Below are 57,671 nucleotides of genomic sequence, written 5' to 3'. Positions count from 1 at the left end.
GCCACCGTCAACCTGGGTCAGCGCCAGCAACAGCTGACCGACGCCTACGGCCAGTGGCGCGAAGCCAGCTTCGAGTACGTGCGCCAGAAACCGGGCACCGCCATCGCCATCGCCGCCGCCGCCGGCTTCGTGCTGGCCAAGCTGCTGGGCGGCCGCAACCGCGATTATTGAACGGTATTCCGTTCACACATCGAAGCCGGCTTCGCGCCGGCTTTTTCTTTTTTCAAAGCCGAGGACGCCGCCGCGCCGCGAGCGCAAGCAGGCCGCATCCCAGCATCATCCACGCTCCCGGTTCCGGGACGGGCGACAGCGGCGTGATCGTCAGCGTCGTCCCCGCGCCGAAGAAGTAATAATCGTCCACCGGGTAATCGTGACCGTAACTCGACGTGGCCGCGTACTTCAGGCCGCTCACGAACTCTTCCGTGTGGTACTCGAGCTGGGTCGCGTACACGTCGCGCCAGCTTGCGGCAATGTCGAGGGCGTCGCTGCCGCCGGTGCCGGGGCGGAAGGAAAACGCGTCGAGCTGGCAATCGTGATCGACGGAACCGCCGCCGCACCTCGCGAAGTCGCCGGACCACAGCCGCATGTTCATCCACAGCGAGTCGAGCTCGGATTCATCGATGACGCCGTCGCCGTTGACGTCGTCGCCGGCGATCCTGCCCGTGACGGCGATGTCCGTACGCAGGACGGCGGGGTCGTGGAAGTCGTAGAAGCCGCGGTATTCGAACTGCCAGGCGGACGGTGCGGCGTGGACGGCGGTGCACAGCAGCAGGGCACCGCCCAGGAGGCATGGACGTGTCATTGGATTCCTTGCAAGCGATGAATGGCCGGGCCGGCGATCCGGCGGCCTCGTGCGAAGGATAGGCCGGGGCCGTCCGCCGCGTCGCCAGCTTGCCGCTTTGCAGTGCAAGGCGGCAAATGGTCTATGTCACGACGCCCTGCCTCCTCGAACCATGAACGATCAGAGCAGCTGGATGCCGAAGCGTTTCAGCAGGAGGGCGAACAGGAGTATGCTGCCCAGCGTGATCGCGACGCCGGCGGCGAGCGCCGGCCAGAAGCCGAAGCGGTCGAGCAGCCAGGGAAACACGGCGAACATGGGCAGCGTGGGCAGCACGTACCACAGCGTGTACCAGGCGTGGTTGGCGATTTTTTCCTGCGGCTGGCGCTCGACGTGCAGCCAGATCAGCGTCAGCACGGTGACGAGCGGCAGGGATGCGATCAGGCCGCCGAGGCGGTCGGAGCGCGCGGCGGCTTCCGACACGAGGACGACGACGGCGGCGGTGATCAGGTATTTGATGACGATCCAGGACATGGCGGACGGGGAGGTGAAACTCCGCCAGTGTAGCAAAGCACGCTCCAGCGCGCCTGTTCCATACCTGCGGCTTTTACATGAGATCGGTTACAAATCCTTACCACTGAAACGTCGCATCGATATTTGTGCTCATCCGTTCAAGGTTAAATGACGATCAACGAGGAGTGCTGACCATGACCTACCGCGCATCGCTTGTCCTGCTGACCCTTGCATTGATGGCGTCCGGCGCCGCATCGGCGGCCGCGCCCGCGCCGGATGCGCAGGCGCAGGCCTTGCATGTGCTGAACCGGCTCGCGTTCGGGCCGCGTCCCGGCGACGTCGAGCGCGTGGCGAACATGGGTGTGCAGCGCTGGATAGCCGAGCAGCTGCATCCGGAGGCGATCCCGCTGCCGCCCGACCTGAATGCGCGCCTGGGCGCACTCGACACGGTCAATCGCAGCACGGGCGAGTCGCTGGGCGAATTCCTGGCGCTGCGGCGCGACGTGCGCATGGACGACGACGGCGCGAAGCAGCGCCGCCGCCAGGTGGAGATGCGCGTGTCGCGCCAGGCTGCCGAGGCCCGGCTGCTGCGCGCCGTCGAGAGCCCGCGCCAGCTGGAAGAAGTCATGGTCGACTTCTGGTACAACCATTTCAACGTCTTCGCCGGCAAGGGGATCGACCGCGCGCTGGTGACGAGTTACGAGCGCGACGCGATCCGACCGTACGCGCTGGGTTCCTTCCGCGCGCTGCTGGGCGCGACGGCGAAGCATCCGGCGATGCTGTTCTACCTCGATAACGTCGTGTCGTCGGCGCCGCGTCCGGATGCGAAGGGCAAAGGGGGCGCAAAGGCAAAGCGCGGCCTGAACGAGAACTACGCGCGCGAGCTGATGGAGCTGCACACGCTGGGCGCGGACGGCGGCTACACGCAGCGCGACGTGACGGAACTGGCGCGCATGCTGACCGGCTGGACGTTCGACCAGAAGCGCCTGGCGCGCACGGACGAGACGTTCCGCTTCGACGCCGGGCGCCACGACCGCGATCGTAAAACCTGGCTCGGGCACGAGATCGTGCCCGCCGGCCACCAGGAAGGCGAATACGCGCTGGACGTGCTGGCCATGCACCCGGCCACGGCCCATCACGTGAGCCGCGAGCTGGCCCAGTACTTCGTCAGCGACGATCCGCCGCCGGCCCTCGTCGACCGCATGGCGGCCACGTGGCTGGCGTCGCAGGGCGACATCCGCGCCGTGCTGGCGACGCTGTTCGCGAGCCGCGAATTCATGGCCGCCGACACCGTCGGCGCCAAGTTCAAGACGCCGTACCAGTTCGTGGTCTCGGCGGTCAGGGCCAGCGGCGCGCCGGTCGTGAACGTGATGCCGCTCGTGAGCACGATGAACCAGTTGGGCATGCCGCTGTACGGCTGCCAGACGCCGGACGGGTACAAGAACACGCAGGACGCGTGGCTCAACCCGGACGCGCTGTCGCGGCGCATCGCCTTCGCCACCGCGCTCGCCTCCGGCCGGCTGCCCCTGGCCGCGCTGCCGGCCGCCCCCCGTCCCGTCGCGACGATGGCGCCGAACATGGCCGGCGGCGACGCCATGCCGGTGCCGGCGCCGGCGCCGGCCGCGCCGGCCGGTCCGAAGCCGGCGCCGCTCGATCCCGCGCGCCTGCAGGCGACGCTGGCCGGATCGATTTCGCCACGCACGCAGGCCATCGTCCAGCGCAATCCGGACAACCTGCGCGCGGCCATGCTGCTCGGCAGCCCCGATTTCATGCAGCGCTGATTCCGTCCGGGAGAACGACATGCAACGCAGGCACTTCCTCAATACGCTGGCGCTGGGCGCCGGCATCCTGCTGCCCGTGGGGCGCAGCGCCTGGGCCATCAGCGCGCCGGCCGCCAACCCGACCGGCAAAAAACTCGTCGTCGTGATGCTGCGCGGCGCCGTCGACGGCCTGAACGTCGTCGCCCCCGTCGGCGACGAGAACTATCTGCGCCTGCGGCCGACGATCGGCCTGGCGGCGCCGGGCATGGACGGCGGGGCGCTCGCCCTGGACGGCTACTTCGGCCTGCATCCCGCGCTGGCCAGCCTGCAGCCGTTGTGGCGCGCGAACCGGCTGGCGTTCGTGCATGCCAGCGGTTCGCCGGACGCGACGCGTTCCCACTTCGACGCGCAGGACTACATGGAATCCGCGACGCCCGGCCGCAAGAGCACGCCGGACGGCTGGATGAACCGCCTCGTGGGCGCGCTGCCCGGCCCGCAGTCGCCCAGCCGGCTGCTGGGCATCGGCCCGGTGCTGCCGCGCATCCTGTCCGGCCGCGCGGCCGCCGTGAACCTGCCGAACGTCGCGGGTGCGGCGCGCGCCGACCTGCTCGACCGGCCGGCCGCGAAGGCCGCGTTCGACGAACTGTATGCGAACCACCCGCGCTTCGGGCGCGCGTACGCGGACGGACGCGCGGCGCACCGCGAAGTCATGGGCGCGCTGGAGCAGGGCGACATGAGCCGCGACATGCAGGCCGCCGACCGCGGCGCGCCGCTGCCGAACGGTTTTCCCGACGATGCCGCGCGCCTGGCGGGCCTGATGCGCAACGACCCGAACATCCAGCTGGCGTTCGTCGCGCTGGGCGGCTGGGACACGCACGCGAACCAGGGCGCGGCCAGCGGCCAGCTGGCCAATCGTTTGGCACCGTTGGGGCAGGGCCTGGCCGTGCTGGCCGAGCGGCTCGGTCCGCTGTTTGACGACACGATCGTCGTCGTGATGTCGGAATTCGGCCGCACGGCGCATGAGAACGGCAACGGCGGCACGGATCATGGTCACGGCAATGTGATGTGGGTCATGGGCGGAAAAGTGCGTGGAGGTAAGGTTTACGGCGACTGGGAAGGCGTCAGCGACGCGAAACTGAACGAGGGCCGCGATTTGCCCGTCACGACCGATTTTCGTTCGGTGTTAGCGCAGATTTCTGAAGAACATTTAATGTTAGACGATAAACGTCTCGAACAGGTCTTTCCCGCAATGCCGCAAAAACGTGCTGGATTTCGTATCGTCGGTGCATAGAGCCCTGCTCTAGAGGTAGCCCTCTACATATAGTAGTTCTACCGTATTGCGGTGCACAAAATATAGGGCTATAGTAGGAACTGTCTCCTCCAGTTTTTCTCCGAAACTCTGGATTCAGCCCGCACCGACAAGGATGCGGGCTTTTTTTTATCTGTACTTGTCCGACGCTAACATTTCTGGCCGCATGCGGTGTCCGGGGACAGCGCATACCTTCGGTGAAATAGGGGGATGAGGTGGCGGCGGCCATCGTGGCCGCGCGGAGGAGATTCAGGCGCCGGTCGTCTCGGCGTCGTCGCCCTGGAAGGCGCCGGCGCGCCAGGTCAGCACCAGCGTGTCGCGGTGGCCGTTGTCGCCTGCGGGCTGGATCGGCGTCGATTCGTGGATCACGGCGGCGTCGTCCAGCAGCAGCAGCGTCCACGGTTCCGTCATCGTGAAGCGCTGGCCGCGGGGACCGTGGGCCTCGAACACGCGCGTTTCGCCGCCCTTGATGTGTTCGCGGCCGATCAGGATGACGGCGACGAAGTCGACGCCGTCGCGGTGCGCGCCTTCCGGCGTGGGACGGCCGATGCCGTTGGCCGTGTCGATGCGGAATTGGTGCGCTTCGACGTACCAGGTCTGCGGGCCTTTCACTTGCGAGCACACGGCGCCCAGCGCGCGCAGCAGGCGGTTCCAGGCCGGTTGCCTGACGGTGGCCGGTTCGATGGGCACGAACAGCCGGTGCATGCCGCCGTGCAGGGCGTTGTACTCGACCGGCTGCCAGTGCGCGCGGTGCGGGCTTTGCGTGAGGCCGTCGCCGCTGTCGACGAAGCAGGAGTGCCGGCGGCGCCGATAGCGGCCGCCGTCCTTGAGGTAGTTATCCTGTTCCAGGCGTTCCCAGCTTGGCGCCAGTGCCATCAACTCGTCGAGCGTGCAGCCGGTCAGCTTCGCCACGTCGGCCGGGCGCAGCAGGGCATAGCCGTCGCCGCGCAGGGCGTCGGCGATGCGGGCCGGATCGGTGTAGGGTGGTTGCGGTGTTGTCATCCCGTTAGCCTAGCACTTTTTCCGGGCCGTCGTGCCGCCGCCGGGCATTACCAGTTCTTGACGAGCGTGAGCCGGAACGAGCGCGGCTCGATCGGGTGAAAGTGCACGTCCGCGCGCGGCGCCGCCTCTCCCCGCAGCTGCGACGCGTAGTAGTAATCGATCGCCGACGCGCGCCGGTTCGTCAGGTTGAAGCCTTCCAGTTCCACGCGCACGGTGCGGTTGACGCGGTAGCCGAGGCGGCCGTTCAAGGTCGTGCTGGCGCGCGAACGCACGCTGTCGTCCGCGACGAGCGGCCGCGGGCCGAACCAGCGCAGCCGCAGCGCGCCGTCCCATGCGCCCATCCGGGTCACCGTCAGCGCGAGCTGGCTGACGCCTTCGATCGCTTCCGGGATGCGGTCCTGCCCGGGCGCGGCGCCGCGCGAGCGCGCGTGCGCGTAGGCGGCGTCGAAGTCGACGGACAACCATTTATACGGTTTATAGTAATTCGAGAATTCGATGCCGATGCGGCGGCTGGGCGGGCCGGCTTCGGTCGTGCCCGCGTCGCCGACATAGGTCAGCTCGGAATCGAAGTCCAGGCGGTACAGGGATACCGCCGTCTGCATTTTTGGGATCGCCTCGGTGCGCAGGCCCAGTTCCATGCCGCGCGAGCGCACGAGCCCCGGCGTCGTGCCGAGCGCTTCCAGCGTTTTCGGGTCGACCGTCGTGACGGTGCCGCGCGCGTCGTTGCTGTGGAAGCCCGCGCCATAGTTCACGTAGACCTCGGTCTGGCGCCATGGCCCGAACACGAGGTTGGCCGACGGGCTGGCCAGCGCATCGCGCGTCGTGCCCGAATTCGCCGCGAGGCTGCTGCGCACGCGGAACCGGTAAGCGTCGGCGCGCACGCCCACCGTCGTGCGGAACCAGCCGTTCCAGCGCGTGGCGTTCTCGATGAAGGCGCCGGCACTCGTCTCGGCGACGTGGTCCGCGCGCGTGACGGACAGCAGGCGGCGCGCCCTGGTTTCATACAGGCCGTTGAAGATATTGTCGTTCTGCGCGTCGACGCCGGCGGTGATGTCGGACGTCGCCGTCTCGCCGCGGTGCACGTGCCAGCTGTGCGTCGCATTGAAGCCGCTCGTGACGCGCCGGTCCGGCTGGGCGAACTGGTCGCCATTGACCGGGTCGTTCATGAAGTAGGTGAAGTCGGACCAAAGGTCGAGCCGGTTGCGGATGATGTAGCCGCTGACCTTCGACGCCGCGTCCTGGCCCGTGCGGCGCCACACGCCCGAGAGGCTGAGGCGCTGCGCGGCGCCGCCGTCGGTCGGGTCGACGGCATCGAAGCGGTCGAGCAGGCCGGCCGCCACGGTCCGCCGCGGAATCTGGTCCGTCGCATTCCAGCGGCCGTGATACGCCATCGCCGTCACGCTCCAGCCGTTGTTCGCATAGCCGCGGCTGTAGCGCAGCACGCCGTTCAGTTTCCGGTAATCGTCCGGATGCTTGTAGGGACCGTCGTTGTGCACGGCTTCCAGCGCATACGTCAGCACGCCGCCGCCGGTCTCGCGCGACGCGGCCAGCGCCGTGCGCGCATAGCCGTCCTGGCCGGCGCTCACGGTGGCGACGTTGCGCGCGAGCCGGTTGGCGTAGGTGATGGCCGCGCTGCCGGCCGAAGCGAAATCGCCTTCGCGCGCCGAGTAGGGCCCCTTCTTGTAGTCGAGGCGCGCGGTCAGCTCGGGAATCAGGAAGTTCAGATCGGTCCAGCCCTGGCCGTGTGCGTGGCTGCGCTGGTTGACGGGCATGTCGTCGAGCCAGGTGGCCAGGTCGGTGCCGTGGTCCAGGTTGAAGCCGCGCAGGAAGAACTGGTTGGCCTTGCCTTCGCCGCTGTGCTGGCTGACGATCAGGCCCGGCGCCGCCTCCAGCAATTCGCCGGGCCGGTAGACGGTGCGCATCGCCAGCTCCTTCTGGTTGACGGTGCCGGCGCTGGCGGAGTCCGCGATGCCGAGCTGGCTCGCGCGCGCGCCCTCGACGAGCACGCGCTGGATCACCGGATCGTCGGCCCACGCGCTGGCGTGCAGGCACAGCGCGGCGAGCAGCGGCGGGATGGTGCGCATCATTGGACAGCGAGTTCCGCGCGGCCGCCGGTAAAACCGAACGTGCGCAGGCTGCCGTGTGCCGTCAGGTTCACGGTGTTCTGCTGGTCGGGCAGGAAGTCGCTCAGCACGGCGTCGTGGATGGTCGCGACGGTGACGACGGGCGTGCGCACCGCTTCCTGGAACACGACGACGCTGTCCGTGTCGACCGTCACGCCCACCCAGGCGAGGGGCAGGCGGCGGCCGTCCTTGTCGGCCAGCCAGAACTGTTTGTCGACGTACTTGCGCAGCACGGCCTGGTCGTCCGGATCGGACAGGTCGAACGGGCGCTGGTACAGTTCCGTCAACAACGCTTCGACGTCGTGCACCATGTAAGTGTGCACGACCTCCGTACTGCCGGTCCGCGCGTTGTAGCTGATGTCGGTGAGGCCGGCGTGGAAGCGGTGCGCGGAGGCGCCGACGCACACGAAGGCGCACAGCAGGGCCAGGAAGCGGCGCACGTTCATCTCGGTGTCGATATCTATTCGGATTTCGGGGTAACGGCTTTCTCGGCCCCGGCCTTCTCGTCCCCGGTCTTCAGCTTTTCGTTGAAGTCCTTCATCAGGTCCGGCTGGTCGTGCTGGGTCTTGAACAGCTCCAGGCGCGACGGGGTCGCCTTGCGCGGCCAGCTGTTGTTGCCGGTATCCGTGTCCGCCGTTTCCCAGTACGGGTCCTGCGTCAGCGCGACCATGGGCTCGTCCGTGATGATCAGCTTCGTGATCTTCTTCGGCGTGTAGCGCCACACCTCGGCCGGGATGCGTTCGACGTATTTCTTGCCGCTCGCAAGCGTGATCTCCAGCACGAGCGGCGTCACGAGGCCGCCGAGGTTGCTGAAGTCGACGAGGTACAGGTGCTTGCCTTCCTTCAGCAGGTTCTTTTCCCAGTCGTCCAGGCCTTCGAGCGCTTCGTTGTACTTGTTGCGGTCGTGGTTCGTGACCGTGTACTCGTCATGCTCGTTATAGAAATCCTTCAGTTCCGGATGCGCGTCGACGCGGCGCGGCAAAGTGCCCTTGTTGCGCTGGTCCGTGATCGAGATCGGCGCGGCGTCGTGCTGCGCCTTCTTCCACGCCTTTTCGATCGCCGGGTCTTTCGTTCCGACCGTGTATTCGCTGATGCCGTCCACGCTCACGTCCACGTGGTCGGTCGTGTAGAACCAGCCGCGCCAGAACCAGTCGAGGTCCGTGCCGGACGCGTCTTCCATCGTGCGGAAGAAATCGGCCGGCGTGGGGCGCTTGAATTTCCAGCGCTGGGCGTATTCGCGGAAGGCGAAGTCGAACAGTTCGCGGCCCAGCACCGTCTCGCGCAGGACGATCAGCGCGGCCGTCGGTTTCGCATAGGCGTTGTAGCCGAGGGCGGCGATGGATTCCGAGTTCGTCATGATCGGCACCTGGTTGGTGCTCTTCATGTAGTCGCCGATGACGCGCGGTTCGCCGCGCGACTGCGGGTAGTGCTCTTCCCAGGCTTGCTCCGCCAGGTATTGCAGGAAGCTGTTCAGGCCCTCGTCCATCCACGTCCACTGGCGCTCGTCGGAGTTGACGATCATCGGGAAGTAGTTGTGGCCCACCTCGTGGATCACGACGCTGATCAGGCCATACTTGATGCGGCTGGAGTACGTGAGCTCGCCCGTCTTCTTGTCCCTGGTCGGACGCGGCCCGTTAAAGCAGATCATCGGGTATTCCATGCCGCCCACCGGGCCGTTCACGGAAATCGCGACCGGGTACGGATAGTCGAACGAATACTTGTTGTACTCGGCGATCGTATGGATCACGGCGGCCGTCGAGTATTTTTCCCACAGCGGGTTGCCTTCCTTCGGGTAGAACGACTGCGCCAGCACATTGGTCGCGTCCTTCTTGAAGCCCTGCGCGTCCCAGATGAACTTGCGGCTCGACGCCCACGCGAAATCGCGCACGTTCTTCGCGCGGAAATGCCACGTCTTCGTGCCGCTTGCACGCGTCTTTTCCTTCGCTTCCGCTTCCGCCTGGGTGACGATGACGACCGGTTTGGTCGCGGTGCGCGCCTGCTCCAGGCGCTGGCGCTGGGCGGACGTGAGCACGTCGCCCGGGTTCTGCAGCTCGCCGGTGCCGGCCACGATGTGGTCGGCCGGGACGGTCAGCTGCACGTCGTAGTCGCCGAATTCCAGCGTGAATTCGCCCGTGCCGAGGAATTGCTTGTGCTGCCAGCCCGTCACGTCGTAGTACGCGGCCATGCGCGGGAACCACTGGGCGATCTCGAACAGGTCGTTCGTGTCCTCGTCGAATTTTTCGTAGCCGGAGCGGCCGCCGAGCACTTTCTGCTCGTTGATGTTGTAGCTCCAGTCGATCGAGAACGCCAGCTTCGCGCCGGCCTTGAGCGGCTGCGGCAGGTCGATGCGCATCATCGTGCGGTTGATGACGACGTGCAGCGGATGGCCGCTCGCATCCTTCACGCCGGCGATCCTGAAGCCGCCGTCGAACGTGCGTTTTTCCAGCACCGAGCGCAGGGCGTCGAATTTATAGCCGTCTTCCGGCCCGCGCGCCTTGGCCCAGGCGTCGCGCGACGGCACGGTCGCCGTCATGCGCGCGTCGGAGTCGCGCTTGTAGATGTTCTGGTCGAGCTGGACCCACAGGTACGACAGGGTGTCGGGTGAATTGTTGTGATACGTGATCGTCTCGGTGCCGCTGATGGCGCGCTTGCCTTCGTCCAGCGTGGCGCGGATCGCATAGTCGGCGCGTTGCTGCCAGTAGGCGTGTCCCGGGGCGCCGGAAGCGGTGCGGATGGAGGTGGGCGTCGGCAGCAATTCGTCGAGCTGGCGGAATTTGTCGTCGAAAGGTTCCGCCGCGATTGCCGACATGGTGAGGCATAGGGCCGCCAGTCCGATCGGGAAACGTATCATATTTACCCTGCATTCATGGTTGAAAGAAGGAAAATATTCTAGTCTTGCCTTTCAGCCATTAGCCCGTTTGATTTGTAACAAGCCTGTTACAAACGGCTGGGCGTGGTGCATTCGACACGGTCGGACACGCGGACACATCAGCGGACACGCAACGGACACGAACGCGGACACCGTTCAGCCGTCGCGCCGCGCCGCCAGCCCGCGCAGGCCGACCGTGACGAGCACGATCAGCATGCCCAGCAACACGAGCACGGTGTCGATCCGCAGGCGCGCCTGGAGGGCCAGCGCGTAGCTGGACGTCATCGCGAGGATGGCCAGGTTCTCGTTGAAGTTCTGCACGGCGATCGACTGGCCGGCGCTCATCAGGCGGTGGCCGCGGTGCTGCAGGATCGCGTTCATCGGCACGACGAACAGGCCGGCCAGGACGCCGATCGCCAGCAGCAGCGGCAGCGCCGCCCGCACCGAATGCACCCAGACCATGGCGCACAAGCCGGCGCCCATCACGGCGCCGAGCGGCATGACGGCCAGCGAGCGCACGAGCGGCACGGCCTTGCCGGCGATGGCCGCGCCCAGCGCGACCCCGAGCGCGAATACGCCCTGCAGTGCGGCGGCGCGGTCGAGCGTGAGGCCGAGGACGTTCTGCGCCCACGTCAGAAGCAGCACCTGCAGGACCATGCCGCTGCCCCAGAACAGCGACGTCACGCCGAGCGAGATGCGGCCTTCGCGGTCGCGCCACAGCGAGCGGTTGCAGCGATAGAAATCGGCCAGCAGGGCGGGAAGCAGCGCGGGCAGCGTGCGGCGCACGCCGGGCGGGCGCGCGCCGGCGTGCATCACGGGCAGGTTCAGGAGCGTCGCGAGCAGGTAGGTCATGACGATCACGGCCACCGCCATGCCGACCGGCGTGGCCTGCCACGGCAAGGTGAGGGAGGCGCGCAGCTGCAGCAGCCAGGCGATCGCGTGCGGATTGGCGGAGATGACGCCGCCCAGCACCGTGCCGAGGATCATGGCCAGCACGGTCGTCCCCTCGATCCAGCCGTTCGCCGCCACGAGCCGGCGCGGCGGCAGCACCTCGGCCAGGATGCCGTACTTGGCCGGCGAATAGGCGGACGCGCCGAGGCCCACGATGCCGTAGGCGAGCAGGGGATTGGCCTTGGCCAGGATCAGCGCACAGCCGGCCATTTTGACCGTGTTCGTGAGCAGCATCACGCGGCCCTTGGGAAAGCGGTCGGCGAAGGCGCCGGCGAACGGCGCCAGCACGATGTACGACAGGACGAAGCCCATCTTGAGGAGCGGCGTCATCCACTGCGGAAAAGAGAGTGTGGCGATCAGCGACACGCACAGGATGAACAGGGCGCTGTCCGCCAGCGACGAAAAGAACTGGGCGCCGACGATTGCGAAGAAAGCGGCATTCATGGGGCCATTCTTATATCACAGCCATGGCGGGCGCCGGTTTCGCTTGGCTTAAAGGTTGTGACTGCAATAATTGGTTAGATTTACATATGGACAATAGTTTTATACTTATGGAATTAAAGTTGGGGCGGCGACATCATCGTTGACCAAGGGGAAAAGATGGATGCGTACACACTTACCGTGGCTGCCGCGCTCGCCGCGCTGACCATGGCGGCCAGCATGGGGCTGCTCTACCTGGCCAGTGCGCGCCAGACCTGCCTCGTCGACTGGACGCTCGCCGCCGTCCTCTTCGCGTTCAGCAATATGATGGGCGCAATCGGCCTGCACCTGGCGGCGAGCCCCATCGTCGTCGGCGCCTGCGTCAACGCGTTCTACATCGGCGGCCACTTCGGCATGCTGGCCGGCATCCGGCGCCACCTGCACCTTGCGCCGCGCTGGGGATGGGGCGCGGCCTTCGTGTCGGGCGTGCTGGCGGTACACGCGCTGCCCGTCATGCAGGGCGCGCCGCTGGCCCGGCTGCTGGCGTTCACGCCCATCGTCTGCGCGATCGACCTGGCCGCCGCCCGGCTGCTGTGGCGCCGGGGCGAAGACGAGGTGCGCGCATCGTACCTGCCGCTGATCATGTTGCAGCTGTTGGCCGCGCTGCAGCAGGTCGTGCGGCTGGCCGTCATGGCCGCGGCCGCGAGCGACCCGTCGAACCCGATGTACGGCCAGTACGTCCGCACGTCGGGCGCGCTGGCGACGCTGCTGTACGTGTCGCTGGCGACGATGTGCTGCGCGCTGATCGTGACCCATCAGCAGACGCTGGCGCTGCGCCGCGCATCGCTGACGGACGTGCTGACCGGCTGGCTGAACCGGCGCGCCCTGCACGACATCGCCACGCGCGAATTCCGCCGCTGCCGGCGCACCGGCTCGGCCATGTTCTTCATCACGTTCGACATCGACCACTTCAAGCCCATCAACGACCGCCACGGCCACGGCGTGGGCGACACGGCGATCCGCCATGTGACGGCGCTGTCGGCGCGCGTGCTGCGCGGCTACGACGCCCTGTTCCGCATCGGCGGCGAGGAATTCGCGGTGCTGGTCGCCGGCGAAAACCTCGGTGCGGTGTGCGGCATCGCCGAACGCCTGCGCGAGGCGGTGGCCGCGGCCACGCTGGCCGTCGACGGCCAGGAGGTCACGATGACCATCAGCGTGGGCGTGGCCGCGCTGGACGGGCAGGATCACAAGTGGGAAGACATCCTGCGCCGCGCGGACGAGGCGCTGTACCACGCCAAGCAGCACGGCCGCAACCGCGTCAGCGTGCATGGCCGCGACCTCGCGGGCCGCGGCCAGGTGGTGCGGCTGCAGGCGGTGGTCGCCTGAGCCGCGGCGCCGCTCATTTCATCCAGACGGCGTAGTTGTTGCCGGAGGTCTGCAGCGTCCAGCCGGCGCCCGGGCTCCAGCTGTTCGGGCCGATCTTCATCGCCAGCTGGTGCGTCGTGCCGGTGACGATGGCCGCGTACAGGCCCTGCGTGGCCTGCTGGATGGCGACCGCCGACGTCGACGTCACGCCCGCATTCTTGCGGGCCGCCATCAGCGCCGCGATCTGCGTCTTGAGATTCCAGTTGTAGATGTGCGGGTAGAAGACGGTCGGGATGCCCGGATGGGTCAGGATGTAGGCGTAGCCTTCCAGCACCGAGCCGCACGGCACCGGCCACAGGTTCTGGCCCGTGCCGCAGCTCTCGGCCGGGCCGGTGTCGTGGTTGTCGACGAAGGTCACCGACATCGCCGGCCACCAGCCGATGGCGCCCTGCGGCTTGCCGTCGGCCGCCTTCAGGCGCCAGTAATTGCCGTTGGCGAGGGCATCGTTGAGGATGCCCTTGGTCGTGAAGTCGAACGCGCCGCAGCTGTTGCCGGTGCCGTTAATCCAGTTCATGATGGCCTGGCGGTTGGCGTCCAGGTTGTTCAGGTCGAACGAGTCGGGCCACATCTCGCCGACGCAGAAATCGGGCGCGAACGCGTTCGCGTACTGGCCGACGTAGCTGGCGGAAAAGCCTTTCACGTAGTCGAAGCGCAGGCCCGAGAAGCCCACCGGCTTCAGCGTGTAGTTCAGCCAGTTGATGATGCCGTTCTGGACTTCGCCCACATTCGTGTGCGCCAGATCGCGCCCGCCGGAAAAGCCCTGGCCCGTATCGGCCGCGCCCAGGCCGCAGTTGCACTCGTCGTTATTGACGATGGAATAGGTGGTCCAGTTCGGATTCGTGAAATCGGACCAGCCCGTGGTGCCCACGCGGTGGTTGACGACGACGTCGACGATCGATTTGACGCCCTTGTTCTTGAATGCGGAGACGACGTTCGTCAGTTCGGCCGCGCTGCCGTAACTGGAATCGAGCTTGTTCAGCTGGCGCGGCAGATAGCCTTGCTTGGCGGCGGAATCCGACGGCGGCGGGAACCACACGTGGGTGAATCCCATGCTGCTTAAGTCGCCGACATTGTTCAGCAGCGTGTTGTACCAGTCCGGGCCGGCATAATTGGCCGAGTTCCAGTGAAAACCCTGCAGGACGATGGCCGTGCTGCCGCCGGCCTGCTGGGTGGGGGTGGCCGCCTGGGTGGCGGCGGCCATGGACGTCATCATGCCTGCCGCGAGCAGGGCGACGATGGTGCTCTTCTTCATGCTTCTCCTCCGATGTGATACGGGTAAGGTCCCGGCCGGCAACGGAGGTCGTGCAAAAGTCCGCGGCTCAGCTAGGTACTTTTACTACGTACCGGGCGGTCATTCTGGTGTTTTTTGCGCCCGACGGGGAGGATTGTTAGCCACACGTATTTTCATGTCAATGCAATTCGCATATTGCGTGTAGTTTTAATACTTGTGGCTTGTGCGAGCTCAATTGCCTTGGCGCCGATCGAGCACGCCGTGGATGAAGTCCTCGAGCGTCGTCGGGCCGCGCACGGGCGTGTCCGGCCAGCGGTCCTGCTCGTCCAGCACGGTGCCCGTCATGCAGGCGTAGGAGCGCGCCGCTTCGGTGGAAAACCCGAGCTGCCGGAACGTCTGCTCCCACGCGTGGCGGGGGATGACCTCGACGTCGACCGGCCTGTCGAGCGCGTGCGCGAACGCGTCGGCGACGTCGCGCGGCGTGTACCGCCGCGGCCCCTCGATGTAGCGGATGTCGGCCTGGTCGGCCGGTTCCATCAGCCGGCGGGCGGCGGCTTCGCCCAGGTCATCCGGCGCGACCATCGGGATGGCGACGTCGGTCGGAAAGAAACTCGGCAGCTTGCCGCGGTGGCGCACGGTATCGAGCATGTCGGCCCAGTTGCTCATGTAGTAGGCACCGCGGTTGACGGCGACGGGAACCGCCTGCGCCCGCAGCTTCTCTTCGAATTCGAACAGCACGGTCAGGTCGCCGCACGGCTCGCCGGGACGCGCGCCGAACGTCGAGACCGCAACGGCCTTGCGCAATCCCGAGCCCGTGACCGCGTCGACGATGGCCGCGGCATTCGCGCGCTCGACGGCATCCGTGTCGGTGAACGGGGCGGCGGGCGGATTCAGCAGCAACGCGGTCGTGCCCGTGCGCAAGATCGCGCGCAGCGCCGGCACGTCGCGCACGTCGGCCACGGCGATCTTCGCCCCGGCGTTCCTGAGGTCGGCCGCGTGGCCGGCGTTGCGCGTGACGACCGTGACGGGCTCGCCCCGGCGCAACAGCGCGCGCGCCGTGGCCGAGCCGACGTGGCCGGTACCTCCGATGATGATGTGCATGATGTTCTCCTTTCGTGTTCGGTGCGGAACGCCGCCAAGGTGGTGCCGGCTTCGCCCTTTCGAAAGGGGAGATCGATGGCGCCGCCGCGTTCCGGTGGAATGACGAGGCGACAATCTTAACGTGGACTCCTGACAGTTCTTGTCAGGAGTGGTTGCTTGCCATTGACGGGTAGCGCCGTGCTTACCGTCAATCGGCGGGCCGTGGCCGGCCGTATGAAAACAAGTCAGGAGGACCGGCGCTTTTTTTTCCTGCAATCGGATGCATCGTTCGCGGTGGATGTGTCGCCAGCAACTTCCGGCGCGCTGTCCCTGGCGGGAGATACGTCGATCGTGGCCCGCATGTCCTTGTGCACGTCATCGAGGAGAGCCAGCTGATCGTGCAATATCTTGATTGCGTTGGCTAATCGGCGGTCCATGTCGTTTTTCGGGATTTGCACGTGAGGGCCGACCGGTCCTGTTCCCGTATCCGTGGGTATGTCGCGTTTGTCATTTGTCCGCGTTCGCGCGACCGGCACGAATGCCACCTCCAGGCCGAAGAACTGACCAATGCGATTCAACGTGGCCACGGTGGGATTGCCTTGGCCTAACTCGAGCGCCTTGATGACACGTGCACTGACATCGCGATGACGCGCGAATTCTTCCTGCGTCATCCCGGCGATCGCGCGCATTTCGCGTACACCCTCGGTGAGCGATAATTCGGCCGCGGCGGCCGATTCCAGAAGACGGTTGCGGCGTTCACGGGCCTGCGCCTTGTCCATTGGTTTCCGTTTGCTCATGACGCTCTCAATGTCAGAAGTTGGGTGCGTTGTGCCGCAATGCCGGGTGTAACGAAGCCGACGATGTCCTCGTCGACGCCGACGTCGCGCATACAGTCCGGCAGGGATGCGAGCTTTCCAGCGAACCCCACCAGTGACTCGACCAGTTGGCGACGTTCCGATGCCGATAAATCCAGATACGGCAGGACGTCTTCCCAGCGTTGTAATTCCTTGCCCGTGCCGGGGTGATACCAGCGCGCCGCACGGGTAATGCCTTCCGGGTCGAGGTACATCGGGGCGAAATCGAACAGCGGCGTGAGGCGGGTGACGCCATCGACGGTCTGGACGGCGGTGTTGCGAGCATGATTGTCTGTATTTCTCATCGCCAGATTGAGCACGTCGCGCTGGATGAACTCGATCGTCTCCTCGATCGGATCATCGACGACGCGACGTATCGCCGCCAACAACCTGAACTGATCGGCCTGGATGCCGAATCCGCCCAGGCCGGCGATCGACGCGGCGCTCTCCTGGTGGAAACGCAGTACCTGTCCGTCCATGGCGTGGCGGTCGAATCGCGGAATGAACAGCATCTCGCCGTGCAGCACGGGCAGGTCGAAGGTACGGATGCCCAAGCGGTGTGCGACCGCCATGTAGCGTGCTTCATTCCGCAACACTTTTCGATCGGCCTCGGAAGGTCCACGCGGGCGTTTGACGATGTAGTGGCGTCTCGCCCGGACGTCGGAAAGCGCTGCGTCCGGATACCATTTTCCGTCATGCGCTTCCGTCAACAGATATTTGGGCGCGACGCCCTGGATGCCGGTGCCGCCGGCAGCCAGCATGCCGTGCACCATCATCGCCTCGTGAAACTCGGGCGCGCGCGCGAGCAGTTCGTCGAATTCGAAACCATCTGCAGCGAGTCCATGGCGCTCTCGGTGCTGCTCGAAGTAATCGACGGCTTCGCGGACCCGCAGCCGTCCGATCGGATTGAAGGCACCGGAACACAGCAAGGGCAAATCGGATGCCTGCGCGTCGGGCAGCTGCAATCGGTCGAGCAGAAATCGGCGGCCATTGCCTTGCGGGACCAGGTCGTACAAAAACGCAGGCCAGGCTTGCAGTGCGTGCCAGTCGGCGTCTACCGGAAACGCCAGCGAGATCGGCGGTGGCGCATCGCCGAACGCATAATGCAGGTCGTATTCGAACACGCAGTCGCTCGCGCGGAAGCCGTTGCGCACCACATCGGAAAAGCTGGCCTGCGCCGCTTCTACCCATTGGCCTTCGTGAAAAATCTCGATGTGACAGTCCATGTTCGGCTTTCACGCAAGGACAAGCTTGCCGGTTGCGCTAAAAGTGCATTAAAAGGTACTGATAAAGTATAGCAAAACTGACGAATCAGTCGAACCCCCGCACCGGCAAACTCGCATCCCGCTGGATCCAGTTGCGCGGCGAATACGCGGTCCGCGCATCCGTCGCGTGCAAGGTGAACGCATGCCGCGACACGCTCGAGCGGTTCGGCGCGCTGTAGTGCGGCAGCAGGCCGTGGAAGCAGACGAGGTCACCGGCCTTCCTCGAGCGGCACCGCCGTGCTGTCGTCCGGCCACGGCGTGCCGTCCAGCTTTTCCATCGTGATGGCGGCGCCGTCGCGCAGGAAGCGTTCGCGCAGCGGGCCGCGGTGGCCGCCCGGTTCCACCCACAGGCAGCCGTTTTCGATCGTCGCGTCTTCCAGCGCGAACCAGAAGGTCGTCACGCTGATTGGCGTGGAGTCAAAAAACGTCGCGTCCTGGTGCCAGCGCACTTCGCCGCCGATGCCCGGCTGCTTGAAGATGTACATCGATTGCCATACCTGCGGCTGTTCCAGGCCGAGGTCGCGCGCGACGGCCGCCAGCGTCGCGTCGTGCGTGAAGGCGTCGAATACGGGGTCGAGGTCGTGCATCGCGTGGCCGATCTTGTTGATCGACAGCGCCTTGGCCTGTTTCAGCCGGCCGTCCGGGCCGAAGGCTTCCTCTTCGAAGAAGCAGCGGATCGTGTTGTCGGAGCCGAGGAACCAGGCGTCGCTGGCGCTGGCCTGGTCGCGCGTCGTGAAGACGGCGCGCGATTCGGCAGGGTCGAACGCGTCGACGATCTCGCCGGCGCGTGCGCGCAGGCGCGCGATCTCGTCGCGGCTCTTGAAATTCGGGATGACGATGTAGCCGTCGTGCTGGTACTGCTCGCGTTGTGCGGTAGTGAGCATGGCATGGTCCGGTTGAGTGACCATGCCATTGTAGATAAAGACGGCTCAGCCGGCCACCGTCCACGCCCCGTCCGCATACACGCGCTCGTCGTCCAGGTACACGGCGTTCGTCACGACGAACACGTCGATGTGGTAGCGCGCGTCCTTGCGCTTGAAGCCGGGCTTGGCGTACACGCCGTGCTTGGCGCCCAGCGACAGGTGGATGCCGCACATGCGCTCGTACGTGCCGATGTCGTCCACGCGGCGCTCGCGCGTGAAGGCGCGGTTCATGCCGAAGCCCAGTTCGCGCACCCACACCTCGCCCTCGTCGCGGCGGATGATGTCGAGGACTTCCTGGAAGGCCGGCGTCGCGTTTTCCGTGCCGGCGACGCGTCCCTTGTCGATGACGAGGGTGATGGGAGCATCCGGCCGGTTGACGAGGTACGAGGTGTCGCCGAACACGTGGACCTGGGCGCGGCCGCTGACGGCTTCCAGGTCCCGCGCTTCCGTGAACACCTCGCCGATCGGGAACTGGCCGCCGACGTTGTTCATCGCGCCGTAGTCGCCCACGTTCAGCTTCGCGCTTTCCAGCGGCGAGTCGAACGTGAGGACGTCGCCGCCGCCATGCACCTCGGCGCGGCGGGCGCGGTCGATGCGGGCCTTCAGCGCGTGGCCGACGCCGCGGAAGTAGGCGGGATCGTAGGCCAGCGCCTCGACGTAGTGCTCGCCCTGCGCGCCCGGCATGCGCGACAGGTGCACGTGCTCGATCACTTTCAGTCCCAGCTTGAACAATTCCACGCGCAGGCGGAAGCCGTCCAGGCGGAAGTTCGTCGACTGCACGAGCACGACGAGGTCCTGCGGCGCGAGCGTGCGGAAGGTCGCCAGCACCGCGTCGGGCGCGACGCTGTCGAAGTCGACGAACGTCGCGCCGGGCAGGTTGCGGCGGTAAGCCTCGACGAGGCCGCGGGCCAGTGCCGTGCGGCTGTCGTACACGACCAGCGCGCGCCGCTCGTGGGTGTGGTCGAGCGCGATCGCGAGCACGTCGCGCAGGTGCGCGGTGGCGGCGTCGATGGAAGCGGCGGGCAGGGTGTCGGTGGACGTCATGGCATGGGCGGGCGGGGCGGACAACCCGGCATTATACGTCGCCCGTACGCTTGCGGCAGCTCACGAAGCACTTGGCCGGATTGCTGCACAGTCTGGCTGTCAGGAGCGTCATCATGTTGATTCATAAAGGAAATTTTCTCAAACGTAAATCGGCCGGCCTGCTGCTGGCGGCCGCGCTGGCGGGTCTGGCGGGACCGCTGCCGGCGGCGCCAGGCGCCGCGCACGCGCCGGCCGCCGCGGTACGCGCGCCGGAGGCCGTGGCCGCGGAATTCTACGGCTGGTATCTGGAGGCGCTCGACGCCGACCAGGATCCCCTCAGCGACCGTTACGAACGCTTGAATACGTACGTCGCGAAGCCCCTCGTCGAGCAGCTGCTCAGGCGCCTGCAGGCGACCGGCGCCGGACGCACGGCGGGCGACTACTTCCTGCAGTCGGCGCGCATCCGGGGCGCCTGGCTGCGCGGCCGCGTGCAGGCCGTCACGCTGCGCCGCCAGGCGCGCAGCGCCGACGTCCTCGTCACGCTGGACGGCGACGGCGACGCGAAGCACGAACTGGTGCTGGCGATGGTGCTGGACAACGGCACGTGGAAGATCCGCCAGGTGAGCCGGGCGGCATTGGACCTGCCCGAAAGTTCCCCCGGCCGATCCATCATTTGATCCCGGAAGCACAGCCACACGCTACTCCGTGAACAGGGCGCCATGGGCTTGATCACGGCGCTATGATTCCAAAACGATAACGGCCCCAGGTTTGCGGGCCGCGATCCCTTTTGACGAATCGACGGTGGGAGCGCATGGCATACCGATGGGAAACGCCGACCAGCATCTGGCTGGAGGATGAGCGCAGCGGGCAGTTCGAGCTGGCCTCCAGCGACGGCCTGGGCCGGATCGACTGGCAGGCCCAGGCACGCGGCCGCCTGGCCGATTGCGCGCACCTGCTCGGCGCGTCGCTGCCGCTGTCCTGCGACCACGCGGCCATCTATCCCGAGGGGTTCGCCTTCTGCCCCGACTGCGGCCGTCCGCTCGAACGGCTCGGCGCCGCGCAGGAGCGCCGGCCCGACTGGTGGGGGCCGCATGCGGACGCGCTGCTGCCCCGGCACGTGCCGCACGGCTTGCCCGTGACGTCGCTGGCGCTGGGCGACAGCCTCGAGGAACGCCCGCCCGCACCGGACGTCGGACGCTTCGACGCCGCGATGCCGCCGCCGCCGAATGCCCACTGCGTGTTCGCGGCCGCCACCTGCGGCTTCCCCGAACAGCGCCTGCTCGCGCTGGCGCCCGGGCGCGGCGTGCTGCAGTACTGGGACCCGCTGGCCCACGTCTGGCACGTGCTGATGCCGGAAGAGGGCACGGCCGATCTGGCGTTCGGCGCGTCCGATTACGGCTGGCTGCCGATGCCGTACCTGCAGGTGCCGGCGCGCCGCGGCGACGTGGCGCTCGTGCCCACCGCGCACGGGCTGTACCGGCTGGGCATCAACCCGGTCAGCGAGACGTGCCGCACGCAAGCCGTGCTGGCCGCGCCGGTGGTCGCCGCGCCCGGCATGATGCGGCGCCAGCTGGGCGTCCTGGTGCGCAATCCGGGCGGCGCGCTGGGCCTGTGCGCGCTCGGCGCCGACCTGGCGCCCGGCCCGCAATTCGATTGCGGCGCGCTGCCGCTGTCCGGCTGGACGCGGCCCATCGGCTACGACGGCCAGCTGTTCTGGCTGCACGGCGAGGGCCAGCTCGTGTGGCGTCCCGGCGATGCGCCGCGCTGGCTCGCGTGGCCGGACACCTGGCTGCCCAGCCTCGACCTCGGCGGCCCCACGCTGAGCCGCGACGGCCGCATGTGGCTGATCGGGCACGACGGCCAGTCGTACTCCTTCCTCGAACTGGGCACCGAACGTCCGCAGCGCGAACCGATCGACGGCGCGCGCCTCGGCTTCGCGAACCTGCTGTTCCGGCGCGGCCATCCGGTCGTCGACGAACCGTGGTCCGGCGAGCACGTCGAGGACCAGCACGAAGACGACTCCCTCGTCCTGCCGCTGCTGCGCGGCTTTAACAACAACCGCAGCCAGCCCAGCGGACTCGTGCTGCGCTTCCACAAATACACGGGCCGCGCCGAAGACGCGCTGGCCAACCGCGTGATCGCCCGCACCACGGTGGAGTGGATCGGCCGGCGCAACGTGATCCTGGACGAAGTGGCGCGCCTCGCGCGGCCGCTCGAATGCGTGCCCTTCGTCTATGCCAACCGCCTGTGGCTGCACCACCCCGACTGGAACCGGATCCGCGGCTGGAATTTGGACGCGCCGACGTGAGGGCCGCCCGCCTCTTCGTCTGGCTCCTCGCGCTGCTCGGCACTGGCGCCGCATGGGCCGTGCCGCAAGTGGTGCTCGTGCAGAACTCGGGATGGATGGAGCCGTTCTACACCGACCCGCATTCGCAATTCAAGCCGCTGGTGGCGGCCCTCGCGGGCAGCGTCGCGCGGCCGGGCGACGCGTTCGTGCTGGCCGCGTTCAACCAGTCGCTGCCCGGCGCGCCGTCGCCGCGCGCGCTGCTGTCCGAGCAGGTCGACAACGCCACGGCCGCGCACGTGCGGGCCGCGCTGGCCGGGCTGGAAACGGCGCGCAAGCCCGGCGGCGCGGCGCTGGCCGACACCGACCTCGGCGAGGCCGCGGAGACGACCATCAGCCGCGTGCTGGGAGGGAAACCGGGTCTCGTCTGGCTCGTGACGAACAACCGCAACAGCCCGAACAACGACCAGGCGACCGCGCGCCGCAACCGCGAATTCTATGCGCTGATCCACCGCGGCGCGGCCATCACGACCGCGCTCGCCTTCCCGCTGCGCATGCCGGTCGCGGGCCAGCACTATCACGCCAACGGCCTGATGGTCTATGTGTTCGCCGTCGGCCAGGACGGCGCGCGCGCCCTCGACGCGATGCTCGCGGCGGGCCGCATCCGGCAGGTCATCACGGAACCGCCCGCGCGCCTGAAACCGCTCGACCGCGACACGGTGCGCCTCGTGCCGCGCAAGGTCGAGAACGCGCCCGGCGTCGAGTTCTCGATGGACGCGGCGGGCCGGCTGCGCGCGGACGTGGCGCCCGATGCGCGCACGCCCAGCGCGACGATCCTGTGGCAGCTGGAAAACACGATCTATCCGTACACGATCGCCGGCGCGGCCATCTCCGCGCGCTCCGTGCTCGGCGGCGAGAACCGTCCGATCGTGCTGCGCACGGCCACCGTCGCGCGGCTGGCGCCCGGCCGCGCCGAACCGCTGGCGTCGACCATGCAGCTGCCGGTGGCGCAGCTGCCGGGCAAATGGTCGCTGGCGGCGCTGAAGTCGGCCGGGTCGGCGTACGTGCTGCCGGGCCGGATCGAGCTGCACCTGCACGACCAGAAGCTGGAATTGTCGCAGGCGTTCCGCGATCGCATGGCCGCGCTGTTCCCGGGCGATCCGCTGCCCGACATCTTCACGCCGCCGGCCGACATCCAGGCGTCGACGGCCGTGCTGCCCGTCGAGGTGCACGTGCATTACGGCGCGGGGCCGCTCGTGCTGCTCCTCGGCGGCGGCCTGGCGCTGCTGGCCGCCGCCGCGGGCGCCGCGTATGCCTACGGCCGGCCGCGCCGCGTGCAGCTCATCGTGGAAGACGAACTGCGCACCGTGCACACGCGGGCGGGCGCCACGCAACCGATCTACGACAAGGCGGGCATTGAAGTGGCCCGCCTGAAGACGACCTTGTTCGGCCACCAGCTGCTCGACCTGCGCGAAGGCGCGCAGGTGCGGCTCGGCCGATGAACCCACCCAGGAAAGCGATCATGCAGAACGCCCAGACCAAACCGAGCCAGCCGGCACCGGACACCGCCGGCACCGATCCCGGCTTCAAGCTGCCCGGCCAGGCGGCCAACACACCGCAGGACGGCCTGCCGAAGACGACGCCCGACACCGCGACGCAGCCCGTCGAGATCGCACCCGGCGGCGCCACCAACACGAGCGCGGCGCCGCTGCGCGACACGGCCGGGCGCGACATGGCGATCGGCGCCGTGGCCTTCGTCGTGCTGCTGGTGATTTACTTTTTCGTGCGGAACGCGTACGTGCACCACCTCGTCGTCAAGCGCGTGGCGCCGTCGGCGGCCGGGAGCGCGGGCTGGCTGCTGTTCGTCGGCATGGGCTTCCTGTCCGCCGCCGTGGTGCTGGCCATCGTCAATGCGAGCCGATACCTGACCCCGGCGATCACCGGACCGCTGGTCGTCGTCGGCGTCGTCACGCTGGTCGCGGCCTTCTTCGTCGGCCGCCGCTGACGCCACGCTTTCAAAGAGAACACCATGGCAGATTTTCCCGATCCCGCATCGCTCGGCAACCAGGCCGCCGCCGGCCGCGCGGAACTCAAAGTCGACCTGCGTCCGACGCTGTTCATCGGCGCCGGCGGCACCGGCATGGAAGTCATGATGCGCATCCGCCGGCGCATCCTCGCGGCCGTGTGGAACCGCCGCCACCCGACCCGCGTCGACTCCATCGCCGACTTCCCGGTCGCGCGTTTTCTCCACTTCGACCTCGACGCCAACGCCGTCATCGACGAAGGCAAGTCGCAGCGCACGGACCCGTGGTTCGAGCTGGTGAAGCTCTCCGACGAGGAACGCCTCGTCGAACCGCTCGACCTGCCGCAGTACCACGAGTCCGACGACAGCCTCGCGCGCTTTCCGCTGATCGAGAACTGGATGCCGCTGCGCCCGAAGAAACTGCGCTCGCTGGGCATCGATCCATCGAAGGGCGCGGGCCAGATCCGGGCGCTCGCGCGGCTGTACCTGTTCGACAAATACCCCAAGCTGCGCGGCCGCATCAAGGGCGCGCTGAACTTCCTGAGCAGTAACGCGGGCATCGAGCGCAAGGAGAATTACCAGCGCCTCGGCCTGCAGGTCGACACGTCGAAATTCCGCATCGTCGTCATCGCGTCGAACGCGGGCGGCACGGGCGCGGGCAGCGCCATCGACCTGGGCTGGATCGCCAAGGCGGTCGCGCGCCAGGAAGTGTCGGACAGCCAGGTCGACCTCGTGATGTTCCTGCCGTCCGGTTACGCCAAGGCGAACAAGGAACGCACGGAGGCGAACGCGTACGCGACCATGATGGAGCTGGAGACGAGCATGCGCGACATGAACGCGCGCGTGCAGTGGATGGAACCGGACAGCATCGTCGGCCGCGGCACGCCGTTCGACGACGTGTATTTCGTCGACACGGCGAACCTCGCGAACAAGGCCACGCAGGACGTGAAGGACGTCTACCAGATGGTGGCCGACACGCTGTTCGAGGATTTCGCGTCGGCCGATTTCGCCAACCGCAAGCGCTCCGTCGCCGTCAACCAGCAGCAGCACAAGCTGGGGCCGTACAACCCGCGCGTGCCGGAACAACGCTTCGGCGACATGCGCCTGTCGTATTCGAAAGTCTATTCCGCGTTCGGCCAGGCGGTGCTCGACACCCAGCAAAGCCTGCGCGAAGACATCCGCGCCTACGAGCTGGCGGCGCTGATGGTGAAGGCGTTCTTCGGCCTCGTCGCCAGCGACGGCACGGCCGCGCGGCGCGCCGGCGACCAGGAACGCGACGCCTTCATGCGCGAGCAGATGGGCATGGCCGAGCACCCGTTCACGGAATTCCCCGACTTTAAGAAAGGCACCGTCGACGTCACGCCGTTCCAGGAATACGCGCTGACCGACATGCTCCTGGAGGGCAAGGACCAGCGCTCGCTGCTGGAAAGAGTCGAGAGCAAGGTGCAGCTGGAGATGGACCGCATCATGGCGTCGTACGACCTGAAACTGTGGCGCGAGAAGGTCGTCGAGCTGCTGCCGGACCTGGAGCGCGACGCCATCCGCGAAGCCGGCGCCACGGCCGAGACGAGCGAGGACCGCATCAAGCGCCGCACCGGCGAACTGCTCGCGCAACTGCGCCTGAACGTGCGCGGCCGCCTGTACATGCTGCTGGACGACCGCAAGCAGGGCGGACTGGAATTCGTGCTGTCGCTGCTGGAGCAGGTGAAAGCCCGCCTGGCGCAGCGCGACCTGGCGCACGTCCAGCGCAACGGCAAGCGTTACCGCGACGTGCGCGATGCGCTGCGCACGCGCCAGGTCGAGGAATCGCTGAACCACCTGACGCAGGCCGCCGGCCGCCTGTTCGGCAAGGATGCGCAGGCGCGCGAAATCATGAACCACCTCAAGCGCGACATCGCCGACTACCTGCGCTTCCACCTGCTGGCCGTCGCGGCGGGACAGGCGGTGGACGTGATGCAAAGCCTGTCCGGCTGGCTCGGCGAGCCGCAGGCGCCGGACGAACACGGCCAGGTGCGCTGGAGCGGCGTGGCCGGTGAATTCCAGGAAGGGCGGCGCAACGTGGCGTCGATGCTGGCCGCCGTCGACCAGCGCATCGGGCAACTGCGTGCCGACGCGCGCCAGGATCACGCCACCTACATCAAGCTCGCGAGCGACGTGCTGCCGGAACCCGTGCGCCTGACCGGCGACGTGAGCGCCTGGAGCGAGGACGTGCTGCTGGAATTCGGCGGCTCCGCGCGCCTGTTCCCGCAGCTGGGCGACGAGCGCCTGCGCGCCGATCTGCTGCTCAAGCTGTTCCGGCGCGCGCAGCTGCAGCTGTCCGGCGAACAGGCGGGCGCCGAACTGCCCGATCCCCTCGTCGAACGGCTCGGTGCGATGTCGCCGCAGGAACGGCACCGCGTGTTCAGCGAATGGATCAAGAGCGCCATGCCGTGGATTAACGCGCGCTTCTCGGCCGAGTTCACGCCCAGCGCCGACCAGTTCAAGTGCTTCGTCGGCGTGGGCGACCCGGCCGCGTGGCGCAGGCTGGAGCCGGAGATCCGCGCCGCCGTGCCCACCGGCTTCTTCCACGGCGACCTCGTGTCCGTCGTGAACACGGGCGTGCCGGGACGGGCCGTGTGCTACATCGAACTGTCCGGCTACCCGATGACGATCCTGCGCGGCCTGCCGACGTGGCGCGCCAGCTACCAGATCGAGAATCCGAAGATCCCTACGCACCTGCACTTCGATTCGACGCGCTTCCGCCATCCGGTCTCGCCGTCGATGGACGAGTTGAATCGGCTGGCGGACGACTACGAATTCTTCCTCGCCGCGATCGCGCTGGGCGTCCTGCGCCGCAAGCAGGACGCGGGCGACCGCGAGGCGGCGTTCCAGCCGCGCGGGCAATACCTGTTCGAGGTCGAGCCGGGATCGGGCGAGTGGCTCCAGATCGGCAACGAGTACGCGATCCGCTCCAACGGCCTGCCGCCGTACTACCGCGAGCAGGTGATCGCGGCGACGCGCCAGCGCCTGGCCGCGATGGGCCCGCACCAACTGGCGCTGCTGGCCGCGCTGATGCGCCACTACCAGCTGCGCGTGTACGAACCCAGGCTGGAAGTGGACGAGACGGGCGCCCAGCTGCCGTCGCCGTCGCTGCCGACCATCACGGCGCGGCGCCTGTACGACCAGTGGATGCGGCGCGCCATGTCCATCGACCCGCAACTGTCGCCGGCGCAGGTGGAAGCGGCGCTCGCGCAGCTGGACACGTGGACGGAGACCGTGCCCGATTCCGCGTCCGACGCCTACGCGTGGGAAGTGGAGCGGGCCGTCGACAAGCGCGTGATCCGCCCCGAATTCCTCGGCGCCGACGCGCGCGCCGCGCAGGCGCTGGAGCGGCGCACAGCCACGCCCACCACGCCCGCCATGCCGGGCGCGCAGTACGCGCCGGCCGCGCCGACCGTCGTCGCGCCGACGCCGATGGCCGGCGCAACCATGTCGGGCGCGGTGGAAGGACCGGCCCTCGGACCGGCCGCCTACGTCGTCGGCGCCACGCCCATCGCCGCGCGCTACAAGCTGTTCGTCGGCGGCGTCCAGCGCGGGCCGTTCGCGCTGGATGAAGTGGTGCAGCAGCTGACGCGCGGCGAGATCGATGCCGGCACGCGCATCTGGAACATGCAATGGAATCCGCGCGCGGACAAGTGGAAGCGGGTGGCCGACATCCCGGAAGTGATGGCGGCCGTCGATACGGCGATTCCCGATCCGGACGACGGCGTCCCGGATCCGGAATAGGGACGCGCCGTGCAGGACGAAGCGATCTACCGCTGTGTCAACGCCGCCTGCGCGCGCGGCATGCCGCGCCGCGTGAATTACTGTCCGTATTGCGGGACGGCCCAGCAGGCGGGGGCGCCCGCAGCTTCACCGGACGACGGACGCGGGCGCCGCGAGGCCGCCGCGGTTGCCGCTGTCGCCGGGGCGGAAGCGGCGGCCGAGTTGTCCGGCTGGTCGGACGCGCCGGACGCCGGATTCGCGGCGGAGACGGTGCGCGGCGCCGCCGCGGCTCCGGCCCGGTCCACGACCGCGCCGGAGCCCTCCGCCACCGCATCGGCCAAGCCGACGGCCGCCGCCGCGCCGCCGCCATCCGCCACCGCATCGGCGAGGCCGACCGCGGCCGCCGCGCCACCGCCATCCGCCACGGCCTTCGGCCACGGCGGCCGTCCCGTCGACGCCGGCACCGCCGCGCCGGAGCGCGCCCGCGGCATCCCGTGGCCGCCCACGCCCACGCCCACGCCCGCGGCCGCGCACAAGCCGCCGGGCCGGCAGCCGATCCGCCTGCGCTGGTGGATCGTCGCGCTGGCCGTGCTGTGGGGCGTGTGGCTGTGGGCGAAGCCGTCGGCCAAAAAGATCGACCGGCGCATCGATGCCGCCATCGCGCAGGCCCAGGATTGCCACGGCAAGGAAGCGCAGGAGGAGTTGATCGCGCTGCGCGCCGGCCGCGCCACGCCGCAGCAGCTGGAACGGCTGCAGCGCGCGCTGAACGAGGCATCGAGCGCGTGCACGCGCAAGCGCCAGCGCGCGAACGCGTGGGGCGAGGCGCGCGGCGCCGTCGAATCCGCGCTGGCGGCCGGCAATGCCGAGCGGGCGCGCGCGCGCCTGCAGGCGTTCACGAAGCGCTGGGGCGAGGACGACGACACGCGCACACTCAAGGTGCGCGTCGACGCCGCGCGCGGCGAGCACCCGCTGGCCGTGCCCGCCGCGAACGGCGGGGATACGCCGTCGGCGCGCAACCTGATCCGGGAAGCGAAAGCCGACCTGGCCCGCGGCGACTACGGTGCCGCGCGCGACAAGATGGACCTGTGCCTCACGATGGTCGATCCGTCCGACCGCGACTGCGCCGCGTTGAAACGCCAGGCCGGCGGACAGTAGGCATCGTCACGCGCCCAGCCGCGTGAACCCGTCCTCGCTCCACGCTTCGCTGCCCACGCCGTGGTGCACGAAGAACAACCCGTCCGGATCGTATTTGCGCTTGACCTGCGCGAGCCGCGCGTAGTTGGCACCCCAGAACGCGTGCTGCCAGTCGCGCAGGAAGTAATCGCTTTCGGAGACATACGAGCCGGCATGCGGCGCCACCTTCAGCAGCGCGTCCATCGCCCGGCCGATCGCCTGCGCGCGGTCGTGGCCGCGCGGCGCGTCGACGGGGCCGCCCGGCATGCCGGGGAAGTGCGGGTCGTCGCCGCCCGCGATGATCGCCAGCGCGAAGGCGTCCAGCACGGCGGGGTTGGTCGCGGTGGCGCGCGCGGCGTCGAGTTCCGCGGCCGGCGCGCCGGCCAGTCCCTTGTTGAAGTGCAGTCCCACGCTCCAGTGCCGGCTGGCCCGGAACAGCGCGTCGGCGAGGCCGGCCTGGCGCTTCACGTCGAGCAGCTGCGCCGGCAGCCACGCCGACTTGTAGCCGTGGATGAACCAGCCTTCCTGCTCCGTGTCGCCCTTCCAGATCACGTGGTGCGCGGGCGCGCCCGGACGCGGGTCGGCGACCATGAAGCCTGGCGCGTGCTCGCGGTAGAACGCGGCATCCCAGAAGTGCCGCGCCGGCAGCGCCATGACCTTGAACGGCTTCTCGAACGTGTAGTCGCCGCGTCCGCGCAGCCAGTCGAGCAGCGGCGCCCATGCCCGCGCGGCGCCGGCTTCGTCGAGGTCCTGGAACACCATCGAGACGTCGACGGTATTGTCGCCGTGGAAGGAGATCTGCTCGCCCCAGTGCGGGTTGCACAGCGATTCCGCGTAGAACGCGACGACCTTGCCGACCAGTGCACGGAACGCGGCGTCGTTGGCGGCGCGGACCTTGCCGAACACGGCGCCGAACGTGGCCGGCAGCGCGTGCGTGCGCAAGGTCAGCCGGGTGACGATGCCAACGCTGCCGCCGCCACCGCCCTTCAGCGCCCAGAACAGGTCGGCGTTGGTGCAGGCGTTGGCGATGCGGACTTCGCCGTCGGCCGTCACGACCTCCGCTTCCAGCAGGCCGGCCGCCGCCGTGCCCCAGCGTTTCGAGAAGCTGCCGAAGCCGCCGCTCTGGACGAGGCCCGCGACGCCGACGGTCGTGCAGCCGCCGCCTTGCACGTAACGGCCGGCGCGCGTCGTCACGGCATCGTAGGCGTCGATCCACATGGCGCCCGCGCCCAGCGTGACGGCCGGCTGCGGCGCGCCGCCGCAGTTGTGCGCGACGAAATCCGGTTCCACGCGCACGTCGTTCATGTGCCGGGTCCAGACCAGCAGCGAGTCCGGCGCATCGGACGTGCCCTGGTAACTGTGGCCGCCGCCCTTGACGACGAGGCGCAGGTCGTGGGTGCGCGCAAAATCGACGGCGGCGGCGACGTCCGCCGCCGTGCGCGCAGCGACCGCGTACGCGCTGGGCTGCGACGACCAGGCGTCGAGCCAGCCGCTCGTGTGCGTGAAATTCGGCTGGTCGCCCATGTCGAAACCGTTCTTGAGGCGGGCGAGGGCGGCGGTGCAGGCCGGCGCATCCGGGCCCGCGGCGCAGCCGGCAAAGGGCGCATCGAGCTTGATGAGGCGGCCGCCCACGCTGCGTTTCAGGTCGTCCCACGCGGTGGCGGACGGCCAGCCGGCGTCGCCCGGACGCACGCGCCTGCGCAGCGGTGCCGCGCTCGCCGCGCCCGGGAACGTGAACGGCAGCGCGAACGGCAGCGCCGCCGCGGCCTTGAGAAGGAATCGTCGTTTCACGGTGTCTCCTGAAGAATCGATGCGTGCCAGGCTACGCCGGCCGGACGACCCGGGCCAGTGGGATGTGGCGAACCGGGAGGCGGGCGGGGCGAACCGGATACGCGCGACTTCAGGCGGCGCCGGCGCGGCCCAGCGCCGCCGTCGGCAGCCCGAACACGAGATCGAACGCCCAGTTGAACGCGAAGCTGTAGAGGGTGAAGAAGACGACCAGCCCGATGTCGAGCATGAACGCGTCGATGAGCGACGTGCCCAGCGTCCACGCGAACATCGGCACGATGGCGAGCACGAGGCCGCCCTCGAAGCCGACGGCGTGGACGATGCGGCGCGCGAGGCTCCGTCCGCCCCTGGCCTGCTTCGCTTCCCAGGCTTCGAACAGCGTGTTGTAGATGAGGTTCCAGGCGATGGCCGTCGCCGACGCGAGGACGGCGGCGAGGCCGGCGTCCCCGGCGTCGTGGTGCGCGAGCCCGGCCAGGCCGACGGTCGTGCAGGCGACGGCGATGGCTTCGTACAGTGCGACGTAGACGATCCTGCGTTTGATGCCTTGCATGTCCAGCTTCCCGAAAAATCCGATGGCGTGATGATATGTCGATGCGCTTGATGTATAAAGTCAGGACCTTTCAACTTTATTGACACGTCATGGCGTTTTCCAGCGACAGCGTGCGCATCTTCCTGGCCGTGCTCGACCACGGTTCGTTTTCCGCCGCGGCGCGCGCGCTGGGGCGGGTGCCGTCGGCCGTCAGCATGGCCATCGCCCAGCTCGAGGCGGAGCTGGACCTGGCGCTGTTCGACCGCTCCGGCCGCGATCCGCGCCCGACGGACGCCGCGCGGGCGCTGGAGCCGCGCGCGCGCCACGTCGCCAGCGAGTTGCGCCGGCTGCGGGCGGACGCGCTCGCGCTGCACGGCGGGCTGGAACGCCGGTTGACGCTGGCCGTGGTGCCGGAGCTGATCGCGGGCCGCTGGAGCGCGCCGCTGGCCGTGCTGGCGCGCGAATTCCCGTCGCTCGAAGTGGAGGTGCTGTCGGCGCCGCAGGCCGACGCGCTGCGCCTGCTGCACGACGGCGGCGTGGACCTGGCCCTCGTGTTCGAACGGGAACGCCTGGACGACCGCGAGGCGTTCCAGGAGGTCGGCAGCGAACTGCTCGTCGCCGTGCTGGCGCCGGGGCACGCGCTGCTGGCGGACGGCGCGCCGCGGCTGGAAGACCTGATCGACGCGCGCCAGATCGTGGTCGCGGGCCGCGGCAATCCGGAGCAGGACGGCGCCGGCCGCGATCCGCGCTTCGTGCACGCGCGCGACGTGTGGCGCGTCGACAGCCATCTCGCCACGCTGAACCTCGTGCAGGCGGGCCTCGGCTGGGCCTATCTGCCGCGCGCGCTGGTGCAGCCGCTGGTGGCGGCGGGCAGCCTCGTCGAGATCCCGTTCGATAACATCAGCAACCAGCTGCGCCTGTGGGTCGACGTCGTGTGGTCGCGCGAGCGCCCGCTGGGCCTCGGCGCGCGGCGCTACGTCGAACTGATGCGCGCGGACTGGCGGATGCCGCAGGATTGACGGCAGGTCGCCGCCGTTCCCCGCGCGCCGCCGCCGGCATCACAGGGGTATATTCGGCAATAAAGACGACGACAAGGAGGACGCAGCATGAATCGCACATTCATTCCGGTGACGTTGCTGGCGGCCCTGTTGCTGGCCGGCTGCAACCGCGGCGGCGACGGTGTCGGCCCCGCCCAGCAGGCCGGCAAGGCCATCGACGACGCGGGCGCGCGCGCGCAGGCGAAGGTCGACGCGGCCGGCGTCCGGGTGCAGGAAAAGCTCGACCACGTCAACGACAAGATCGACAAGATCAACGACCGGGTGACGGACAAGGTGCAGGCGCAGGTCGACAAGGCCGACGCCGCCGTGCGCGAGGCGCGCGCGGGCGCGCAGGAAGCGACCGAGAAGGTCGGCAAGAAGGTCGAGGAGACCGGCGAGAAGATGCAGCAGGCGGCGAAGTAGCACGTAGCCTTGAAACCGTCGTTCCCGCGAAGGCGGGAATCCAAGGTGTTGGCGCCGACGTAAAGTACTTGAGTTTCCGCTTGCGTGGGAACGACGTGACTCAGGACGCCATCCGCAATTCCGGCGCATGTGCCGTCACGATGGACAGGTCGACGAGCCCCGTGCGCCACGCCTTCTCGATGTCCTGCTCGACCTCGTCCAGCGCCGCCGGATCGAGGCCGGCCATGCCGCGCACGCCGTATGCGCGGTTGCGGCCGTGGCCCTTGGCCAGGTACAGCGCCATGTCGACGATGTTGATCGCGCGCTCCCACGAGATGCTGCCTCCGTCCTGCACCAGCGGGAACGGCGCAAAGCCGATCGATACGTTCACCGACAGCCGGGTGCCCTGGTAATCGACGGTGCGTTCCGGGATGCCGGCCAGCAGGCGGCGCGCCACCTCGTCCAGGCTGTCCCTCGGCACGGCCGGCAGGAAGGCGAGGAATTCTTCGCCGCCCCAGCGCACGATCATGTCGGTCTCGCGCAGGATGTCGCGCAGCGCGTCCGCGATCTCGCGCAGCACCGCGTCGCCGGCGCCGTGGCCGTGCGTATCGTTGATGTTCTTGAAGTGGTCGACGTCGAGCAGGAACATGGCGCTGACCATGTCGCCGCCGCCGCTGCCGTCGTTGCCCACGCCGCGGCGCTCGATCGCCTGGTGCCCGCGCATGAACTCCTGGAAGTGGCGGCGGTTGTACAGGGCCGTCAGCGGGTCGCGCGCGCTCTGCTGCTTGAGTTCCTGGTTCTTTTCCTCGAGCTGGGCGTTGGCGTGCCGCACCTTGCGGTACAGGATACCGACGATGACCGACGCAAGCGCGAACACGAGCGCGAGCAGCCACCAGATGCGCTGCTGCAGGCGGCGGTTGTCGAGTTCCGTCGACTTGACCTGGTTTTCCTGGCGCAGCATCTCGATCTGGCGCTGGCGCTTGTCGGCCTCGTATTTTTCCTGCAGCTCCATCATCGCCTTCTGGCGGCGCGTCTCGAACAATTCGTTCGACAGCGCGCGCTCGCGGTGATACGCGGCCAGCGCGCCGGCCAGGTCGCCGGCGCGTTCCAGCGCGTCGCCGTATTCGACCAGCACGCCCTGCTGGTCGGGCTTGTTGCCGGAGCGCTGGTACCAGTCCATGCCCTGCTCGATCTGCTTCTTGCCCTCGGCCAGGCGGCCCATGCCGAGATACGCCTGGCCCACATTGACGCGGGCCGTGGCGGCGAGCGAGTCGTCGTTCAGCTTCTGCGCCTGGTCCAGCGACTGTTGGGCATACGTCAGGGCGCGGCGCCAGTCCTGCTGCTTGAGGTAGGCGTCGGCCAGGTTGACGAGGGTGTTGGAGACCATCGCGTCGGCACCGATGCTGCGCTCCAGCGCGAGCGCGGACAGCAGGGCCTTCGTGCCGCGCGCGACGTCGCCGTTGTTCACCGCGAGGATGTATTCCGTGGTCTTGAAGATGGCCAGGCGGCCCGGCGACTTGACCTGTTCCGCGAGCCGTTCCGCTTCGCCGATCGCCTCGAAACCCTTGTCGAATTCGCGCATCTGGCCGTACAGGTAGGCCAGCGACTTGAGCGCGATGGCGACTTCCAGCGGATCGCCGCTCTGGCGCGCGAGCGTCACGGCGCCTTGCAGCTTGTTGAGCGCGATGGGGAAGTTGCCTTCCTCGGCGAACGATTCGCCCGACGAGATCAGCACGAGGATGCGCAGGCCGATGTCGGGGCTGGCGGCGGCGAGGCGCTCGGCTTCCCAGACCAGCTGGTGCGACTGTGCCGACTCGTTCAGGCCGAACACGGCATAGGCCTTGGACAGCAGCGCGCGCGCGACGAGGCTGTCGTCGTGCACCTGGCGGCCCAGTTGCAGCGCCTGTTCGCACAGGCGGACGGCTTCCTCGTGCTTGCCGAGGCGGTGGCTCAGGTCACAGGACAGGGTGAGGAAACGGGCATGTTCGGCGGGCGTGCGCAGCGCGTCGACTTCCAGCGCGGCCAGCAGCGGCGCGGCGCGCTGGGGCGTGACGCGGATGATTTCGGCGAGTTCGGCAAAGTGGTCGCGCACGGGCGCGACGTCCGCGGCGAGGGCGCCACCGGCAACGGGCAATAGCAGGGCCAGCAGCGCACGGCTGCGTCGGTGCTGCAACGCACGGTATAGGCCTGCCAACATAGCTCCCCGAGGAAGTGTGGTCCCTCAATTCGGGACATCTGTATAGGCAATTATAGGCTCTTGCAATTGAGAAAGATCAAGATTTAGAGCGATGTATGCTGAAAAGACACAGTTTCGTATCGAAAACGCCGCGCTGTCCCAAGGAATAATGTTCATATAACAAAGTTGGCTAAACGCTAACGCCTCGGGGACGGCAGGAACACCGGAGGACGGGTTCAGACGCTCAGTTGCTGGAGCAGATAAAGCCGCTGGTACAGGCCGCCTTCGATGCGCATCAGCGCGTCGTGGCTGCCGGATTCGCTGATGCGGCCGTGGTTCAGCACGACGATGCGGTCGGCGTCGCGGATCGTCGACAGGCGGTGCGCGATGGCGATGATCGTGACCTGTCCGCGCAGTTCGTCGAACGCCTGCTGCACGATCTGCTCCGTCTGGCTGTCGATGCGCGACGTGGCTTCGTCCAGCAGCAGGATGCGCGGCTTGCCGGCGAGGGCGCGCGCGATCGCGATCAGCTGCTTCTGGCCGGACGACAGGCGCGAGCCGCCTTCGCCCAGCGGCGTGTCGTAGCCTTGTTCCAGCCGCGCGATGAACTCGTGCGCGTGCGCGGCGCGCGCCGCCGCTTCGATGGCTTCCTGCGGCAGGCCGCGCCCCATGTCGATGTTCTCGCGCGCCGACGCCGCGAGCAGGAACGGGTCCTGCGGCACCAGGCCCACCTCGGCGCGGAAGCGGTCGTTGCCGATGGCCGCCAGCGGCTCGCCGAACAGCGTGATGGTGCCGTGATCGAACGTGTAGTAGCGCAGCAGCAGCGACAGCAACGTCGACTTGCCGCTGCCCGTGTGGCCGACGATGCCGAAGAAGGCGCCCTGCGGGATGTCGAGCGACAGGTCGTGCAGCACCGTCTGGCCGGGGGCATAGCCGAAGCTCAGGTCGCGCACGCGCACGGCGGGGACGTCCCGCGCGACGGCCTTGCGTTCGGACGTCACGCGGCCGGCCAGGTGTTCGGCGGCGCCCGCCTCGTCGAGCAGCGCGGCCACGCGCGCCGTCGCGACGACGGCCTGCTGCAGGCCGGAAAACTGCATCGTGATCTGGATGAGCGGCTCGACGACGCGCGCGATATAGCTGATGAACGCGTACAGCACCCCGACTTCGACCGCGTTCATGCTGCGCTGTCCGAAGCTGAAGATGACGACGGCCAGCAGCACGACGTTGAGGAAGTCGAGCGCGGGCCGCAGCAGGAAGGCGTTGGCGCGCAGTTCGGCCACGCGGGCCGTGTAGTGCTGGTCGTTGGTGCGGGCGAAGCGCTGGCCGAAGCGGTGCTGGGCATTGTTCGCCTGCAGCACGCTCATGCCGCCGATGGATTCCGCCATCTGGCCGTTGATGTCGCTGCGCAGCGCCCGCGCGCGCGTGACCGCGGGGGCGGACAGCCGCTGGTACAGCCACACGATGCCCAGCACGGCCGGCACCAGCGCCAGCACGATCACCATCAGGTGCCAGTCCAGCCAGGCCATCGCGATCGACGTGCCGACGAGGACGATGCTGGAATCGAGGATCACGAACAGCACCTGGATGTACAGGGTTTTTACGGCCTCGGTGTCGTTGGTGACGCGGCTCACGAGCTGGCCCGTGATCGCACGGTCGAAGAACGCCATCGGCAGGCGCAGCACGTGGCCGTAGACCCATTCGCGCAGGCGCTGCACGGCCCGCATCGCGAGGCCCGACAATCGCACGAGCTGCAGGAAACGCAGCCACGACGCGGCCCAGCCGGTGACGACCAGGCCGGCCAGCAGCCACGCCATGCGCGGCCAGTCGAGATGGTGCGGCAGCAGGTGGTCGTCGATCAGCTTCTTGCCCAGCAGGGGGCCGAGCACTTCCAGGCCGGCGGCCAGGATCAGCCACAGCGTGGCCCATCCGAGGTGGGCGCGGTCCGGGTGCGCGGCGCGGCGCAGCAGGGCCGCGGCCTGGCGCGCCTGCGCCGCGGTCACGCTCTTCTTGACGTTGTTGACGGTCGTGGAATCAGATGGCATCGAGGCTGGCCTCCAGTTGCTGGTAGCGCCACTGGCTGGCGTACCAGCCGTCCAGGGCGAGCAGTTCGTCGTGCGTGCCGCGTTCGACGATGCGGCCGTCGCGCAGCACGACGATCAGGTCGGCGTTCACGACGGCCGACAGGCGGTGGCTGGCGATGATGGCCGACAGGTCGGGACGTTTGCGCCGCACCTCGTCGAGGTGGTCGAGGATGTTCGTTTCGGTGCCGGTGTCGACGGCCGACAGCGCGTCGTCGAGCAGCAGCAAGGTGCCCGTGCCCAGCAGCGCGCGCGCGATCGCCACGCGCTGGCGCTGGCCGCCCGACAGGGTGATGCCTTTTTCGCCGACGGGCGTGTCGTAGCCGTCCGGGAAGCGCAGGATGTCGTCGTGGATCGCCGCCATTTGCGCGGCCTGCTCGATCTCCGCGCGCGACGCGCCCGGGCAGCCGAGGGCGATGTTTTCCGCGATCGACGCCGAGAACAGGAACGATTCCTGCGGCACCCAGCTGATGTGCGCGCGCAGCGCCTGGAGCTTGTAGTCTTCCAGCGCATGCCCGCCCCACGTGGCGCGGCCGTGCTGCGGCGTGGCCTGGCGCAGCAGCACGCGCAGCAGCGTGGACTTGCCCGCGCCGGTGGCGCCCACGAGGCCGAGCGTCTTGCCCGGCTCCAGGCGCAGCGAGACGTCGTCCAGCGCGGCGCGCGCGTCGCCGCCATACGTGAAGCGCACGTGCTCCAGCACCAGCGGACCGCGTTCGAGATGGTCGCGCGTGCCGTGGTCGTCGACGCTGAGCGGCGCATCGAGCAGCGGCTGCAGGCGCGCCAGCGCGGCGCGTCCGCGCTCGATCAGCGACAGCACCCAGCCGGCCGCGAACATCGGCCAGATCAGCTGTCCCAGGTACATCGTGAAGCTCGTGAGGCTGCCGATCGTGATCTGGCCCTGCCACACGAGATAGCCGCCGAGGCCCAGCGTGAGGCCGGTGGCGGCGGTGAGCGTGAGGCCGACGGCCGGCTCGTACGCGGCTTCCCATTTCTGCGCCGTGAGGCTCGCGTCGGCGGCGCGCGCGGCCAGCTGCGCGAACTGGTCGGCGCTGCGTTGTTCCAGGCCGAGGGCGCGCAGGGTGCGCACGCCGGACAGCGTTTCCTGCACGTGGTCGTTGAGGGCCGAGAAGCGCTTCAGCGAATCCGTGGACGCCGTGTGGATGTGGCTCGAGATGCGCTTGAACGCCAGCGCCATCAAGGGGAAAGGCAGCAGGGCGATCAGGGTCAGGCGCCAGTCGACGCCGAGGAACATGATGCCCAGCACCATGACGAGGGTCAGCGTGCCGTCGAAGCCGGCCAGCATCGCCTCGCCGGCGGCCTGCTCGATGGCGTCGATGTCGTTGGTGCCGAGCGCCATCAGGTCGCCCGTGCGCTGGCGCTGGAAAAAGGCCGGGCCCTGCGCCGCCAGGCGGTCGTACAGCCTGGTGCGCAGCTCCACGCCGAGCCGGTACGACGCCGAATACAGGCGCAGGCGCCACGCGACGCGCAGCGCGTAGATCGCGAGGCCGAGTCCGAGCAGTTCGAACAGCTGGACGACGAGATCGTGCCCGCCGAGGCGGTGCGCCGCGAGGCCGTCGATCATGGCGCCGACCTTGCGCGGCACGAGCACGGTGCACAGGGCCACGCCGAACAGCATGACCGCCGACGACGCATAGGAGCGCCAGTGGCGGCGCACGAAGCCGCCGATCAGCCTTGCCAAACCCATTGAAGATCCTTGTTCTTGTTGGTGGTGCGTGAAAACGGGCGCGAAAAAGAAAAGCGGGCCGGAGCCCGCTAATGTACTATTTTTTTAGCCGTTGGGTGGGCACGGGGTGCCCGCGCGGACCGCACCACGCATCGTCGCTCGTGGGCACCTGATGCCTACGCGGACGTTCGCACCGTGCATGCGCAGCTCGTGGGCACGGGGTGCCCACCCAACGTGCTGTTTATTTTTTGCGCTGGTTGCGCGCACCCTTGCCGCCCTGCGTCACGACGCGCAGCGGCGGCGTGCTTTCGGCCGGCGTGACGATCGGCAGGTCGACCTGCGGGCCGGCTTCCAGCGGCACCGTCGATGCGATCGGATGCTCGGCGCCCGCCGGCTTCGGCGCGACCTCGTTCAGGGCCTTGGCCAAAGGCTTGGCCTTGGTGCGCGGCACGTCGTCGGCGCTGGCCGTTTCGACCGGATCGGGAGCAGGGGCCGGCGGTTCCACCACGACCGCTTCGGTCACGGTGGTCGTCGGCGCCGCGGCCGGCGCGGCCGCGCTGTCCGTGGTGCGGGCGACGGCCTGCTTGCCGGCATCCAGCGCGGCTTCGGCCAGCGCGCTGCCGGTGTCGATGGCGGCGTGGGCGATCTCGCTCTGGATCGTGGCGGCATCGGCGGTCGCGATGGCCGTCTGTTCCAGCAGCTGCGGCACGGACGTGGGAATGTTCGCCGTCGCGGCGGGCACCAGTTGCAACGGGGGCTGCTGCATGCTCCAGGCGCGTTCGCGGGTGCCGGTGGCAATGCCCAGCAGTTCGCGGCCATAGGCGAAGAATTGCTGCCACTGGTCCTGGGCCGTCGAGCCGATGGCCATCAGATCGCGCGGATTGCTGGCTTCGAGCAATTGCTTGAAGGTTCCCGTGGCTTGCTCGACCGATGCGCGGGAGGTCTTCATATTAAGTGCAATCAGTTGTTCGGCACTGTCGAGCGCGCGTTTGCTCAAGTCCCGGAACACGTCGAGCTGGGCTTCCCATTGGGACTTGCGGACGGCGGACAACTGTTCGGAAAGTGAAGTCATCTGGGTTCCTTGTCTTTCAGGTTATAACCGTATGGTTTATGACGCACTGCAATAAGATGAGTGTAAATGGCTTTATGCGGGATGAAAAGCGAATTCTATGTTGTTTTTATAAGGAAATCTTGCGGTGCAGCATTAGGGTTTGATATAGATCATTGACAAGATACCCATCGTGGTAATCTGATGTGATCCCAACCCATCAGGAGTCATCAGCATGGATCTCGTCCTCCGCAACGCCACCTTGCCGGACGGCCGCCGGGCCGACATCGCCATCGAAGGCGCCCGCATCGCGGCGGTCGAGCCGGCGTTACCGCAGCGCGGCGCGCGCGAGATCGACGTGGGCGGGGACCTCGTGACGCCGCCTTTCGTCGACGCCCATTTCCACATGGATGCGACGCTCAGCTACGGCTTGCCGCGCGTGAACGAATCCGGCACGCTGCTCGAAGGCATCGCGCTGTGGGGCGAGCTGAAGCCGCAACTGGTGCAGGAGGCGCTCGTCGAACGCGCGTTGCGCTATTGCGACTGGGCCGTGGCGCGCGGGCTGCTGGCGATCCGCACCCACGTCGACGTGTGCGACGACCGCCTGCTGGCCGTGGAGGCGCTGCTCGACGTCAAACGCCGCGTCGCGCCTTACATCGACATGCAACTGGTTGCGTTTCCGCAGGACGGCCTGTTGCGCAGTCCGACGGCCCTCGCCAACCTCAAGCGTGCGATCCGCATGGGCGTGGACGTCGTCGGCGGCATCCCGCACTTCGAGCGCACGATGGCCGACGGCGCCGCATCCGTGCGCCTGCTGTGCGAATACGCGGCGGAGCAGGGCCTGATGGTCGACATGCATTGCGACGAAAGCGACGATCCGCTGTCGCGCCACATCGAAACTCTTGCTGCCGAGACCTTGCGCCTGGGCATGCAAGGCCGCGTGGCCGGGTCGCACCTGACGTCGATGCATTCGATGGACAATTACTACGTGAGCAAGCTATTGCCGCTGATCGCGGAGTCGGGCGTGGCGGCCATCGCGAATCCGCTCATCAACATCACCCTGCAGGGCCGCCACGACACGTATCCCAAGCGGCGCGGCATGACCCGCGTGCCGGAACTGCTGGCGGCCGGCGTGCCGGTGGCGTTCGGCCACGATTGCGTGATGGACCCGTGGTATGGCCTCGGTTCCGGCGACATGCTCGACGTGGCGCACATGGGGCTGCACGTCGCGCAGATGACGGGCCAGCCCGCGATGCGCCAGTGTTTCCAGGCAATTACGGAAACGCCTGCGCGCATCCTCGGCCTGACGGGCTATGGCATCGCGCCGGGTTGCCGCGCGGATCTTGTATGGCTCGACGCCGCCGACCCCGTCGAGGCGATCCGCCTGCGCGCCGCGCGCCGGCTCGTGCTGCGCGGCGGCAAGGTCGTCAGCGAGGCGCCGCCGGCGCGGGCCACGCTGCACCTGCCGGATCGGCCCGCTACGGTGGATTTCCGGTTGGGAACTTCCAGCCGAGCAGGGCAGTAACGCACGGCACGAAGTCTTTCCTACCTTTATTCAACGGAAATTTTCTACGTCTGGTTACGCGTTTCGCAGCCGTGCAGCCGAATCCTTAGGTAGAATCTTGCGCTTTCGATACATCCAGCAGGTCACGCAGTGAAAGATATCCAGATTCGTCCCGCTACTGAAACTGATTTCAATGCTATGTGGACCATTTTCCAGGCACATGCCACCGAGGGCGAGACGTATGCCCAGGATGCCGGCACGAGCCGCGAGGACACGTACGACTACTGGTTCGCCGCCGAAGCGTCGACCTACGTCGCCGTGCGCGGCGAGGAGCGGATTCTCGGGATGTACAAGCTGCAGCCCAATCACGTGGGACGCGGCGCGCACGTGGCGAATGCGTCGTACATGGTGAGCCCGAACGCGCAGGGTGTCGGCGTCGGCCACCTGCTCGGCGAGCACAGCATCGGTGAGGCGCGGCGCAAGGGCTACCTGGCGATGCAGTTCAACTTCGTCGTCAGTACGAACAATCCCGCGATCTATTTGTGGAAACGGCTCGGCTTTTCCATCGTCGGCACGCTGCCCAAGGCGTATCGCCACCGCCGGCTCGGCTATGTGGACGCGTACGTGATGTACAAGCTGCTCGAAGATCCGGCGCGCTGGCCGCTGCCGGAAGAAGACTGAACCGTGGAGATCCTCGCGACCCCGCGCCTGCGCCTGCGCACCGCCGACCCCGGCGACGCCGATTTCTACCTGGCGCTCGTCAACGATCCCGGCTTCCTCGAACACATCGGCGACCGCGGCATCCGTACCCGCGACGATGCGGTCCAGGCCCTGCTCGACGGCCCGATCGCGATGCACGCGGCGCACGGCCACTCGCTCTACGTCGTCGAGCTCAAGGGCAGCGGCACGCTGATCGGCATGTGCGGCCTGATCAAGCGCGAGACGCTGGACGGCGTCGACATCGGCTATGCCTATCTCGCGCCGTATTGCGGCCGCGGCTATGCCTACGAGGCGGGCATGGCCGTGCTCGGCCTCGCGCCCGCGCTGGGCCTGCCGCGCGTGCTGGCCATCACGTCGCCGGGCAACGTCGCATCGAACGGCCTGCTGTGCAAGATGGGCATGCGGTTCGAGCGCGTCGTCCACCTCGTGCCGGGCGGCACGGGCAGCAATCTGTACAGCCTCGACTTCGAACAGCCCGCATCGCGTCGCGCTACTGCCGGGTCGAGCCCCACGGAAAGAACCAGGTGAGCGGCTTGGCCACGCGCGCGGCCCACGACGCCTCGTTGTGGCGCCCGCCCTCGGCCTTGTAGAACATCAGGTCGTCGCCGTCGCGCCAGCCCTTGGCCAGCATGGCGTCGTGCATTTTCGTCGTGTCGTCCAGGCCGTCGTCGCGGGTGCCGGCGTCGATGTAGAACTTCACGGGCACGCGGTCCGGCAGGGTCGCGATCGTCGTCCCGCCGTTCCACCAGAACGAACTCGAGACGCCGCCGGCCTTCGAAAAGATGTCCGGATGGCGCTGCGCGATCAGCACCGAGGCGAGGCCGCCCAGCGACGAGCCCATGATCGCGGTCGTGTCCTTGCCGGGCAGCGTGCGGTACGTGCGGTCGACGTACGGCTTCACCGTCTCCACGACGAAGGCGTCGTAGGCATTCAGTTTGCCGCCGCCGTATTTCGGATCGCAGCAGGGCGTGTATTCGGGGATGCGGTCCGGCGTGCTGTCGATGCCGACGACGATCACCTCGTCCATCGCGCCCGTCGCGACGAGGCGGTTGATCGTCTCGTCGACACCCCATTCGACGCCGTACGATGCCGTCTTCGCATCGAACAGGTTCTGGCCGTCGTGCATGTACAGCACGGGGTAGCGCTTGGCGGCGTTTTCGCCGTAGCTGGGCGGCAGGTAGATGCGCAGCGCGCGCTTGTTGTTCATCTGCGGCGACGCGAAGTCCTTCACGATCGTCACCTTGCCGAACGGCGGCCCGAAGAACGGGTAGATGTCGAGCGTGGCGCCGGCCGGCACCCGGTAGACGCCGCCGATCGACACCTTGTCCGCGCCCAGCGCGGGCTTCATCTGGATGTCGCCCAGCGCGTCCGGCCACGTGAAGGTCCAGACGTTCAGCGGTCCTCCCTCGGGCGTGGCGGGCACGCCCTGCGACCAGCCGGCGGCGCCCTTGTCCGCGCGGACCTGGATGCCATCCTTGCCGGCCGCGTAGTGCACGCGCACGGTCGTGGCGTGCGCCTGGGCCAGCAGCAGGCTTGCCGCCGCGGCGATTGCGATTCGTTTCATCGTGTCGTTCCGTTTGTACGCAGCAGCCGCACGCCGTAGATGTCGAAGCGGTTCGACGGCCCGTCGACGCCGCCGGCCGCGCTGAAGCTGCGGTTGCTGTCCAAATAGCTCATGTTATAGAAATCGCTCATCTCGATCCGGTACGGCACGTGGGCCCTGAGGTGCGCGGCCAGCGGGGTCGAGTACACGGTCGGGGTGTTCGCCTTGTCGATGCGCGCGTGCGGCAGCTGCACGACGCCTTGCGCGACGATCTTCCCCGACTCATCCTTGAGCGCCAGCCATTTTACGCCACCGCTGATGCCGAGGTTCACCTGGTTGGCGCCGTTGTGATAGCGCACCTGCACGGCGTAGTCGCCCGTCCCCGGCACGCGCACGTCGCGCACCGTGAAGCGGTCGACCGGCCGGCCCCAGTCGGCGAGATGGGGCTCGGCGAAGCGCGCGTTGGCCGGGGCGAGGGCCACGCCGGCCTGCACGCGCGGGTCCGTCGCGGCGATCGCCACGCCCGCGTCGACGCAGCGCGGCACGCTGTGGTGGCTGCGGTTGCCCGACGCCGTGTATTGCGCTTCGACGGCGTAGCACGATGCCGCCGTGCCGGTGCGGTCGGTCCACGCGCCCGCCGGCAGGTTGGACGCGACCAGCTTGCCGTCGCGGTAGACGTTGTACGCGATGCCCGCTTGCCGGTCGGCCGGCGCGATCGCCAGCGTCGTGGCCTTGCCGGCGCGGGAGAGCGCGTCGATGCGCGGTTCGCGCGGACCGAATACCGCCGGCGCCTCCTCGTACGGATCCGCATTCACGCGATGGATGGCCGTGTCGCCCGCGACCAGTTTGCCCAGCTGGACGTCGATGTCGCTGTGCGCGCCGAGCGCGCTCCACGGGATCGCGGCACCGGCCGGCTTGCCGTCCACGAGGATGCGTTCGACCGCGTAATAGCCGCTGCCGCCGGCCGCCGGCGCGGGCGGCAGGTGCAGCCTGACGTTGACGGCGCGGCCCTGCAGGCGCAGGTTGTACAGCGCGGCGGTGTCGCCGGCCGCGAACACGCCGCCGCGCAGCTTCGCCGTCACGAACGGCGCCACCTCGATGCCGTCGCGCGTGGTGGACACGCCGAACACGTCGCGGATCACCATGCCGAGGTAGGCGCCGACGGACCACAGCTGGCGCTTCGAATCGATGACGGGGCCGATCAGGTTCGGATGCGCCTCGTCCAGCAGCAGCGGCTGGCCGGAGAGCCACTCGAGGTTTTCCATGTTCGACAGGTTCAGCGCGGCGCCCCGCATCAGCGTGTCGTACGCCGCGTCGGCCACGGCGACGTTGCGCCCCAGGATCGCCGCGCGCAGGCCGTACGCGGTGACGAACGGCCAGATCGCGCGGTTGTGGTAGACGGGCATGTCCTGCTGCTGCGGCCAGATGACGGGCGCGCCCATCGGGCCGTGCGGATAACTGGCGAGGATGCTTTTCGCTCTCTCGCCGTCGGCGACGCCGGTGACGATGGCGAGCGACTGGCCGAGCCAGTCGAACTTGTGCAGCGGCGCGCCGTCGAAGTGCGCCGCCGTGAGGCTGCTGTACATGCCGGCGTCGGCCAGCCACAGGCGCGCGTTGATGGCGCGTTTCAGGTCGCGCGCCCAGCCGTCGTAGCGCGCGGCGCGGGCTTTGTCCCCCTGTTCGCGCGCCAGCATGGCGGCCACCGTCAGGGCCTTGTAGTGGCCGACGTTGGTCGACAGCGCATGGCTGCTGGCCATCGAGGCCAGGTCGCCGGGAATCCATGTCGCGTAGGTCTGGTCGCGCCAGTCGAGGAACGATTCCTCGCCCGTGTACAGGCCTGTCGCGCGGTCGAACGCGGCCACGCGGTCGTTCTCGATCGTGTTGGACAGTGCGTGCAGCGCCTTGGCCGCGAACGCCGCGCGCTCGTTCGCCGGCAGTGTCTTGAGGACTTCCTCGGCCGCGAAGGCCCACGTGATGCGGTCGGTGCTGACGGGCCAGCTGCCGCCGCTGCCCGTGTCCTGCACGACCTGCAGGCCGTCCGCCGTGCCCGCGACCTGCGGCGCCATCGCCACGCCCGCGCGCCAGCCGGACAGCTTGAACAGCAGCGAGTTGCGCACGCGCTGCGGGTCGAGCATGGCGAGGCCGAGATCCGCCGCGTACGACAGGTCGCGCGTCCACACGTAATGCCATTTCTCGCCGGTCTCGAAGCAGTCGCACGAGATCGCGGCGCCGCCGTTGTAGTTCCCGTCGCGGATCTCCTTGACCGAATCCAGCTTCATCTCGTGGCCGGCCAGCGCGAACAGGGCGTCGAACGCGAGGCTGCCGCTGCGCACGACGGGCAGCGCCGCGTCTTCGTCATAGGTCGTCGATTGCGGACCGGGGTCGCGCAGCTGCATGGTCGTCGATTGCGCATAGCTGCGCAGCGGCGCCTGCGGATCGCGCACGGAGAAGCGCGCCGTTTCCTGTTTGCCGTCCCAGGTGGGGAAGGTCAGCGCGGCGGTCGCGCCCGCGCCCGCGTGCGGGTCCGCTGCCGGTGCGGCGGCGGGCGTCTCGATGCGCGCGACCGTCAGCACGGGACGCTTGGGATCGGACACGTCGACGCGGAAGCGGAACGTGGCCGTCGTCTTCGTGAACAGATAGTCTTCCGGCCCCGCTTCGGTCGCCAGCGGATACGCGGCATCCAGCTTGACGCTGACGCTGGCGGCCGGATTCGCGACCCATTCCGCGGCCCAGTCGCGGCTGCCGACCTTGAAGGCGTGGTTGCCGGGGCTGACGAGGATGTCGGCCTGGTAGACGCCCTTGCCCTGGTAGGCGAGGACGTTGTCCGTGCCCCAGCCGTTGAAGGCGCCGCGCACGTAGATGTCGTAGCGCAGCGGCGGCGCTTCGGCGGCGATGGCGGTCACGGATTGCGCGAAGAGGGCGGCTGCGAGGAGCGTGAGTTTGTTCATGTCGCAAACGTTAGATGTCGAGGATGACGACCGATTTCGCCGGCAGCCGGATTTCCCTGGCGAGGTCGAAGCGCCGGCCCGTGAGCACGTCGGTCCCGCCCGCGACGCCCGACAGCATTTCATGGAAGCGCGCGACCGGCAGCACGGCGTCCTTGTCGTTCGCATTGAACGCGACCATGACCTTGTGATGCGCATCGTAGCGGAAGTAGACCCAGGTATTGTTTTCGGGCCCGTACTGCATCAGCTTCCCGTGGTGGACGACGTCCGCGCCGCAGCGCCAGGTGACGAGCTTCCTGACGAAGTCCTGCGCCTCGCGCTGGCGCGGCGTGAGGCCCGCGCCCGTGAACGCGTTGACCTTGTCGCCGGCCCAGCCGCCGGGGAAGTCGCGGCGGTAGCTGCTGTCGTCGCGGCGATCGGTGGTGCTCGTCATGAGGAGTTCGTCGCCCGTGTAGAAATGCGGGATGCGCGGCATCGTCATCACGAAGGCGAGGTCCATCTTCCAGCGCGCGAGGTCTTCGCCGACGACGCTGTACAGGCGGGCCATGTCGTGGTTCCCCTCGAACAGCACGAGGTTCGACGCATCCGGATAGAGATAGTCCAGCGACAGCGTCTCGTACACGTCGTTGAACGTGTTGCGGTTGTTCTTGTCGGCCAGCGCCGTGCGCATCGCTTCCGTCAGCGGGAAGTCCATCATGCTGGGCATGGCCGTCGGGGCGCGCTGCCAGTGCGCGACGACGGGCGGCAGCTTGCTCCATTCCTCACCCACCATGTTCAGGTGCGGGTACTCGGCCAGCAGGCGGTGGGTGTACTGCGCGAGGAAGGCGCCGTCCGAATAGCCGAACGTGTCGATGCGCAGGCCGGACAGGCCCGCGTACTCGATCCACCAGATGTTGTTCTGGATGAGGTAGTTGGCGACGAACGGGTTGGTCTGGTTCAGGTCCGGCATGCCGGGACTGAACCAGCCGGTCGTGAAATTGCTGGCGTCTTCCTGCGATGCGTACGGGTCCTGCACGGCGGTGCGGTGGTGCATCGTCGGCACGAATTTGCCGTCGTGGTTGATCCAGTCCGGCGTCGGCAGGTCCTTCATCCACCAGTGATGCAGGCCGATGTGCGACAGCACCACATCCTGGATCAGGCCGACGCCGTGCTCCTTCGCCGCGCGCGACAGGCGCACGTAATCCTCGTTGCTGCCGTAGCGCGGATCGATCTTGTAATGATCCGTGGCCGCGTAGCCGTGGTAGGACGCGGCCGGCATGTCGTTTTCCACGAGGGGCGTCGGCCACAACTGCGTGAAGCCCATGCCGGCGATGTAGTCGAGGTGGTCGATGATGCCCTGGATGTCGCCGCCGTGGCGGCCGTGGCCCAGCGCGCGGTCGAGCTTATCGGCGAGGCCCGGCACGCTGTCGTTGCGCGTGTCGCCGTTGGCGAAGCGGTCCGGCATGAGCTGGTAGATCGCATCGGCCGTATCGAATCCCCGGCGTTCGCTCGATCCCGGCGCGCGCGCCAGCAGGCGGTACGAATAGCGGGTGGCCCGCGCCGCGCTGCCCGCCGGCGCGTTGAAGTCGATGGGGACGTCGCCCGGCTGCGCGTCCGGCGCGATGTCCAGGTCGATGAACAGGTAGTTGCGGTTGGCCACGCGGGTCACCGCCGCGATGCGCACGCCGGGATAGGCGAGGGCCGGTTCCAGGTCGGCGATGGCGGCGCCGTGCACCATCAGTTGCAGGTGCCGGTCGTGCATGCCCGTCCACCAGAACGGCGGGTCCATGTGGTCGATGGCGGCCGGCGTGGCGGCCGCCGCCACGGCGCCGGTGAGCAGGGCGCCGCCCAGCAGGAGGCCGGCGAAGAAAGTGTGCATGCGGGGGAGTGCAGGGGCGGACATCGGGGTCTCCAGGACGACGGACGGCGTCTGTCGACGTAGCGCAACTACACCGACTCGGTCGGATGTTTGCTCGGTGGCAATGAGCTTCTTACATTATTGCTTGGAGAATACTACAGACGATTGAGCCCAGCAACGCAAGGCGCGCTATCGTTCTCTAGTTTTGCTACACCGGTTTCCCGGGATCGTGCAAGGTCAAATGTTGGCAAATCGCCACATTCGGTAAAGCTACTACGCGCATTTGCCCAAAAAATGTGCATTCAGTGGCCATAGTGGTGCAAGGAAATCAATTTGTAGCGCGACTACATCGTGCGTACGTATCCTTTGTAGCTCACATACAACGCGAAAAGTCGTTTTTTAGCCAAATCGGCGTAAAACTCCTACATTCCCGTAATTGGAAGCAAGTTGCGTTGACACTGGATCTAGTTTTAATACAGAATCCTTGACAGAACGTCCAAGTAACGTTTGCTTCTGGCTCCCGTGTGCGGGCTCACGCGTCGTCCTCGGGAAAACAATGAGATCTGATGATTTGAGGGGACAAATGAAGATTTTTAATGGCAAGCACGCGCGTAATATCAACGGCGCCCTTGTATTCAAGCTGAGCCCGGTGGCCGCCGGTTGCGCCGTGTTCTTGTCGGCGCTCGGCACCAATGTGTACGCGCAGGATTCCAACGTCACGCAAGCCGTGCAGACGACGGACGCCAACGGCAACCCGATCAGCCAGGTGACCGTGACCGGTATCCGCCGCGGCATCGAAGCGGCGATCTCCATCAAGAAGAATTCGAATTCCATCGTCGAGGCGATCTCGGCGGAAGACATCGGCAAGCTGCCGGATGCCACCGTGGCCGAGTCGATCTCGCGCCTGCCGGGCGTGACGGCGCAGCGCGACAAGTCGTCGGGCCGCGCGTCCGCGATTTCCGTCCGCGGCCTGTCGCCGGACTTCAACGGCACGCTGCTGAACGGCCGCGAGCAGGCGTCGGCCGGCGACAGCCGCGGCGTCAAGTTCGACCTGTACCCGGCCGAGATGCTGGGCACCATCACCATCTATAAGTCGCCGGACGCCAGCCTGATGGGCCAGGGCATCGCGTCGACGATCGACCAGCGCACCGTGATGCCGCTGGACTTCGCCAAGCGCACCGTCGCCATCGGCTACAAGGCCATGCGCTTCGGCGAGCACAACGAAGGTCTCGGCACCGGCACCGGCTATCGCAGCACCCTGACCTACGTCGACCAGTTCGCCAACCGCACGATCGGCGTGGCCCTGGGCGCGGTCAAGTTCAACGACACCGGCGCCGAGCAGTTCCAGGCCGACGGCTGGGGCGGTTCGCCCGGTTCGGCCACGTACAACGGCCAGAGCGTGGCCGTGCCGAACGGCTTCAAGACGGACGTCCAGCGCGACCCGCAGACGAACAAGGGCGTGATGGGTATCCTGCAGTTCCGCCCGAACAAGGATTTCCTGACCACCATCGACCTGTTCCACTCGAAGAACACCGACAACACCAAGAAGACGGGTCTCGAAGGTTCGGTCTGCGGCAGCACCGGTTCGTACGACCCGAACGGCGTGCTGACCAACGCGACCATCGTCGACGGCGTGGCCGTGTCCGGCACCTGCTCGAACTTCAAGGGCGACGTGCGTAACCACATCGAGGCCGTGACCGACACCCTGAATTCCTGGGGCATCAACAGCCGCCTGCGCCACGAAGGCTGGACCGTGACGGGCGACCTGTCCGGCTCCAAGGTCAAGCACGATTCGAGCCGCTATGAAACGACGGCCGGCCAGCCGGGCGACGCCGCCAACCTGTCCACCATTTCCTGGACCGGTTTCACCGGCAAGGACAACCTGAGCCCGGTCTACACGACGTCGCTCAACTACGCCGACCGCAGCCAGGTCGTCCTGACCGACCACGCCGGCTGGGGCGGTGGCCTGACCGGCAACCCGCAGGCCGGCTACGTGGCCGTCGGCGTGACCACGGACGACATCAAGTCGGGCCGCCTGTCCGCCAAGCACGACCTCGAACTCGGTCCGCTGACCGGCGTCGAATTCGGCTTCAACCGCACCAACCGCCGCAAGAACCGCGACCAGAACGAAGGCAACCTGGTCGTCGGTACCGGCCCGTACGGCTCGGCACCGGTGCCGGGCACGGACGTCGTCGTGACCCCGCAGTCGGGCATCCCGGTCGTCGCCTGGAACCCGCTCGGTTCGCTCGGTTCGATCTACCAGCTGCTGCCGAAGGTCGACCAGCCGATCCAGACGGACAAGAACTGGGACGTCTCGGAAAAGGTCTCGACCGGCTACCTGATGGGTAACCTGGAAGGCGAACTGTTCGGCCTGTCCTACCGCGGCAACATCGGCGGCCAGTACATCCACACGAACCAGAGCTCGACCGGTACCGTCGTCGATACGGCCCACTGCGCCGGCGTCGCCGGTCAGGCTTGCCCTGCGTACGTGGTGCAAGGTCACCATTCGTACAACGACTTCCTGCCGAGCATGAACCTGGGCTTCGAACTGCCGCACGACCAGATGCTGCGCCTGGGCCTGGGCAAGACGCTGTCGCGCACCAAGATGAGCGACCTGCGTCCGGGTGGCGGCGTGAGCCTGAACACCACGTACCACGACGGTCCGATCCTGTCGGGCAGCGCGGGTAACCCGAACCTGGAACCGTTCCGTGCCAAGGCGCTGGACGTGTCGTGGGAAAAATACTTCACGGTCAATGGTGCCAAGGGCTATGTCGCCGTCGCCGGCTTCTACAAGAAGCTCGACACGTACGTGCTGACCGTGCCGAAGAGCGTCGACTTCGCCACGACCGGCCTGCTCTCCGCCAAGACGCCGTTGCCGGCATCGGGTCCGTTCGCCGGTTCCACGGTCGGTATCCTGAACACCCCGGTCAACGGTACGGGCGGCAACATCAAGGGTATCGAGCTGTCCGCGTCGCTGCCGTTCGCCATGCTGACCAAGTACCTGAACGGCTTCGGTGTCGAGGTCAACCACTCGAGCACCCTGAGCTCGGTGAACCTGTTGACGACGGGCCTGACCGTGATCGACACGGGCGGCGTGTCGACCATCCCGCTGCCGGGTCTGTCGCGCCAGGTGACCAACCTGCGCCTGTACTACGAAGCGCATGGTTTCCGTGCGTCGGTCGCGGCCAAGCACCGCAGCGACTTCCTGGGCGAGATCAGCGACTTCCAGGACAACAACCAGCTCACCTTCATCCGTGGCAACACGACGGTCGACGGCCAGCTCACCTACGAGTTCGGCGACCACACCATGCTGAAGGGCCTGTCGCTGACGGCTGCCGTGAACAACTTCACGAATTCGCCGTTCATCCGCTACGCGGCGGACCCGAGCGAAATCGCCGAGAAGATCACGTTCGGCCGTACCTACAGCCTGGGCGCGAGCTACAAGTTCTAAGCATTCGCGTGGGCACCCCGTGCCCACCCTACGGTATCCTGTCAATGTCGACAGTTTAATGAGCACCCCTGCCGGCCCTGGTCCGCGGGGGTGTTTTTTCATGAATGACCTGTAAAGCGGCGAGACCGAGCATGCAAGTACCTCACCTGAACACCATCGTCATCGTCGGCGGCGGCACCGCCGGCTGGATGACTGCCACCGCCCTGGCCACCGCGCTGCGCGGCCGCTATCGCATCCGCCTCGTCGAGTCCGAGGAAATCGGCATCGTCGGTGTGGGCGAGGCCACCATCCCGATGATCCAGCGCTTCAATACCGTCGCCGGCATCGACGAGGCCGAATTTTTGAAAGCCACCAACGGCACCTTCAAGCTCGGCGTCGAGTTCGTGAACTGGGGCCGCCTGGGCGACCGCTACATGCACGGCTTCGGGCGCCTGGGCCAGGACCTGTGGATGGTCGGCTTCGAGCAGTACTGGCACAAGATGCGCGCCCTGGGCCGCGCGCGCGACCTGGCCGATTATTCGATCACGCGCGCGGCCGCCCGTGCCAACAAGTTCATGCTGCCGCGCGCGGACCTGGGCAATTCGCCGCTGGCCGAGATCACCTACGCCTACCACTTCGACGCCAGCCTGTACGCGCGCCACCTGCGCAAGCTGGCGGAAGGCCGCGGCGTCGAGCGCGTCGAGGGCAAGATCGTGCGCGCGACGCAGCGCGCGCACGACGGCCACGTGGACGCGGTCGTGATGGAAAACGGCGACCGGATCGAGGGCGACCTGTTCATCGACTGCTCGGGCTTCCGCGGCCTGCTGATCGAGCAGACCCTGCAGGCCGGCTACGAGGACTGGACGCACTGGCTGCCGTGCGACCGCGCGCTGGCCGTCCCGTGCGAATCCGTGCCGGAGATGACGCCGTACACGCGCGCCACCGCGCACAAGTCGGGCTGGCAGTGGCGCATCCCGCTGCAGAACCGCATCGGCAACGGCCATGTGTACTGCAGCCGCTTCATCAGCGATGACGAAGCCGCGGCCGTGCTGCTGTCCAACCTGGACGGCAAGCCGCTGGCCGATCCGCGCCAGGTCCGTTTCACGACCGGCATGCGCAAGAAGGCGTGGGACAAGAACGTGGTGGCGATCGGCCTGTCGGGCGGGTTCCTGGAGCCGATCGAATCGACGAGCATCCACATGATCCAGGATGCGATCCAGCGCCTGCTCGATTATTTCCCGGACCAGGGTTTCAGCCAGCCGGACGTCGACGCATTCAACCGCCTGTCGCGCTTCCATTACGAGCGCACCCGCGACTTCATCATCCTGCACTACTACGCCAACCAGCGCGACGACGCCGAGTTCTGGCGCGCCTGCGCGCACATGGACATCCCGGCCACCTTGCGCGAAAAGATCGACCTGTACCGCACGCACGGCCGCCTGCGCCGCGTCGACAACGAATTGTTCACGGAGGTCGGCTGGCGCCAGGTGCTGATCGGCCAGAACATCCACCCGCAGACTTACCATCCGCTGGTGGACGTGCAATCGGAAGAGGGGATCCAGGAATACATGGACAGCGTCGCGGACGTGGTCGGCAAATGCGTGGACTTCATGCCCAGCCATGCCGAGTTCATTGCCGGGTATTGCAAGGCGCCCGGCATGTAGGGCCGCGCGGCGGATGAGGGGCGGCGCGGCCCGGCCGGAATCCGCCTCTTTTGTAAACGTTTTCATTCGATCTTTGTACTCGAACTACATCTTCACAAGATAAGTATTTACTCAAACTACGTAAAATTTGCCTGTTTTATATGCAGTTTGTGGGCGAAAACCACAATTTCTTTAGTAAAACTCATGTTTCGTTGACACGTAATCTAGTTTTAATACAGAATCGGTTCCGAACGTTCAAGCCCGTGGCCGGCGCATGCTTCGGTAAAAGGCTGACGTTCCTCTGATAAGCAAACCGATTCTGTTGATTATGTCGAGGGGACACATGAAGATTTCGAAGGGCGGCCAGCCCGTATTCCAATTGAGCCCGGTCGCGGTGGGTTGCGCAGTATTCCTGGCGCTCGCGGGCGCCCAGGCGTCCGCGCAGACGCAGGGTGCCGATGGCGCCCAGGCGGCGCCGGTCACCACCGTCACCGTGACGGGCATCCGTCGCAGCATCGAAGACGCGATCGCCGTCAAGCGCGACTCGACCAGCATCGTCGAGACGATTTCCGCCGAGGACATCGGCAAGCTGCCGGACATCAGCATCGCCGAATCGCTGGCCCGCCTGCCGGGCCTGTCGGCGCAGCGCGTCAACGGCCAGGCGCAGCAGATCAGCATCCGCGGCACGTCGGGCGACCTGTCGACCGCGCTGCTGAACGGTCGCGAACAAGTCAGCACCAGCGCGAACCGCACGGTCGAGTACGACCAGTATCCGTCCGAGCTGATCAATGCCGTCACCGTGTATAAGACGTCGGACGCGGCGCTCGTCGGCCAGGGCCTGTCCGGTACCGTCAATCTGCAGACCATCAAGCCGCTGTCGCTGCGCGAGCGCGTCGTGACGCTGAACGTGCGCGGCGAAAAGAACAGCCAGGGCAAGGTCAGCGCCGGCAGCAAGGACAAGGGCAGCCGCATCAGCGCGTCCTACGTCGACCAGTTCCTCAATCACACGCTGGGCGTGGCCGTCGGCTACGCACGCGCCGACAAGCCGAACGAGTCGCGCCAGTTCGAGACCTGGGACTGGGTCGACAACACCTCGTCCGTGCCGGGCAAGACCGTCAAGGTCCCGAAAGGCATCAAGTCGCTGGCCCAGACCGGCAACCAGGTGCGCGACGGCCTGATGGCCGTGGTGGAATGGCACCCGATCCGCGAATTCACGTCGACCGTGGACGCGTATCACTCGCGCTTCAAGCTGGATGAAGACCGCCGCGGCATGGAAGTCCAGCTGACCGACGACAACAACGTCACGTTCACGCCGGGCTCGATCAACGGCAACGGCGTCATGACGGCCGGTACCGCCAACAACGTCAACCCGGTGGTGCGCAACAACCACTATCACCAGAACGACGTGCTGACGGCCTACGGCTGGAACAATAAATTCATCGCCGGCGACTGGACCTTCGTCGCGGACCTGAGCCACTCGCAGGCCGACCACAAGGAAGAGCTCGACGAGATCAACACCGGCCTCGCGGCGCGCCAGACGATGACGTTCGACTATGCGAACGGCACCATCCCGGCCATCGGCCTGACGGGCGTGTACAACGACGCGTCGCAACTGGCCATCGGCGGCCAGTATGGCGACGGCTACGTCAACGCGCCGCACCTGACCGACAAGCTGAACTCGTTCCGCGTGAGCGCCGAATACCGCTTCGACAGCAAGCTGTTCAACAGCGTCGAAGTGGGCTTCAACGCGTCCAAGCGCGACAAGCAAAAGCGCCACCTCGAAACCGGCTTCACCAAGCTGGGCACGGGCGCCATCGCCGCCGGCGCGCTCAATGGTTCGCAGTCGCTGTACGCGCTGCCGGATACGCTGAGCTGGGATATCCCGACCGTGCTGGCGCAGAACTTCGGTCCGTACACGCCGGCCGTGCTGGTGCCTTGGGGCGCCACCAAGAACTGGAACATCACGGAAAAGGTCCAGACCGGCTACGCCAAGCTGAACATCGATACCGAACTGCTGTCGATGCCGCTGCGCGGCAACGTCGGCATCCAGGCCGTGCACACCGACCAGAGCTCGACCGCCCAGACGCTGCGCGCCTGGCCGTTCGCCGACCTGGTGCCGCTCACCGACGGCAAGAAGTACAACGACTACCTGCCGAGCGTCAACCTGATCTGGAGCCTGCCGGACCAGCAGATCATCCGCTTCGGCGCCAACAAGACGCTGGCCCGCCCGCGCCTCGACGAGCTGAACGCATCGCGTGAAGTCGGCCTGACGCACCAGAGCACCGGTACGCCTTACGGCAACGGCGGCAATGCCCAGCTCGATCCGTGGCGTGCGAACGCGGTCGACCTGTCGTGGGAAAAATATTTCGGCAACAAGGGCTATGTGCAGGCGGCCGGCTTCTATAAGGACCTGAAGTCGTACATCTATACCGTCACGGGCCCGCGCGACTTCTCCGAATACCACCTGCAGGGCGCGACCAGCGACATCGGCACGATGACCCAGCCGCAGAACGGCAAGGGCGGCAAGCTGGAAGGCCTGGAACTGGCCGCCTCGCTGCCGCTGGACATGTTCACGCCGGTGCTGAACGGCTTCGGCGTGACGGCCAACGCGGCGTTCACGACCAGCGAGATCTCGGTCAAGAACCAGAGCTTCGGCGACATGAGCATCCCGCTGCCGGGCCTGTCGAAGCGCGTGTTCAACGTGACGGCATACTACGAGAACGACGGCTTCTCGGCCCGTGTCAGCCAGCGTTACCGCAGCGACTACGTGGCCGAGATCGGCGGCATCGGCGGCGCCACCGAACTGACGTTCACGAAGCCGGACCGCGTCGTCGACCTCCAGCTCGGCTATGACTTCAAGCAGGTCAAGGGCCTGTCCGTGCTGTTCCAGGTGAACAACCTGACCGACACGGCGTTCCAGACCTATTCGGGTTCGTCGGACCGTCCGCGCGGCTACACGAAGTACGGCCGCCAGATGCTGCTCGGCTTTAACTACAAGCTGTAATCGCATTCGGCTCCCCGAACGTTCGTAGCGTGGGCACCCTGTGCCCACGCGTAGCGCCTGAGTATCGTCGGCGTTGCGCGTGGGCACGGCGTGCCCACCTTGTTAGGGCAAAGTTGTAATGTCCGCATTTAGCAAAGTTGAAATGTCCGCTTTTGCTAGATAGCTCATGCTGTCGATTCCGAACGGTTTGGAGTCGAGCGTGGGAAAAATCGGGAGCATTACGATGGAGGAGTTGGAACGCGCCGGGGTCATCGGCGCCAGTATCAAGGGCGAGATCACGGCGGTCATTGCGGCCAGGCGGCTGGGGATAACGACGCGTCAAATACGCCGTCTTCAAAAACGCTTTGAACAAGAAGGCCAGAGCGGGATGATATCCAGGCAGCGGGGCAAGCCGAGCAACAATCGGCTTGCGCCTGAGGTGGCGCAGAAGGCGCTGGGACTGCTACGTGATCACTATGCCGACTTTGGGCCGACGCTGGCTTGCGAGCAACTACGCGAGCGGCATGGCTTGAAACTGTCGAAGGAAACCCTGCGCAACTTGATGATCAAGGCCGGGCTATGGGTCACGAAATCTGCCCACAAGAGCCGTCTTTATCAGCCGCGAGAACGACGTCGGTGCATCGGAGAGTTGGTCCAGATAGACGGCAGTCGTCATCACTGGTTCGAGAAACGTGGCGACGCTTGCACCTTGCTAGTGTATATCGACGATGCGACGGGCAGGATTCAGCATCTGCACTTTGCCGAGACAGAAACGACGGCCAGCTATTTTGAGGCGACTCGACGATACATCGAGCAGCACGGCAGACCGCAAGCGTTCTATGCCGACCGTGCAGCGGTCTTTCGCTCACCATCAGCAACGAACCAGACGAAGACCCAGTTCCAGCGTGCGCTCGATGAACTTGGCATCGAGCTAATCTGTGCCAACTCTCCTCAAGCGAAGGGCCGCGTGGAGCGGGCTAACCGTACGTTGCAAGACCGTCTGGTTAAAACCTTGCGACTGGACGGCATCAACGACATCGAGACCGCAAACGCCTGGTGCGGTGATTTCATCCAGAACTACAACGCACGCTTTTCAGTCGAGCCGGGCAATCCGCTTGACCTGCATGTCGCCCTTAACTCAACTTACAACCTGGATCTGATCCTGGCCATTTGCGACAGCCGAAAACTCAGCGCCAAACTCACCTTGCATCACGGCGGCGTACCGTATCGGTTTGACGATAAGCCTGAGCTTCGCAAGCTGATCGGTCAGTCCATCAACATCCATACCTATGCTGATGGTCGAGTTGAAATGCGCGCTAACGGCAACGTGCTCGCCTATATCCGTATGGAGCAACCGCTGCGGGCGAAGGATGTCGACGTGGATAGCAAAACGCTGCACGCAACTCTCGACAAGAAGAAACGCAATCGCAACTACCGCGAAGATCGAGTTGCCGCCGCCGTCGTGCAGGGGGTGATGACGGCAAGGAAAACGTCCGCTCAGAAGCGCATTTGAAATGTCACATGACGGACATTTCAACTTTGCTCAAAGCGGACATTTTAACTTTGCCTTTACA

General features: G+C 67.2%; 42 protein-coding genes (1 of these 42 running past the window's edge). 19 read left to right on the top strand and 23 right to left on the bottom strand.

The window, feature by feature from the left end; all coding sequences use genetic code 11:
- Positions 1-171, top strand: partial view of a hypothetical protein gene (locus U9J41_RS14770; protein WP_322402955.1) — the end only. Its footprint begins 603 nt before the window's first position; only the last 171 of its 774 coding nucleotides appear in the window; its start codon lies off the left edge, out of view; its stop codon occupies positions 169-171.
- 52 nt (positions 172-223) lie between these two features.
- On the opposite strand, the gene U9J41_RS14765 is transcribed toward U9J41_RS14770, so the two are convergent.
- Together U9J41_RS14765 and U9J41_RS14760 are read right to left on the bottom strand one after the other, a co-directional pair.
- Positions 224-802, bottom strand: coding sequence for a PEP-CTERM sorting domain-containing protein (locus U9J41_RS14765; RefSeq protein WP_322402954.1), 579 nt, complete (start codon positions 800-802; stop codon positions 224-226).
- Positions 803-961: 159 nt separating this feature from the next.
- Positions 962-1,312 (bottom strand): DUF3147 family protein, encoded by a 351-nt coding sequence (locus U9J41_RS14760; protein ID WP_322402953.1) that lies wholly within the window; start codon positions 1,310-1,312, stop codon positions 962-964.
- 173 nt (positions 1,313-1,485) lie between these two features.
- On the opposite strand from U9J41_RS14760, the gene U9J41_RS14755 reads away from it, so the two are divergent.
- Together U9J41_RS14755 and U9J41_RS14750 are read left to right on the top strand one after the other, a co-directional pair.
- Positions 1,486-3,072, top strand: coding sequence for a DUF1800 domain-containing protein (locus U9J41_RS14755; RefSeq protein ID WP_322402952.1), 1,587 nt, complete (start codon positions 1,486-1,488; stop codon positions 3,070-3,072).
- Between the two features lie 19 nt (positions 3,073-3,091).
- Positions 3,092-4,342 (top strand): DUF1501 domain-containing protein, encoded by a 1,251-nt coding sequence (locus U9J41_RS14750; protein WP_322402951.1) that lies wholly within the window; start codon positions 3,092-3,094, stop codon positions 4,340-4,342.
- 267 nt (positions 4,343-4,609) lie between these two features.
- On the opposite strand, the gene U9J41_RS14745 is transcribed toward U9J41_RS14750, so the two are convergent.
- The 5 genes from U9J41_RS14745 to lplT all read right to left on the bottom strand — a co-directional run bounded on the left by U9J41_RS14745 (position 4,610) and on the right by lplT (position 11,749).
- Positions 4,610-5,362 carry a 2OG-Fe dioxygenase family protein gene (locus U9J41_RS14745; RefSeq protein WP_322402950.1) on the bottom strand — a complete coding sequence of 251 codons (753 nt, stop codon included), beginning with the start codon at positions 5,360-5,362 and terminating at the stop codon, positions 4,610-4,612.
- Positions 5,363-5,409: 47 nt separating this feature from the next.
- Positions 5,410-7,449, bottom strand: a complete 2,040-nt coding sequence (locus U9J41_RS14740; protein ID WP_322402949.1) for a TonB-dependent receptor — start codon at positions 7,447-7,449, stop codon at positions 5,410-5,412.
- A complete protein-coding gene (locus U9J41_RS14735) occupies positions 7,446-7,931 on the bottom strand; it encodes a DUF6702 family protein (RefSeq protein ID WP_322402948.1) in 486 nt (161 codons plus the stop codon). The genes U9J41_RS14740 and U9J41_RS14735 overlap by 4 nt, the downstream gene beginning before the upstream one ends.
- A gap of 14 nt (positions 7,932-7,945) precedes the next feature.
- Positions 7,946-10,294 (bottom strand): M1 family metallopeptidase, encoded by a 2,349-nt coding sequence (locus U9J41_RS14730; protein ID WP_322402947.1) that lies wholly within the window; start codon positions 10,292-10,294, stop codon positions 7,946-7,948.
- 216 nt (positions 10,295-10,510) lie between these two features.
- Positions 10,511-11,749 (bottom strand): lysophospholipid transporter LplT, encoded by a 1,239-nt coding sequence (lplT, locus tag U9J41_RS14725; RefSeq protein WP_322402946.1) that lies wholly within the window; start codon positions 11,747-11,749, stop codon positions 10,511-10,513.
- Between the two features lie 156 nt (positions 11,750-11,905).
- Here lplT and U9J41_RS14720 point away from each other — a divergent pair, with 156 nt between their 5' ends.
- Positions 11,906-13,111 carry a GGDEF domain-containing protein gene (locus U9J41_RS14720; RefSeq protein WP_322402945.1) on the top strand — a complete coding sequence of 402 codons (1,206 nt, stop codon included), beginning with the start codon at positions 11,906-11,908 and terminating at the stop codon, positions 13,109-13,111.
- 13 nt (positions 13,112-13,124) lie between these two features.
- Here U9J41_RS14720 and U9J41_RS14715 read toward each other — a convergent pair whose 3' ends face one another.
- The 7 genes from U9J41_RS14715 to U9J41_RS14685 form a co-directional block, all read right to left on the bottom strand.
- Positions 13,125-14,402 (bottom strand): glucan 1,4-alpha-maltotetraohydrolase domain-containing protein, encoded by a 1,278-nt coding sequence (locus U9J41_RS14715; RefSeq protein WP_322402944.1) that lies wholly within the window; start codon positions 14,400-14,402, stop codon positions 13,125-13,127.
- Positions 14,403-14,612: 210 nt separating this feature from the next.
- Positions 14,613-15,482, bottom strand: a complete 870-nt coding sequence (locus tag U9J41_RS14710) for an NmrA family NAD(P)-binding protein (protein ID WP_322402943.1) — start codon at positions 15,480-15,482, stop codon at positions 14,613-14,615.
- 224 nt (positions 15,483-15,706) lie between these two features.
- Positions 15,707-16,258 carry a helix-turn-helix transcriptional regulator gene (locus U9J41_RS14705; protein ID WP_322402942.1) on the bottom strand — a complete coding sequence of 184 codons (552 nt, stop codon included), beginning with the start codon at positions 16,256-16,258 and terminating at the stop codon, positions 15,707-15,709.
- Positions 16,255-17,541, bottom strand: a complete 1,287-nt coding sequence (locus U9J41_RS14700) for a type II toxin-antitoxin system HipA family toxin (RefSeq protein WP_322402941.1) — start codon at positions 17,539-17,541, stop codon at positions 16,255-16,257. The genes U9J41_RS14705 and U9J41_RS14700 overlap by 4 nt, the downstream gene beginning before the upstream one ends.
- 85 nt (positions 17,542-17,626) lie before the next feature.
- Entirely contained in the window at positions 17,627-17,767 is a 141-nt protein-coding gene (locus U9J41_RS14695) for a hypothetical protein (protein WP_322403038.1), read from the bottom strand.
- 22 nt (positions 17,768-17,789) lie between these two features.
- Positions 17,790-18,464: a phytanoyl-CoA dioxygenase family protein gene (locus tag U9J41_RS14690; RefSeq protein ID WP_322402940.1), complete on the bottom strand. Its 675-nt coding sequence runs from the start codon at positions 18,462-18,464 to the stop codon at positions 17,790-17,792.
- A gap of 45 nt (positions 18,465-18,509) precedes the next feature.
- Positions 18,510-19,547: a M29 family metallopeptidase gene (locus U9J41_RS14685; protein ID WP_322402939.1), complete on the bottom strand. Its 1,038-nt coding sequence runs from the start codon at positions 19,545-19,547 to the stop codon at positions 18,510-18,512.
- Between the two features lie 113 nt (positions 19,548-19,660).
- On the opposite strand from U9J41_RS14685, the gene U9J41_RS14680 reads away from it, so the two are divergent.
- From U9J41_RS14680 to U9J41_RS14655, 6 genes are all read left to right on the top strand, one after another.
- On the top strand, positions 19,661-20,203 hold the full coding sequence (locus U9J41_RS14680) for a DUF3828 domain-containing protein (protein ID WP_322402938.1): 543 nt from the start codon (positions 19,661-19,663) through the stop codon (positions 20,201-20,203).
- A gap of 134 nt (positions 20,204-20,337) precedes the next feature.
- Entirely contained in the window at positions 20,338-21,834 is a 1,497-nt protein-coding gene (locus U9J41_RS14675; protein WP_322402937.1) for a hypothetical protein, read from the top strand.
- Positions 21,831-23,312, top strand: coding sequence for a hypothetical protein (locus U9J41_RS14670; protein ID WP_322402936.1), 1,482 nt, complete (start codon positions 21,831-21,833; stop codon positions 23,310-23,312). The genes U9J41_RS14675 and U9J41_RS14670 overlap by 4 nt, the downstream gene beginning before the upstream one ends.
- Before the next feature lie 20 nt (positions 23,313-23,332).
- On the top strand, positions 23,333-23,815 hold the full coding sequence (locus tag U9J41_RS14665; protein WP_322402935.1) for a hypothetical protein: 483 nt from the start codon (positions 23,333-23,335) through the stop codon (positions 23,813-23,815).
- Positions 23,816-23,839: 24 nt separating this feature from the next.
- The gene (locus U9J41_RS14660; protein ID WP_322402934.1) at positions 23,840-27,598 is read left to right on the top strand and encodes a tubulin-like doman-containing protein; all 3,759 of its coding nucleotides are present in this window, start codon (positions 23,840-23,842) and stop codon (positions 27,596-27,598) included.
- Positions 27,599-27,607: 9 nt separating this feature from the next.
- Complete coding sequence (locus U9J41_RS14655) at positions 27,608-28,732, top strand: hypothetical protein (protein WP_322402933.1); 1,125 nt, start codon at positions 27,608-27,610, stop codon at positions 28,730-28,732.
- Between the two features lie 6 nt (positions 28,733-28,738).
- Here U9J41_RS14655 and U9J41_RS14650 read toward each other — a convergent pair whose 3' ends face one another.
- Entirely contained in the window at positions 28,739-30,541 is a 1,803-nt protein-coding gene (locus U9J41_RS14650) for an FAD-binding oxidoreductase (protein ID WP_322402932.1), read from the bottom strand.
- Between the two features lie 109 nt (positions 30,542-30,650).
- On the bottom strand, positions 30,651-31,088 hold the full coding sequence (locus tag U9J41_RS14645) for a PACE efflux transporter (protein WP_322402931.1): 438 nt from the start codon (positions 31,086-31,088) through the stop codon (positions 30,651-30,653).
- 89 nt (positions 31,089-31,177) lie between these two features.
- Between U9J41_RS14645 and U9J41_RS14640 the strand changes: the two genes are divergently transcribed.
- Positions 31,178-32,086 (top strand): LysR family transcriptional regulator, encoded by a 909-nt coding sequence (locus tag U9J41_RS14640; protein ID WP_322402930.1) that lies wholly within the window; start codon positions 31,178-31,180, stop codon positions 32,084-32,086.
- 87 nt (positions 32,087-32,173) lie between these two features.
- Positions 32,174-32,527, top strand: coding sequence for a hypothetical protein (locus tag U9J41_RS14635; protein ID WP_322402929.1), 354 nt, complete (start codon positions 32,174-32,176; stop codon positions 32,525-32,527).
- A 100-nt stretch (positions 32,528-32,627) separates the two neighbouring features.
- On the opposite strand, the gene U9J41_RS14630 is transcribed toward U9J41_RS14635, so the two are convergent.
- The 4 genes from U9J41_RS14630 to U9J41_RS14615 all read right to left on the bottom strand — a co-directional run bounded on the left by U9J41_RS14630 (position 32,628) and on the right by U9J41_RS14615 (position 39,516).
- Positions 32,628-34,679, bottom strand: coding sequence for a tetratricopeptide repeat-containing diguanylate cyclase (locus U9J41_RS14630; RefSeq protein ID WP_322402928.1), 2,052 nt, complete (start codon positions 34,677-34,679; stop codon positions 32,628-32,630).
- Positions 34,680-34,918: 239 nt separating this feature from the next.
- Entirely contained in the window at positions 34,919-36,724 is a 1,806-nt protein-coding gene (locus U9J41_RS14625) for an ABC transporter ATP-binding protein (RefSeq protein ID WP_322402927.1), read from the bottom strand.
- Positions 36,714-38,465, bottom strand: a complete 1,752-nt coding sequence (locus tag U9J41_RS14620; protein WP_322402926.1) for an ABC transporter ATP-binding protein — start codon at positions 38,463-38,465, stop codon at positions 36,714-36,716. The genes U9J41_RS14625 and U9J41_RS14620 overlap by 11 nt, the downstream gene beginning before the upstream one ends.
- 220 nt (positions 38,466-38,685) lie before the next feature.
- Complete coding sequence (locus U9J41_RS14615; RefSeq protein WP_322402925.1) at positions 38,686-39,516, bottom strand: phasin family protein; 831 nt, start codon at positions 39,514-39,516, stop codon at positions 38,686-38,688.
- 211 nt (positions 39,517-39,727) lie between these two features.
- Here U9J41_RS14615 and U9J41_RS14610 point away from each other — a divergent pair, with 211 nt between their 5' ends.
- The 3 genes from U9J41_RS14610 to U9J41_RS14600 all read left to right on the top strand — a co-directional run bounded on the left by U9J41_RS14610 (position 39,728) and on the right by U9J41_RS14600 (position 42,244).
- The gene (locus tag U9J41_RS14610; protein ID WP_322402924.1) at positions 39,728-41,017 is read left to right on the top strand and encodes an amidohydrolase family protein; all 1,290 of its coding nucleotides are present in this window, start codon (positions 39,728-39,730) and stop codon (positions 41,015-41,017) included.
- A 177-nt stretch (positions 41,018-41,194) separates the two neighbouring features.
- On the top strand, positions 41,195-41,677 hold the full coding sequence (locus U9J41_RS14605) for a GNAT family N-acetyltransferase (protein ID WP_229412803.1): 483 nt from the start codon (positions 41,195-41,197) through the stop codon (positions 41,675-41,677).
- Positions 41,678-41,680: 3 nt separating this feature from the next.
- Positions 41,681-42,244 carry a GNAT family N-acetyltransferase gene (locus tag U9J41_RS14600; protein WP_322402923.1) on the top strand — a complete coding sequence of 188 codons (564 nt, stop codon included), beginning with the start codon at positions 41,681-41,683 and terminating at the stop codon, positions 42,242-42,244.
- On the opposite strand, the gene U9J41_RS14595 is transcribed toward U9J41_RS14600, so the two are convergent.
- The 3 genes from U9J41_RS14595 to U9J41_RS14585 are packed head-to-tail and all read right to left on the bottom strand — an operon-like array spanning position 42,207 to position 48,086.
- On the bottom strand, positions 42,207-43,280 hold the full coding sequence (locus tag U9J41_RS14595) for an alpha/beta hydrolase (protein ID WP_322402922.1): 1,074 nt from the start codon (positions 43,278-43,280) through the stop codon (positions 42,207-42,209). The genes U9J41_RS14600 and U9J41_RS14595 overlap by 38 nt on opposite strands.
- Positions 43,277-46,207 (bottom strand): MGH1-like glycoside hydrolase domain-containing protein, encoded by a 2,931-nt coding sequence (locus tag U9J41_RS14590; RefSeq protein ID WP_322402921.1) that lies wholly within the window; start codon positions 46,205-46,207, stop codon positions 43,277-43,279. Before U9J41_RS14590 ends, U9J41_RS14595 begins: the two co-directional genes overlap by 4 nt.
- Before the next feature lie 10 nt (positions 46,208-46,217).
- Positions 46,218-48,086 carry a glycoside hydrolase family 13 protein gene (locus U9J41_RS14585; protein WP_322402920.1) on the bottom strand — a complete coding sequence of 623 codons (1,869 nt, stop codon included), beginning with the start codon at positions 48,084-48,086 and terminating at the stop codon, positions 46,218-46,220.
- Between the two features lie 538 nt (positions 48,087-48,624).
- On the opposite strand from U9J41_RS14585, the gene U9J41_RS14580 reads away from it, so the two are divergent.
- The 4 genes from U9J41_RS14580 to U9J41_RS14565 all read left to right on the top strand — a co-directional run bounded on the left by U9J41_RS14580 (position 48,625) and on the right by U9J41_RS14565 (position 57,610).
- On the top strand, positions 48,625-51,492 hold the full coding sequence (locus tag U9J41_RS14580; RefSeq protein ID WP_322402919.1) for a TonB-dependent receptor: 2,868 nt from the start codon (positions 48,625-48,627) through the stop codon (positions 51,490-51,492).
- A gap of 131 nt (positions 51,493-51,623) precedes the next feature.
- Positions 51,624-53,135: a tryptophan halogenase family protein gene (locus U9J41_RS14575; protein WP_322402918.1), complete on the top strand. Its 1,512-nt coding sequence runs from the start codon at positions 51,624-51,626 to the stop codon at positions 53,133-53,135.
- Positions 53,136-53,457: 322 nt separating this feature from the next.
- Positions 53,458-56,118, top strand: a complete 2,661-nt coding sequence (locus U9J41_RS14570) for a TonB-dependent receptor (RefSeq protein WP_322402917.1) — start codon at positions 53,458-53,460, stop codon at positions 56,116-56,118.
- A 166-nt stretch (positions 56,119-56,284) separates the two neighbouring features.
- On the top strand, positions 56,285-57,610 hold the full coding sequence (locus U9J41_RS14565; RefSeq protein WP_322402055.1) for an ISNCY family transposase: 1,326 nt from the start codon (positions 56,285-56,287) through the stop codon (positions 57,608-57,610).
- Positions 57,611-57,671 lie beyond the last annotated feature (61 nt).

The organism is Massilia luteola (genome assembly GCF_034420155.1).
Classification (GTDB): domain Bacteria; phylum Pseudomonadota; class Gammaproteobacteria; order Burkholderiales; family Burkholderiaceae_D; genus Telluria; species Telluria luteola.
The sequence above is the reverse complement of the archived record's forward strand: the minus strand, read 5'-3'. Positions and strand labels throughout refer to the sequence as shown.

What these genes read in the sequence shown, in the direction of transcription:
- U9J41_RS14675 (WP_322402937.1), top strand. Translation starts at nt 20,338, where the DNA reads ATGGCATACCGATGGGAAACGCCGACCAGCATCTGGCTGGAGGATGAG.
- U9J41_RS14645 (WP_322402931.1), bottom strand. Translation starts at nt 31,088, where the DNA reads ATGCAAGGCATCAAACGCAGGATCGTCTACGTCGCACTGTACGAAGCC.
- U9J41_RS14765 (WP_322402954.1), bottom strand. Translation starts at nt 802, where the DNA reads ATGACACGTCCATGCCTCCTGGGCGGTGCCCTGCTGCTGTGCACCGCC.
- U9J41_RS14585 (WP_322402920.1), bottom strand. Translation starts at nt 48,086, where the DNA reads ATGTCCGCCCCTGCACTCCCCCGCATGCACACTTTCTTCGCCGGCCTC.
- U9J41_RS14740 (WP_322402949.1), bottom strand. Translation starts at nt 7,449, where the DNA reads ATGATGCGCACCATCCCGCCGCTGCTCGCCGCGCTGTGCCTGCACGCC.
- U9J41_RS14615 (WP_322402925.1), bottom strand. Translation starts at nt 39,516, where the DNA reads ATGACTTCACTTTCCGAACAGTTGTCCGCCGTCCGCAAGTCCCAATGG.
- U9J41_RS14565 (WP_322402055.1), top strand. Translation starts at nt 56,285, where the DNA reads ATGCTGTCGATTCCGAACGGTTTGGAGTCGAGCGTGGGAAAAATCGGG.
- U9J41_RS14625 (WP_322402927.1), bottom strand. Translation starts at nt 36,724, where the DNA reads ATGCCATCTGATTCCACGACCGTCAACAACGTCAAGAAGAGCGTGACC.
- U9J41_RS14735 (WP_322402948.1), bottom strand. Translation starts at nt 7,931, where the DNA reads ATGAACGTGCGCCGCTTCCTGGCCCTGCTGTGCGCCTTCGTGTGCGTC.
- U9J41_RS14715 (WP_322402944.1), bottom strand. Translation starts at nt 14,402, where the DNA reads ATGAAGAAGAGCACCATCGTCGCCCTGCTCGCGGCAGGCATGATGACG.
- U9J41_RS14595 (WP_322402922.1), bottom strand. Translation starts at nt 43,280, where the DNA reads ATGAAACGAATCGCAATCGCCGCGGCGGCAAGCCTGCTGCTGGCCCAG.
- U9J41_RS14590 (WP_322402921.1), bottom strand. Translation starts at nt 46,207, where the DNA reads ATGAACAAACTCACGCTCCTCGCAGCCGCCCTCTTCGCGCAATCCGTG.
- U9J41_RS14635 (WP_322402929.1), top strand. Translation starts at nt 32,174, where the DNA reads ATGAATCGCACATTCATTCCGGTGACGTTGCTGGCGGCCCTGTTGCTG.
- U9J41_RS14680 (WP_322402938.1), top strand. Translation starts at nt 19,661, where the DNA reads ATGTTGATTCATAAAGGAAATTTTCTCAAACGTAAATCGGCCGGCCTG.
- U9J41_RS14730 (WP_322402947.1), bottom strand. Translation starts at nt 10,294, where the DNA reads ATGTCGGCAATCGCGGCGGAACCTTTCGACGACAAATTCCGCCAGCTC.
- U9J41_RS14685 (WP_322402939.1), bottom strand. Translation starts at nt 19,547, where the DNA reads ATGACGTCCACCGACACCCTGCCCGCCGCTTCCATCGACGCCGCCACC.
- U9J41_RS14665 (WP_322402935.1), top strand. Translation starts at nt 23,333, where the DNA reads ATGCAGAACGCCCAGACCAAACCGAGCCAGCCGGCACCGGACACCGCC.
- U9J41_RS14720 (WP_322402945.1), top strand. Translation starts at nt 11,906, where the DNA reads ATGGATGCGTACACACTTACCGTGGCTGCCGCGCTCGCCGCGCTGACC.
- U9J41_RS14745 (WP_322402950.1), bottom strand. Translation starts at nt 5,362, where the DNA reads ATGACAACACCGCAACCACCCTACACCGATCCGGCCCGCATCGCCGAC.
- U9J41_RS14700 (WP_322402941.1), bottom strand. Translation starts at nt 17,541, where the DNA reads ATGGACTGTCACATCGAGATTTTTCACGAAGGCCAATGGGTAGAAGCG.
- U9J41_RS14760 (WP_322402953.1), bottom strand. Translation starts at nt 1,312, where the DNA reads ATGTCCTGGATCGTCATCAAATACCTGATCACCGCCGCCGTCGTCGTC.
- lplT (WP_322402946.1), bottom strand. Translation starts at nt 11,749, where the DNA reads ATGAATGCCGCTTTCTTCGCAATCGTCGGCGCCCAGTTCTTTTCGTCG.
- U9J41_RS14570 (WP_322402917.1), top strand. Translation starts at nt 53,458, where the DNA reads ATGAAGATTTCGAAGGGCGGCCAGCCCGTATTCCAATTGAGCCCGGTC.
- U9J41_RS14580 (WP_322402919.1), top strand. Translation starts at nt 48,625, where the DNA reads ATGAAGATTTTTAATGGCAAGCACGCGCGTAATATCAACGGCGCCCTT.
- U9J41_RS14710 (WP_322402943.1), bottom strand. Translation starts at nt 15,482, where the DNA reads ATGCACATCATCATCGGAGGTACCGGCCACGTCGGCTCGGCCACGGCG.
- U9J41_RS14755 (WP_322402952.1), top strand. Translation starts at nt 1,486, where the DNA reads ATGACCTACCGCGCATCGCTTGTCCTGCTGACCCTTGCATTGATGGCG.
- U9J41_RS14690 (WP_322402940.1), bottom strand. Translation starts at nt 18,464, where the DNA reads ATGCTCACTACCGCACAACGCGAGCAGTACCAGCACGACGGCTACATC.
- U9J41_RS14610 (WP_322402924.1), top strand. Translation starts at nt 39,728, where the DNA reads ATGGATCTCGTCCTCCGCAACGCCACCTTGCCGGACGGCCGCCGGGCC.
- U9J41_RS14750 (WP_322402951.1), top strand. Translation starts at nt 3,092, where the DNA reads ATGCAACGCAGGCACTTCCTCAATACGCTGGCGCTGGGCGCCGGCATC.
- U9J41_RS14660 (WP_322402934.1), top strand. Translation starts at nt 23,840, where the DNA reads ATGGCAGATTTTCCCGATCCCGCATCGCTCGGCAACCAGGCCGCCGCC.
- U9J41_RS14640 (WP_322402930.1), top strand. Translation starts at nt 31,178, where the DNA reads ATGGCGTTTTCCAGCGACAGCGTGCGCATCTTCCTGGCCGTGCTCGAC.
- U9J41_RS14605 (WP_229412803.1), top strand. Translation starts at nt 41,195, where the DNA reads ATGTGGACCATTTTCCAGGCACATGCCACCGAGGGCGAGACGTATGCC.
- U9J41_RS14575 (WP_322402918.1), top strand. Translation starts at nt 51,624, where the DNA reads ATGCAAGTACCTCACCTGAACACCATCGTCATCGTCGGCGGCGGCACC.
- U9J41_RS14620 (WP_322402926.1), bottom strand. Translation starts at nt 38,465, where the DNA reads ATGGGTTTGGCAAGGCTGATCGGCGGCTTCGTGCGCCGCCACTGGCGC.
- U9J41_RS14705 (WP_322402942.1), bottom strand. Translation starts at nt 16,258, where the DNA reads ATGAGCAAACGGAAACCAATGGACAAGGCGCAGGCCCGTGAACGCCGC.